General features: G+C 57.3%; 71 protein-coding genes (1 of these 71 cut by a window edge). 54 read left to right on the forward strand and 17 right to left on the reverse strand.

Annotation, left to right across the window (positions count from 1 at the left end):
- Together Q0932_RS18340 and Q0932_RS18345 are read left to right on the forward strand one after the other, a co-directional pair.
- A partial coding sequence (locus Q0932_RS18340; RefSeq protein WP_299356329.1) for an elongation factor Tu occupies window positions 1-797 on the forward strand: 797 nt, incomplete at its 5' end.
- 161 nt (window positions 798-958) lie between these two features.
- Window positions 959-1,951 carry a hypothetical protein gene (locus tag Q0932_RS18345; protein ID WP_299356331.1) on the forward strand — a complete coding sequence of 331 codons (993 nt, stop codon included), beginning with the start codon at window positions 959-961 and terminating at the stop codon, window positions 1,949-1,951.
- 12 nt (window positions 1,952-1,963) lie between these two features.
- Here the strand turns inward: Q0932_RS18345 and Q0932_RS18350 are convergent, their stop codons facing one another.
- On the reverse strand, window positions 1,964-3,499 hold the full coding sequence (locus Q0932_RS18350) for a glutamate synthase-related protein (RefSeq protein WP_299356333.1): 1,536 nt from the start codon (window positions 3,497-3,499) through the stop codon (window positions 1,964-1,966).
- Window positions 3,500-3,768: 269 nt separating this feature from the next.
- Here Q0932_RS18350 and rpsJ point away from each other — a divergent pair, with 269 nt between their 5' ends.
- From rpsJ to Q0932_RS18375, 5 genes are all read left to right on the forward strand, one after another.
- Window positions 3,769-4,077: a 30S ribosomal protein S10 gene (rpsJ, locus tag Q0932_RS18355; protein ID WP_044028221.1), complete on the forward strand. Its 309-nt coding sequence runs from the start codon at window positions 3,769-3,771 to the stop codon at window positions 4,075-4,077.
- Window positions 4,078-4,091: 14 nt separating this feature from the next.
- Complete coding sequence (rplC, locus tag Q0932_RS18360) at window positions 4,092-4,817, forward strand: 50S ribosomal protein L3 (protein WP_299356336.1); 726 nt, start codon at window positions 4,092-4,094, stop codon at window positions 4,815-4,817.
- Window positions 4,814-5,431 carry a 50S ribosomal protein L4 gene (gene rplD / locus Q0932_RS18365; RefSeq protein ID WP_299356338.1) on the forward strand — a complete coding sequence of 206 codons (618 nt, stop codon included), beginning with the start codon at window positions 4,814-4,816 and terminating at the stop codon, window positions 5,429-5,431. Before rplC ends, rplD begins: the two co-directional genes overlap by 4 nt.
- Window positions 5,428-5,724, forward strand: a complete 297-nt coding sequence (locus Q0932_RS18370) for a 50S ribosomal protein L23 (protein ID WP_299356340.1) — start codon at window positions 5,428-5,430, stop codon at window positions 5,722-5,724. Before rplD ends, Q0932_RS18370 begins: the two co-directional genes overlap by 4 nt.
- A 328-nt stretch (window positions 5,725-6,052) precedes the next feature.
- Window positions 6,053-6,859, forward strand: a complete 807-nt coding sequence (locus tag Q0932_RS18375) for a hypothetical protein (protein WP_299356342.1) — start codon at window positions 6,053-6,055, stop codon at window positions 6,857-6,859.
- 22 nt (window positions 6,860-6,881) lie between these two features.
- Here the strand turns inward: Q0932_RS18375 and Q0932_RS18380 are convergent, their stop codons facing one another.
- On the reverse strand, window positions 6,882-7,661 hold the full coding sequence (locus Q0932_RS18380; RefSeq protein ID WP_299356344.1) for a 2OG-Fe(II) oxygenase: 780 nt from the start codon (window positions 7,659-7,661) through the stop codon (window positions 6,882-6,884).
- A gap of 161 nt (window positions 7,662-7,822) precedes the next feature.
- Here Q0932_RS18380 and Q0932_RS18385 point away from each other — a divergent pair, with 161 nt between their 5' ends.
- The 25 genes from Q0932_RS18385 to Q0932_RS18505 all read left to right on the forward strand — a co-directional run bounded on the left by Q0932_RS18385 (window position 7,823) and on the right by Q0932_RS18505 (window position 21,177).
- Entirely contained in the window at window positions 7,823-8,521 is a 699-nt protein-coding gene (locus Q0932_RS18385; protein ID WP_299356346.1) for a class I SAM-dependent methyltransferase, read from the forward strand.
- A gap of 269 nt (window positions 8,522-8,790) precedes the next feature.
- On the forward strand, window positions 8,791-9,633 hold the full coding sequence (gene rplB / locus Q0932_RS18390; RefSeq protein WP_299356348.1) for a 50S ribosomal protein L2: 843 nt from the start codon (window positions 8,791-8,793) through the stop codon (window positions 9,631-9,633).
- Between the two features lie 3 nt (window positions 9,634-9,636).
- On the forward strand, window positions 9,637-9,915 hold the full coding sequence (rpsS, locus tag Q0932_RS18395; RefSeq protein WP_005980699.1) for a 30S ribosomal protein S19: 279 nt from the start codon (window positions 9,637-9,639) through the stop codon (window positions 9,913-9,915).
- A gap of 3 nt (window positions 9,916-9,918) precedes the next feature.
- A complete protein-coding gene (gene rplV / locus Q0932_RS18400; RefSeq protein ID WP_299356350.1) occupies window positions 9,919-10,299 on the forward strand; it encodes a 50S ribosomal protein L22 in 381 nt (126 codons plus the stop codon).
- Complete coding sequence (gene rpsC / locus Q0932_RS18405; RefSeq protein WP_299356352.1) at window positions 10,299-11,006, forward strand: 30S ribosomal protein S3; 708 nt, start codon at window positions 10,299-10,301, stop codon at window positions 11,004-11,006. Before rplV ends, rpsC begins: the two co-directional genes overlap by 1 nt.
- Window positions 11,007-11,019: 13 nt before the next feature.
- A complete protein-coding gene (rplP, locus tag Q0932_RS18410; RefSeq protein WP_299356354.1) occupies window positions 11,020-11,433 on the forward strand; it encodes a 50S ribosomal protein L16 in 414 nt (137 codons plus the stop codon).
- Between the two features lie 155 nt (window positions 11,434-11,588).
- Window positions 11,589-12,200, forward strand: a complete 612-nt coding sequence (locus tag Q0932_RS18415) for a pyridoxamine 5'-phosphate oxidase family protein (RefSeq protein WP_299356356.1) — start codon at window positions 11,589-11,591, stop codon at window positions 12,198-12,200.
- 116 nt (window positions 12,201-12,316) lie between these two features.
- The gene (locus Q0932_RS18420) at window positions 12,317-13,060 is read left to right on the forward strand and encodes a L,D-transpeptidase (protein WP_299356358.1); all 744 of its coding nucleotides are present in this window, start codon (window positions 12,317-12,319) and stop codon (window positions 13,058-13,060) included.
- A gap of 89 nt (window positions 13,061-13,149) precedes the next feature.
- Window positions 13,150-13,770, forward strand: coding sequence for a 2OG-Fe(II) oxygenase family protein (locus tag Q0932_RS18425; RefSeq protein WP_299356360.1), 621 nt, complete (start codon window positions 13,150-13,152; stop codon window positions 13,768-13,770).
- 220 nt (window positions 13,771-13,990) lie between these two features.
- On the forward strand, window positions 13,991-14,197 hold the full coding sequence (locus Q0932_RS18430) for a cold-shock protein (RefSeq protein WP_127115635.1): 207 nt from the start codon (window positions 13,991-13,993) through the stop codon (window positions 14,195-14,197).
- 292 nt (window positions 14,198-14,489) lie between these two features.
- Window positions 14,490-15,287, forward strand: coding sequence for a DUF1036 domain-containing protein (locus Q0932_RS18435; RefSeq protein ID WP_299356363.1), 798 nt, complete (start codon window positions 14,490-14,492; stop codon window positions 15,285-15,287).
- Between the two features lie 201 nt (window positions 15,288-15,488).
- The gene (gene rpmC, locus Q0932_RS18440) at window positions 15,489-15,689 is read left to right on the forward strand and encodes a 50S ribosomal protein L29 (RefSeq protein WP_299356365.1); all 201 of its coding nucleotides are present in this window, start codon (window positions 15,489-15,491) and stop codon (window positions 15,687-15,689) included.
- A 14-nt stretch (window positions 15,690-15,703) separates the two neighbouring features.
- Window positions 15,704-15,934, forward strand: a complete 231-nt coding sequence (rpsQ, locus tag Q0932_RS18445) for a 30S ribosomal protein S17 (RefSeq protein WP_299356367.1) — start codon at window positions 15,704-15,706, stop codon at window positions 15,932-15,934.
- Between the two features lie 100 nt (window positions 15,935-16,034).
- The gene (gene rplN, locus Q0932_RS18450; RefSeq protein WP_048863755.1) at window positions 16,035-16,403 is read left to right on the forward strand and encodes a 50S ribosomal protein L14; all 369 of its coding nucleotides are present in this window, start codon (window positions 16,035-16,037) and stop codon (window positions 16,401-16,403) included.
- 1 nt (window position 16,404) lies between these two features.
- Entirely contained in the window at window positions 16,405-16,716 is a 312-nt protein-coding gene (rplX, locus tag Q0932_RS18455; protein ID WP_299356373.1) for a 50S ribosomal protein L24, read from the forward strand.
- A complete protein-coding gene (gene rplE, locus Q0932_RS18460) occupies window positions 16,709-17,269 on the forward strand; it encodes a 50S ribosomal protein L5 (protein WP_299356376.1) in 561 nt (186 codons plus the stop codon). The genes rplX and rplE overlap by 8 nt, the downstream gene beginning before the upstream one ends.
- An 18-nt stretch (window positions 17,270-17,287) precedes the next feature.
- Window positions 17,288-17,593 (forward strand): 30S ribosomal protein S14, encoded by a 306-nt coding sequence (rpsN, locus tag Q0932_RS18465; RefSeq protein WP_299356377.1) that lies wholly within the window; start codon window positions 17,288-17,290, stop codon window positions 17,591-17,593.
- A gap of 12 nt (window positions 17,594-17,605) precedes the next feature.
- Window positions 17,606-17,995 (forward strand): 30S ribosomal protein S8, encoded by a 390-nt coding sequence (gene rpsH, locus Q0932_RS18470; protein WP_299356378.1) that lies wholly within the window; start codon window positions 17,606-17,608, stop codon window positions 17,993-17,995.
- A gap of 10 nt (window positions 17,996-18,005) precedes the next feature.
- Window positions 18,006-18,539 (forward strand): 50S ribosomal protein L6, encoded by a 534-nt coding sequence (rplF, locus tag Q0932_RS18475; RefSeq protein ID WP_299356379.1) that lies wholly within the window; start codon window positions 18,006-18,008, stop codon window positions 18,537-18,539.
- An 11-nt stretch (window positions 18,540-18,550) separates the two neighbouring features.
- The gene (rplR, locus tag Q0932_RS18480; RefSeq protein WP_299356381.1) at window positions 18,551-18,910 is read left to right on the forward strand and encodes a 50S ribosomal protein L18; all 360 of its coding nucleotides are present in this window, start codon (window positions 18,551-18,553) and stop codon (window positions 18,908-18,910) included.
- A 109-nt stretch (window positions 18,911-19,019) separates the two neighbouring features.
- On the forward strand, window positions 19,020-19,589 hold the full coding sequence (gene rpsE / locus Q0932_RS18485) for a 30S ribosomal protein S5 (protein ID WP_299356383.1): 570 nt from the start codon (window positions 19,020-19,022) through the stop codon (window positions 19,587-19,589).
- Window positions 19,590-19,601: 12 nt separating this feature from the next.
- A complete protein-coding gene (gene rpmD / locus Q0932_RS18490) occupies window positions 19,602-19,790 on the forward strand; it encodes a 50S ribosomal protein L30 (RefSeq protein ID WP_127115625.1) in 189 nt (62 codons plus the stop codon).
- Window positions 19,791-19,946: 156 nt separating this feature from the next.
- Entirely contained in the window at window positions 19,947-20,123 is a 177-nt protein-coding gene (locus tag Q0932_RS18495; RefSeq protein WP_299356386.1) for a hypothetical protein, read from the forward strand.
- Between the two features lie 533 nt (window positions 20,124-20,656).
- On the forward strand, window positions 20,657-20,866 hold the full coding sequence (locus Q0932_RS18500; RefSeq protein ID WP_299356388.1) for a DUF1127 domain-containing protein: 210 nt from the start codon (window positions 20,657-20,659) through the stop codon (window positions 20,864-20,866).
- Between the two features lie 179 nt (window positions 20,867-21,045).
- The gene (locus Q0932_RS18505; protein WP_299356390.1) at window positions 21,046-21,177 is read left to right on the forward strand and encodes a hypothetical protein; all 132 of its coding nucleotides are present in this window, start codon (window positions 21,046-21,048) and stop codon (window positions 21,175-21,177) included.
- 81 nt (window positions 21,178-21,258) lie between these two features.
- On the opposite strand, the gene Q0932_RS18510 is transcribed toward Q0932_RS18505, so the two are convergent.
- A complete protein-coding gene (locus Q0932_RS18510; protein WP_299356392.1) occupies window positions 21,259-22,395 on the reverse strand; it encodes an adenylate/guanylate cyclase domain-containing protein in 1,137 nt (378 codons plus the stop codon).
- A 186-nt stretch (window positions 22,396-22,581) separates the two neighbouring features.
- On the opposite strand from Q0932_RS18510, the gene rplO reads away from it, so the two are divergent.
- From rplO to Q0932_RS18605, 19 genes are all read left to right on the forward strand, one after another.
- Window positions 22,582-23,055, forward strand: a complete 474-nt coding sequence (rplO, locus tag Q0932_RS18515) for a 50S ribosomal protein L15 (protein ID WP_299356394.1) — start codon at window positions 22,582-22,584, stop codon at window positions 23,053-23,055.
- A 106-nt stretch (window positions 23,056-23,161) separates the two neighbouring features.
- Complete coding sequence (secY, locus tag Q0932_RS18520) at window positions 23,162-24,526, forward strand: preprotein translocase subunit SecY (protein WP_299356396.1); 1,365 nt, start codon at window positions 23,162-23,164, stop codon at window positions 24,524-24,526.
- Complete coding sequence (locus tag Q0932_RS18525; protein ID WP_299356398.1) at window positions 24,523-25,098, forward strand: adenylate kinase; 576 nt, start codon at window positions 24,523-24,525, stop codon at window positions 25,096-25,098. The genes secY and Q0932_RS18525 overlap by 4 nt, the downstream gene beginning before the upstream one ends.
- On the forward strand, window positions 25,098-25,298 hold the full coding sequence (locus Q0932_RS18530) for a hypothetical protein (RefSeq protein WP_299356400.1): 201 nt from the start codon (window positions 25,098-25,100) through the stop codon (window positions 25,296-25,298). The genes Q0932_RS18525 and Q0932_RS18530 overlap by 1 nt, the downstream gene beginning before the upstream one ends.
- 192 nt (window positions 25,299-25,490) lie before the next feature.
- The gene (rpsM, locus tag Q0932_RS18535; RefSeq protein ID WP_299356401.1) at window positions 25,491-25,859 is read left to right on the forward strand and encodes a 30S ribosomal protein S13; all 369 of its coding nucleotides are present in this window, start codon (window positions 25,491-25,493) and stop codon (window positions 25,857-25,859) included.
- 15 nt (window positions 25,860-25,874) lie between these two features.
- Window positions 25,875-26,264: a 30S ribosomal protein S11 gene (rpsK, locus tag Q0932_RS18540; RefSeq protein WP_299356403.1), complete on the forward strand. Its 390-nt coding sequence runs from the start codon at window positions 25,875-25,877 to the stop codon at window positions 26,262-26,264.
- Window positions 26,265-26,378: 114 nt separating this feature from the next.
- Complete coding sequence (locus Q0932_RS18545; RefSeq protein ID WP_299356405.1) at window positions 26,379-27,395, forward strand: DNA-directed RNA polymerase subunit alpha; 1,017 nt, start codon at window positions 26,379-26,381, stop codon at window positions 27,393-27,395.
- Between the two features lie 145 nt (window positions 27,396-27,540).
- On the forward strand, window positions 27,541-27,963 hold the full coding sequence (rplQ, locus tag Q0932_RS18550; protein ID WP_299356406.1) for a 50S ribosomal protein L17: 423 nt from the start codon (window positions 27,541-27,543) through the stop codon (window positions 27,961-27,963).
- Between the two features lie 147 nt (window positions 27,964-28,110).
- Window positions 28,111-29,166: a TauD/TfdA family dioxygenase gene (locus tag Q0932_RS18555; RefSeq protein ID WP_299356407.1), complete on the forward strand. Its 1,056-nt coding sequence runs from the start codon at window positions 28,111-28,113 to the stop codon at window positions 29,164-29,166.
- 63 nt (window positions 29,167-29,229) lie between these two features.
- Window positions 29,230-30,612, forward strand: coding sequence for a trypsin-like peptidase domain-containing protein (locus Q0932_RS18560; RefSeq protein WP_299356408.1), 1,383 nt, complete (start codon window positions 29,230-29,232; stop codon window positions 30,610-30,612).
- Window positions 30,612-31,922: a replication-associated recombination protein A gene (locus Q0932_RS18565; RefSeq protein WP_299356410.1), complete on the forward strand. Its 1,311-nt coding sequence runs from the start codon at window positions 30,612-30,614 to the stop codon at window positions 31,920-31,922. The genes Q0932_RS18560 and Q0932_RS18565 overlap by 1 nt, the downstream gene beginning before the upstream one ends.
- A 113-nt stretch (window positions 31,923-32,035) precedes the next feature.
- A complete protein-coding gene (crcB, locus tag Q0932_RS18570) occupies window positions 32,036-32,413 on the forward strand; it encodes a fluoride efflux transporter CrcB (RefSeq protein ID WP_299356464.1) in 378 nt (125 codons plus the stop codon).
- Window positions 32,410-33,453, forward strand: a complete 1,044-nt coding sequence (locus Q0932_RS18575; protein WP_299356412.1) for an RluA family pseudouridine synthase — start codon at window positions 32,410-32,412, stop codon at window positions 33,451-33,453. Before crcB ends, Q0932_RS18575 begins: the two co-directional genes overlap by 4 nt.
- A complete protein-coding gene (locus tag Q0932_RS18580; RefSeq protein ID WP_299356414.1) occupies window positions 33,450-34,121 on the forward strand; it encodes an HAD-IA family hydrolase in 672 nt (223 codons plus the stop codon). Before Q0932_RS18575 ends, Q0932_RS18580 begins: the two co-directional genes overlap by 4 nt.
- Window positions 34,122-34,125: 4 nt before the next feature.
- Window positions 34,126-34,836, forward strand: coding sequence for an ATP12 family protein (locus Q0932_RS18585; protein WP_299356416.1), 711 nt, complete (start codon window positions 34,126-34,128; stop codon window positions 34,834-34,836).
- A 215-nt stretch (window positions 34,837-35,051) separates the two neighbouring features.
- Window positions 35,052-36,068, forward strand: coding sequence for an amino acid ABC transporter substrate-binding protein (locus Q0932_RS18590; protein WP_299356418.1), 1,017 nt, complete (start codon window positions 35,052-35,054; stop codon window positions 36,066-36,068).
- A gap of 120 nt (window positions 36,069-36,188) precedes the next feature.
- Window positions 36,189-37,457 (forward strand): ABC transporter permease subunit, encoded by a 1,269-nt coding sequence (locus tag Q0932_RS18595; RefSeq protein ID WP_299356420.1) that lies wholly within the window; start codon window positions 36,189-36,191, stop codon window positions 37,455-37,457.
- Window position 37,458: 1 nt separating this feature from the next.
- Window positions 37,459-38,760 (forward strand): amino acid ABC transporter permease, encoded by a 1,302-nt coding sequence (locus tag Q0932_RS18600; RefSeq protein ID WP_299356422.1) that lies wholly within the window; start codon window positions 37,459-37,461, stop codon window positions 38,758-38,760.
- Window positions 38,761-38,775: 15 nt separating this feature from the next.
- Entirely contained in the window at window positions 38,776-39,567 is a 792-nt protein-coding gene (locus Q0932_RS18605) for an amino acid ABC transporter ATP-binding protein (RefSeq protein ID WP_299356424.1), read from the forward strand.
- A 49-nt stretch (window positions 39,568-39,616) separates the two neighbouring features.
- Here Q0932_RS18605 and Q0932_RS18610 read toward each other — a convergent pair whose 3' ends face one another.
- The 9 genes from Q0932_RS18610 to ttcA all read right to left on the reverse strand — a co-directional run bounded on the left by Q0932_RS18610 (window position 39,617) and on the right by ttcA (window position 48,365).
- Window positions 39,617-40,114 carry a histidine phosphatase family protein gene (locus Q0932_RS18610; RefSeq protein WP_299356426.1) on the reverse strand — a complete coding sequence of 166 codons (498 nt, stop codon included), beginning with the start codon at window positions 40,112-40,114 and terminating at the stop codon, window positions 39,617-39,619.
- On the reverse strand, window positions 40,104-40,760 hold the full coding sequence (locus Q0932_RS18615) for a ferredoxin (protein WP_299356428.1): 657 nt from the start codon (window positions 40,758-40,760) through the stop codon (window positions 40,104-40,106). The genes Q0932_RS18610 and Q0932_RS18615 overlap by 11 nt, the downstream gene beginning before the upstream one ends.
- Window positions 40,760-41,554, reverse strand: coding sequence for a sterol desaturase family protein (locus Q0932_RS18620; RefSeq protein ID WP_299356430.1), 795 nt, complete (start codon window positions 41,552-41,554; stop codon window positions 40,760-40,762). The genes Q0932_RS18615 and Q0932_RS18620 overlap by 1 nt, the downstream gene beginning before the upstream one ends.
- A gap of 63 nt (window positions 41,555-41,617) precedes the next feature.
- Window positions 41,618-42,481: an acetylglutamate kinase gene (gene argB, locus Q0932_RS18625; protein WP_299356432.1), complete on the reverse strand. Its 864-nt coding sequence runs from the start codon at window positions 42,479-42,481 to the stop codon at window positions 41,618-41,620.
- A gap of 82 nt (window positions 42,482-42,563) precedes the next feature.
- A complete protein-coding gene (yihA, locus tag Q0932_RS18630) occupies window positions 42,564-43,217 on the reverse strand; it encodes a ribosome biogenesis GTP-binding protein YihA/YsxC (RefSeq protein WP_299356434.1) in 654 nt (217 codons plus the stop codon).
- The gene (locus Q0932_RS18635; RefSeq protein WP_299356436.1) at window positions 43,217-43,960 is read right to left on the reverse strand and encodes an MOSC domain-containing protein; all 744 of its coding nucleotides are present in this window, start codon (window positions 43,958-43,960) and stop codon (window positions 43,217-43,219) included. Before Q0932_RS18635 ends, yihA begins: the two co-directional genes overlap by 1 nt.
- Window positions 43,960-45,783 carry a membrane protein insertase YidC gene (gene yidC, locus Q0932_RS18640; RefSeq protein ID WP_299356439.1) on the reverse strand — a complete coding sequence of 608 codons (1,824 nt, stop codon included), beginning with the start codon at window positions 45,781-45,783 and terminating at the stop codon, window positions 43,960-43,962. The genes Q0932_RS18635 and yidC overlap by 1 nt, the downstream gene beginning before the upstream one ends.
- Before the next feature lie 119 nt (window positions 45,784-45,902).
- Window positions 45,903-47,432, reverse strand: a complete 1,530-nt coding sequence (locus Q0932_RS18645; protein WP_299356441.1) for a bifunctional diguanylate cyclase/phosphodiesterase — start codon at window positions 47,430-47,432, stop codon at window positions 45,903-45,905.
- Window positions 47,433-47,495: 63 nt separating this feature from the next.
- Window positions 47,496-48,365, reverse strand: a complete 870-nt coding sequence (gene ttcA, locus Q0932_RS18650; protein WP_299356443.1) for a tRNA 2-thiocytidine(32) synthetase TtcA — start codon at window positions 48,363-48,365, stop codon at window positions 47,496-47,498.
- A 108-nt stretch (window positions 48,366-48,473) separates the two neighbouring features.
- On the opposite strand from ttcA, the gene Q0932_RS18655 reads away from it, so the two are divergent.
- Entirely contained in the window at window positions 48,474-49,001 is a 528-nt protein-coding gene (locus Q0932_RS18655; protein WP_299356445.1) for a DUF3833 domain-containing protein, read from the forward strand.
- 52 nt (window positions 49,002-49,053) lie between these two features.
- On the opposite strand, the gene Q0932_RS18660 is transcribed toward Q0932_RS18655, so the two are convergent.
- The 5 genes from Q0932_RS18660 to rpmH all read right to left on the reverse strand — a co-directional run bounded on the left by Q0932_RS18660 (window position 49,054) and on the right by rpmH (window position 51,233).
- On the reverse strand, window positions 49,054-49,560 hold the full coding sequence (locus Q0932_RS18660; protein ID WP_299356447.1) for a hypothetical protein: 507 nt from the start codon (window positions 49,558-49,560) through the stop codon (window positions 49,054-49,056).
- 109 nt (window positions 49,561-49,669) lie between these two features.
- On the reverse strand, window positions 49,670-49,924 hold the full coding sequence (gene yidD / locus Q0932_RS18665) for a membrane protein insertion efficiency factor YidD (protein ID WP_299356449.1): 255 nt from the start codon (window positions 49,922-49,924) through the stop codon (window positions 49,670-49,672).
- A gap of 151 nt (window positions 49,925-50,075) precedes the next feature.
- Window positions 50,076-50,483, reverse strand: a complete 408-nt coding sequence (locus Q0932_RS18670) for a GFA family protein (protein WP_299356451.1) — start codon at window positions 50,481-50,483, stop codon at window positions 50,076-50,078.
- A 168-nt stretch (window positions 50,484-50,651) separates the two neighbouring features.
- On the reverse strand, window positions 50,652-51,074 hold the full coding sequence (gene rnpA / locus Q0932_RS18675; RefSeq protein ID WP_299356453.1) for a ribonuclease P protein component: 423 nt from the start codon (window positions 51,072-51,074) through the stop codon (window positions 50,652-50,654).
- Between the two features lie 24 nt (window positions 51,075-51,098).
- Entirely contained in the window at window positions 51,099-51,233 is a 135-nt protein-coding gene (rpmH, locus tag Q0932_RS18680; RefSeq protein WP_048599009.1) for a 50S ribosomal protein L34, read from the reverse strand.
- Between the two features lie 300 nt (window positions 51,234-51,533).
- On the opposite strand from rpmH, the gene Q0932_RS18685 reads away from it, so the two are divergent.
- Window positions 51,534-52,265, forward strand: a complete 732-nt coding sequence (locus tag Q0932_RS18685; RefSeq protein ID WP_299356456.1) for a TVP38/TMEM64 family protein — start codon at window positions 51,534-51,536, stop codon at window positions 52,263-52,265.
- Window positions 52,265-52,981, forward strand: the 5' portion of a protein-coding gene (locus Q0932_RS18690) for an FAD-dependent oxidoreductase (protein ID WP_299356458.1). The gene runs 702 nt beyond the window's last position; only the first 717 of its 1,419 coding nucleotides appear in the window; the start codon lies at window positions 52,265-52,267; its stop codon lies off the right edge, out of view. The genes Q0932_RS18685 and Q0932_RS18690 overlap by 1 nt, the downstream gene beginning before the upstream one ends.

Genomic DNA, 52,981 nt, shown 5'->3' on the forward strand with positions numbered 1-52,981 from the left:
TCGTATTCCTGAACAAAGTTGATCAGGTTGACGACGAAGAGCTGCTGGAACTGGTCGAAATGGAAGTCCGCGAACTGTTGACCGAATACGACTATCCTGGTGATGACATTCCGATCATCGCAGGCTCGGCTCTGGCCGCTCTGGAAGACCGTGACGACAACATCGGCAAAGAGAAAATTGCTGAGCTGATGGCCGCCGTTGACGCGTATATCCCACAGCCTCCACGTGCCGTGGATGAGCCGTTCCTGATGCCGATCGAAGACGTGTTCTCGATCTCGGGTCGTGGTACTGTTGTGACTGGCCGTGTTGAGCGTGGCGTGATCAATGTTGGCGACAACATCGAAATCGTTGGCATCAAAGACACCCAGACCACCACCTGTACCGGTGTTGAAATGTTCCGCAAGCTGCTGGATCGCGGTGAAGCTGGCGACAACATCGGCGCTCTCTTGCGTGGTATCGACCGTGAAGCGGTTGAGCGTGGTCAGGTTCTCTGCGCGCCGGGTTCTGTGAACCCGCACACCAAGTTCGAAGCCGAAGCCTATATCCTGACCAAGGATGAAGGTGGCCGTCACACGCCGTTCTTCGCGAACTACCGTCCACAGTTCTACTTCCGGACCACCGACGTGACCGGCACGGTTGAGCTGCCTTCGGGCACCGAGATGGTGATGCCTGGCGACAACCTGAAGTTCAACGTTGAACTGATCGCCCCGATCGCCATGGAACAAGGCCTGCGCTTCGCGATCCGCGAAGGTGGCCGCACCGTCGGCTCCGGCGTCGTGTCCAAAGTTATCGAGTAATTCAGGATCACTCCTGAAGACCAGAAAGGGCCGCTCAACCGAGCGGCCCTTTTCTTTTGCAGGTCAAAACCCCAAGGCAAGATACCCATCAACCGCCGATTTCCGACAGTTCGTTGCGAAAGTGATTTCCATTTATCGCAGGTTCAATTCATGATGCATGCATGACTCGAGTCTTGCCATTTGCCCTCTGCCTCAGCCTGCTTGCGGGTGTGCCGGCCCATTCATGTGGCTTTCACAACTATGCGCCTCAGCCGACGATCGTAGAACGGATGATGGACGGAAGCTCGGTTGTTTTGGCCCGGCAGAGCCGGACATCCAGTTTCAAATTCGAAGTCTCTGAACTGCTCAGCGGGAAAGTTCCTGATACTCCAATTCCGTTTCTCATAGACGGGTCAACGCGTCGCAAACTTGAAGCTGGTAAGGTCTCGGTTCTGTTCTCGTACAGCGAAGTGACACAAAGCTGGTCGCGTCTGGCCACGATAGACAACGCCATACGGCCAGTGTTGAACGACATAGTGGCCAGCCTGCCGGCTTGGCGAATGGGTAATGAGGTCGCGCGTGCCCAGAGTTTCGCGGACTTGTTGGATCATCCCAATCCCGTTGTCCACACTCTGGCTCTCAGAGAGTTGGACCTGGTTGGGTATGATGTCTTGCGGGCGCTTTCGATCCACTTTGACGCCGCGAAGTTATTGAAAGATGTCGACACGCCAATGGAGCAAGACAATGAAGCTATCCAGGTTCTTCTCTTGGGCCTCAGCGGGGATCTTACTTTGGCGACAGACCTTGAGCAGGGCGTATTAAGCAACCGCCACGGGTTTGGTCCTGCACTAGGGGCCTATGCGACGGCGTGGATCGAACTGCAAGGCATCGATGCTGTGAAAGTGCTGTCACGCGACTATCTTTTTGACCCGGCGTTTACCCCATCAGCCCAAACCCTGATCGTCGAGGCTCTGGCCCTGCACAGGAACTTCGGAGACCCGGATCTGCGCGACGCGATTTCGCATGAAATGGCGATGGTGGTTCAGAAAGATCCCTCGCTGGCGGCACTGGCGGCCCGGTATTTTGCTGGTAGAGGCCAAGGCCTTGAGCCCGGCCAGCAGGCCACTCAAAACAGTTTCTCCGCAAGACCAAGCGCGACGAATGTCGGAAACTAGTGCGTCTTACGCTTAGGGATCACCGACACCGGCAAAACGTACCCCGCTTAACGCCGCCATATCCCGCTTCCATGTGGTCACATCAGCGTGGCGGAACTCGGTCAGGCTGGAGTGGCCGCAGGCGCGCGCCAGAACCTGCATCAACTCGACACTGGCGCCAAAATAGCGTGCCAGTTTTTCGGCGCCCACCTGAACATCCATACGTTTGCGCAATTCCGGTTTCTGTGTGGCGATGCCAACCGGGCAATTGTTTGAATTGCACATGCGTGCCGCGATACAGCCCACCGCCTGCATGGCCGAATTGCTGACCGCAATCGCATCTGCGCCCATTGCCATGGCTTTGGCGAAATCTTCTGCAACGCGCAAACCTCCTGTGATGACCAGAGTCACGTCGCGCCCGGTTTTTGCGTCCAGGTGTTTGCGGGCCCGCGCCAGCGCCGGGATTGTTGGAACCGAGATATGGTCGCGGAAAATCAAAGGTGCAGCCCCGGTGCCACCACCACGCCCATCGAGAATGATATAGTCGGCACTGGCCTCAAGTGCGAAGTCGATATCATCCTCGATGTGGTTGGCTGACAGTTTAAAGCCAATCGGAATGCCGCCTGAACGTTCGCGCACCTCATCCGCAATCTTCTTGAAGTCCGCAGGCGTGTGCAGGTCGGGAAACGTTGACGGTGAGACCGCAGATTGGCCCGGTTCCAGACCACGCACCTCGGCAATCTTGCCCTGGACCTTGTCGCCGGGCAGGTGGCCCCCGGTGCCGGTCTTGGCCCCTTGGCCACCTTTGAAATGGAACGCCTGAACCTTTTCAACCAGCTCGGGCTGCCATCCAAACCCGGCCGAGGCCAGCTCGTAGAAATAGCGCGAGTTTTCGGCCTGTTCTTCAGGAAGCATGCCGCCTTCGCCGGAACAAATCCCGGTGCCGGCCATTTGTGCGCCACGGGCGAGTGCGGTTTTGGCCTCTTCAGATAGAGCACCATAGCTCATGTCCGAAACGAACAACGGAATGCCTAATTCCAGGGGCTTCGCGGCGCGCGGGCCGATAGTCACAGATGTTGCAACGGGCGCCTCATCCAACAAAGGCTTGCGAGCCATCTGGGCCGGCAGAATTTGAATGTCATCCCAATGTGGCAAATCCTTGCGCGGCACGCCCATGGCGCCCATTTCACCGTGGTGCCCCAGTTTCGACAGACCGTCGCGCGCCAGTTCATGAATCCGGGCCACTGTGGGTTCTTCCGGTGTCGCCTTGGCAGCAGGGAGGTCAGACTTGGGTTCTGGGGCAGGGTCGCCCGGCTGCAGATCACCGAGGCTCGCGTGCGTGCCATCACAGAACGGTCCATTGGCCGTGGATTTGCATTGGCACAAAGCGGCCGCACCGTCCTTGCCCGCGGTGAACTTCAGCGGCGTTACATCGGTGCCTGCATGGGAGCCATCACAAAACGGCTGTTTCTTGGACAAGCCGCAGCGACACCAGAAATAGTTTTTACCCTTTTCCAACTCGACCTTGGCGGGGGCTTTGGCGGCGATAATGGGAACTTGCTGGCTCATGAGGTTATCCTGACTGGCGCTGTTTTTCTGCGTGTCAGGCTAATTCGGAAACGGTTTTCAAGAAAGCTTCGCCGATTCACAGGAGATGTGCGCATTGCGGCAGAACATCTGCATTTCCCGCTTGCCACACCCATTTCCCCCCTGTATATCGCGCGAGTTCTCGATGAGAACGTGAGGGCGGGATGATTCCCGCCTTTTGGGTTCGATGAGGGTTTCGCGGTGGTCGCAGATCCTCCTCTCAACTCCAACGCCGATAAAAGGCTGACGAAATGCAAAGTCAAAACATTCGCATTCGGCTGAAGGCTTTCGATTACCGTGTACTGGATGCCAGCACTCAGGAAATCGTGAACACTGCAAAGCGCACAGGCGCGCAGGTTCGTGGCCCGATCCCGCTTCCCAACAAGATTGAGAAGTTCACCGTTCTGCGTGGCCCCCACGTTGACAAGAAATCCCGCGATCAGTTCGAGATCCGTACGCACAAGCGTCTTCTCGACATCGTTGATCCGACTCCCCAGACCGTAGACGCGCTGATGAAGCTCGACCTGGCGGCTGGTGTTGACGTCCAGATCTCGGTCTAAGGAGGGTATCACAGATGCGCTCTGGAATTATCGCGAAGAAAGTGGGCATGACCCGCTTGTTCATGGAAGACGGCAAACAGATTCCTGTCACCGTTCTTCACCTCGACGGCCTGCAGGTTGTTGCCCAACGCACCGCTGACAACGACGGTTACACCGCCGTTCAGCTGGGCGCAGGCTCGGCCAAAGCCAAACGCACATCCAACGCGATGCGCGGTCACTTTGCCAAATCGGGTGTTGAGCCCAAGCGCAAGGTTGCCGAGTTCCGCGTTTCGGAAGATGCCCTGATCGAAGTTGGAGCCGAAATCTCGGCCGAGCACTTCCTTGAAGGTCAGAAAGTTGACGTTGCTGGTACATCGATTGGTAAAGGCTTTGCCGGTGCCATGAAACGCCACAACTTTGGCGGTCTGCGCGCCACGCACGGTGTATCGATCTCGCACCGTTCGCACGGTTCGACCGGTCAGTGTCAGGATCCGGGCAAGGTTTTCAAAGGCAAGAAAATGGCTGGTCACATGGGCGCCGTCCGTGTCACCACTCAGAACCTTGAAGTTGTGAAAACTGACGCCGATCGTGGCCTCGTGTTCATCAAAGGCGCCGTTCCCGGCTCCAAAGGTGGCTGGGTCACTGTCAAGGATGCCGTGAAGAAAAAAGCCCCCGAAGGTCTGCCATTCCCGGCCGGTCTGAAGTCGGCTGCAACGGAAGCACCTGCGGAAGAAGCTCCCGCGGAAGGTGGTGAAGCATGAAACTTGACGTAATCAAACTCGACGGCAAAAAGGCTGGCTCTGTTGAGCTGTCCGAAGACCTGTTCGGTCTGGAGCCGCGCGCGGATATCCTGCACCGTGTGGTGCGCTGGCAGCGTAACAACGCCCAAGCCGGCACCCATAAGGTGAAAACACGGTCCGAAGTGAAATACTCGACCAAGAAGATCTATCGTCAGAAAGGCACCGGCGGCGCACGTCACGGCGCACGGTCTGCTCCGATCTTCCGCGGTGGTGGTGTTTACAAAGGCCCGGTTGTTCGCAGCCACGGTCACGACCTGACCAAGAAGTTCCGCAAACTGGGTCTGCGTCACGCCCTGTCCGCCAAAGCGAAAGCTGGCGAACTGGTTGTGATCGACACCGCAGAGTCGGACGGCAAAACATCCGCACTGGCCAAACAGGTGAAAAACCTGGGCTGGAAACGCGCGCTGATCATTGACGGTGCTTCGGTTAACGAAGGTTTCGCCAAGGCAGCAAGCAACATCGAAGGTCTGGATATCCTGCCAACGATGGGCGCAAACGTCTATGACATCCTCAAGCGTGATACCCTCGTGATCACCAAAGCAGGGATGGAAGCACTGGAGGCTCGACTGAAATGAGCGCGAAGGCTGAACATTACGATGTGATCCGCAAGCCGATCATCACCGAGAAATCGACCATGGCATCCGAAAACGGTGCGGTTGTTTTCGAAGTGTCGATCGACGCCAACAAACCGATGATCAAAGAGGCCGTTGAGGCGCTGTTTGATGTTAAGGTCAAAGCGGTCAACACCACGATCACCAAGGGTAAAGTCAAACGTTTCCGCGGCCAGTTGGGCAAGCGTAAAGACGTTAAAAAGGCTTATGTCACCTTGGAAGAAGGCAACACGATCGACGTGACCACTGGTCTGTGATTGTGAAGGTGGGGTGAAACCCCGACCTGCGTCTTAAGAAATCAAAGAGCCCCTCGGTGTGAACCGGGGGGCTTTTTTTCGGCCGTACTTTCGATCTTTCGGATGCAACTGATTGTGGCGAAGTCTTCTAAATAAGATTTGCAACACGGCAGTAAGGCACGAAACAGCGGCCTTTTGGCCGGTCGTGCCAGCGCCGCCCCATGGGGGCGGGTCGGCGCTGGCACGTGGTAAATCTTACAGTCTACCCCGTCCGCCTCGCACGGGCTTTGCCAAAAACTGTGTCTCGGGCAATGATGCTGCTATTAGGCAGCTCCGGGAGGTTTGGGCTTTGTTCATTTCATCAAATCTCGTTTTCCTTGAGCTTCACAAAACTGGGACAACGCATGTTCAAAAAATTCTGGATGAGGTTTTGGACGGCGATATCCGCGGCAAGCACAACCAACTTAAGCGCACCGTGTTCGATCAGAACACGCTCTACCTCGGGTCGATCTGGAATCCGTGGGCGTGGTACTGCTCGCTTTGGTCCTATGGCTGCGATTCTGCCGGGATGCTTTATGGCAAACTGACCCGGACCCGTCGCAGGTTGGGCAGGCCACTGCACTGGATGTCGCGCCCGCGTGAAACCTATGGTGAAACCTTGCGGCTTCCCTCGAAAGACTGGCGTGAGACCTATCGCGACGCGCGAGACCCAGAAGCGTTTCGAACCTGGCTCAAGATGCTTTTAGACTCGCCCCACAGACGCGATATTGGCGAGGGGTATGGGTCATCGCCTGTATCCAGTGTCTGTGGGTTGATGACTTATCGGTATCTTAGGTTGTTTTGCACGTTTAGGGGCGAAGATGCGGCCCTGAAAAAATTGCTCTCAGCGCAAGAGGTTGAGCGTTACGAGCAGCAAAACAATTTCATCACCCACTTTGTCAGGACCGAGAGTCTGGAGCGTGATCTGTTCGCGATCTTATCCGAGAGCGGTATCACGCTGTCTGACGCGGCAGAAGACAAGGTTTTGAACATGCCAAAGACGAACAGTTCAGTACGCCCCCTTGGCCTTGCCGACTATTACGACGAAGAAACGGCTGCACTCGTGGCGCGCAAAGACTGGATCCTGATCGACAAGTTTGGCTATCGTCTTGAGTGAGCGCAGCTGGGGCGGTTTTGACTTATCCCGTGCGCCCATAAAACGTCATCCGCGCTTCCTCTGACAGGGACACGCCCGGTTCCGAGTTATAGGCCAGCACGGCCAGCATGCGGGTGCGGTCTCCTTCGTTTGGCGCAACCCGGTGCATTGAGTTGCGGCCCCGGAAGAACACGAGCGTTCCAGCCTCGGCGATCAGTTCTTTCACAGGAGTCTTGCCGTCCAGAATATCCCCGACAGCGTCAAAGTTCATGTCGCCCGCATCTGCGTCGCGGACGTTCTCCACATACTCAAATTGCCCACCTTTTTCCGGCGCCTGAACCATTAGTGTGATGGCAAAGGACGAGTTATCAAAATGCCAGCCCAATTCTTGGCCCGTGCGGGCAAAGTGCAGGTTGATCGACGACAGGGGGTCGGCATAAGGGTACAGCGCGGCCTCGCCCAGCACATGACAGAGAAACCCCTGAAACACGTCTGACTCATACAAGATCCGCAGGGCGGACTCGGTGGGGATCAGATCATCTGTGATACAGCCTTTGGACGAGGTGACCATGCGGTTGCGCGGGTGGTTCGGGCCATAGGCCGGATCGGGCGCGCTGAGGTACACCGTGTGCTGTTCGGTCTTGGCATAGACCTTGTCCTCATTCGCATGTCCTTCGGCGCGCATCGTGGCGATCGCCCCCTCGCGTACGAAGCCTGGCATCGACAGAGCGCCTGTCTCGTCAAAGGTTGCTTTGCATGTTGCCCGAAAATCGGCATCGGCGATGGGATAGGTGGCCAGGTCGATGATCTCATCCAACGTCATAGGCGGCCCTTTCAATGCTTGTGCTGCGCAAAGCAAAGGCTAGCAAGCGGAGGCGCATTTGGAAAGCCGTCAGGTTGGTTCTGCGATTGAAGGTCAGGTCATAGGGGGATAGGGTCTGTGCCAGGCACAGGGCATTTTATTTGGCATCAGGAGCTTTGCAGATGGACCAGGCAGAATTTGATCGGTTTGCGGATGAATATGACGCCATGCACCGGGCAAATATCCGTGCCTCGGGTGAAGGGCCGGAGTATTTTGCACGATACAAGATCGAAGACATGGTCAAGGTCTGGGACCGCAAAAACCGCGAACAGCCCGTGCAAAAGATCCTGGATTTTGGCGGAGGCATCGGAGCGTCGGCGCCGCATCTTTCGGAACTGTTTCCCGAAGCGCGCATCACCCTAGCCGATGTCTCAGAACGTAGTCTCGAGATCGCCGAGGCACGCGGTGTCGAACGCGTGGACACCATGTTGTTTGATGGCGCAAGCCTGCCAATTGAAGATGCCAGCATAGACACCGCCATCGCGGCGTGTGTGTTTCACCATATCCCCGCCGAAGAGCATATCGCGCTGATGGCCGAGATCCGCCGCACCCTGCGCCCCGGTGGTTTGTTCTTTATCTTTGAACACAACCCGTGGAACCCGCTGACCCGCAAAGCTGTCGACACCTGCCCGTTTGATGAAAACGCCGTGTTGATCACCGGCCCCGAACTGCGCCGTCGCCTGAAGGCCGCAGGGTTCGATCAGGTCGACCTCTCGTGGCGCATCTTTATCCCTGGCGCCCTGCGCGCAATCCGCCCGGTCGAGAACTGGCTGGAATGGCTGCCGCTCGGGGCGCAGTACCGGACTGTCGCGGTGAAATAGACAATAAAGGCCCCATCGTCTCGGGTCTCAGCTTGTTGTTTCTGCACAAGAGCCGAACAGTTTGGCATTGCCCAAAGAAATATGGGCAATTCACTTGCCCCCCACACCGAACCCCGCTATATCCCGCCAGTCGGCTGGCCTCAGATTCGTTCTGGGGCCGGTTGTGCATTTAATCGGGCACCTACGGGGGCCTATACCATTGGCACCTACGGGGGCCTCAAACATAGCGGGGATACGTTCCTCGCATTGCTAAACGGAAGACAGAAAGCATGGCACTTAAGTCGTATAAGCCGACGACGCCGGGCCAACGTGGGTTGGTGCTGATTGACCGTTCCGAGCTGTATAAAGGACGTCCAGTCAAAGCCCTCACTGAGGGTCTGACAAAGTCGGGCGGCCGGAATAACACCGGACGGATCACATCGCGTCGCCGCGGTGGTGGGGCAAAACGCCTCTACCGGATCGTTGATTTCAAACGTAATAAAATGGATGTTGCGGCAACCGTCGAACGGATCGAATATGACCCGAACCGGACCGCCTTCATCGCACTCGTCAAATACGAAGACGGAGAGCAGGCCTATATCCTCGCACCTCAGCGTCTCGCAGTTGGCGACCAGGTTGTGGCCTCGGCCAAAGCCGACATCAAGCCGGGTAACGCGATGCCGTTCTCGGGCATGCCGATCGGTACCATCATTCACAACATCGAACTGAAACCGGGCAAGGGCGGCCAGATCGCTCGCGCAGCAGGCACATATGCTCAGTTCGTTGGTCGTGACGGTGGCTACGCTCAGATCCGCCTGTCGTCAGGTGAATTGCGCATGGTCCGTCAGGAATGCATGGCCACCGTTGGTGCCGTGTCGAACCCCGACAACTCGAACCAGAACTACGGTAAAGCCGGTCGTATGCGCCACAAAGGCAAGCGTCCGTCGGTTCGTGGCGTCGTCATGAACCCGATCGATCACCCACATGGTGGTGGTGAAGGCCGTACTTCGGGTGGTCGTCACCCAGTATCGCCTTGGGGTAAGCCGACCAAAGGGGCTCGTACCCGCAACAAGAACAAAGCGTCGCAAAAGCTTATTATTCGCTCGCGTCACGCCAAGAAGAAGGGGCGTTAATATATGTCTCGCTCTGTATGGAAAGGTCCCTTTGTCGATGCTTACGTGCTGAAAAAAGCCGAAGCAGCGCGCGAGTCGGGCCGCAACGAAGTCATCAAGATCTGGTCGCGTCGTTCCACCATTCTGCCCCAGTTCGTGGGTCTGACATTTGGTGTGTACAACGGTCAGAAACACATCCCAGTTAACGTCTCGGAAGACATGATCGGTCAAAAGTTCGGTGAGTATTCGCCAACCCGCACCTATTACGGTCACGCCGCAGACAAAAAAGCGAAACGGAAGTAAGCCATGAGCAAGGATAAAAATCCCCGCCGCGTGGCTGACAACGAAGCAATGGCAAAACTGCGCATGCTTCGCACCAGCCCGCAAAAACTGAACCTGGTCGCAGGCATGATCCGTGGCAAGAAAGTTGAAAAGGCTCTGACCGATCTGACTTTCTCGAACAAGCGTATCGCAGCAGACGTGAAGAAGTGCCTTCAGTCCGCTATCGCCAACGCCGAAAACAACCACAACCTGGACGTTGACGAGCTGATCGTCGCCGAAGCCTATGTGGGTAAAAACCTGACCATGAAACGCGGTCGTCCGCGCGCCCGTGGTCGTTTCGGTAAGATCATCAAGCCGTTCTCGGAACTCACCATCAAGGTGCGTCAAGTTGAGGAGCAAGCCTAATGGGTAACAAAGTCAATCCGGTCGGCATGCGTCTTCAGGTCAACCGCACCTGGGACAGCCGTTGGTACGCAAATACCAAAGACTACGGTGATCTTCTTCTGGAAGACCTGAAAATCCGTGAGTTCATTGGCAAAGAGTGTAAGCAAGCTGGTGTTGCTCGTGTGATCATCGAACGTCCGCACAAAAAGTGCCGCGTCACGATCCACACCGCACGTCCCGGCGTCATCATCGGCAAGAAAGGTGCAGATATCGAAACTCTGCGCAAGAAAATCGCCGCGATGACCGACTCGGAACTGCACCTCAACATTGTTGAAGTGCGCAAGCCCGAGCTCGACGCTCAGCTGGTTGGCGAGTCGATCGCTCAGCAGCTGGAACGCCGTGTATCTTTCCGTCGCGCGATGAAGCGTGCCGTACAGAACGCCATGCGCATGGGCGCCCTGGGTATCCGGGTGAACGTTGCTGGCCGTCTGGGTGGTGCAGAAATCGCACGGACCGAATGGTATCGTGAGGGCCGTGTGCCTCTTCACACACTGCGTGCCGACATCGATTACGCGCATTCCGAGGCGATGACTCCTTACGGGATCATCGGCATCAAGGTCTGGATTTTCAAAGGCGAGATCATGGAACATGATCCGGCGGCACGTGACCGTCGCGCCCAAGAAATCCAGGACGGCCCCGCACCACGCGGCGCCGGTGGCCGTCGCTAAGGGAGACTGAAAAATGCTTCAGCCAAAGCGTACTAAATTCCGCAAGCAGCACAAAGGCCGGATCAAAGGCCTCGCAAAAGGCGGTTCTGACCTGAACTTCGGCTCCTACGGTCTGAAAGCAACCACACCCGAGCGTGTGACTGCCCGCCAGATCGAAGCAGCACGTCGTGCCATGACGCGTCACATGAAACGTCAAGGTCGTGTTTGGATCCGTATCTTCCCCGACGTACCGGTCACGGCAAAGCCGATCGAAGTTCGTATGGGTAAAGGTAAAGGCTCTGTTGACCGTTGGGTTTGCAAAGTTAAGCCGGGTCGCGTGATGTTCGAGATCGACGGCGTCAATGACGACGTTGCTCGCGAAGCTCTGCGCCTTGCCGCGATGAAACTGCCGGTGAAAACCCGCGTCGTGGTTCGCGAAGACTGGTAAGTCAATTTCGCGTCGGCAGCCTTTTGAGGCCTGCAAACGCGAATGACAAAGATTTGACCCTCCGGCCGATTGCCGGGGGGTCTTTTTCTTTTTGCAGCTATTAGATTGGCTTGGTGGACCGGCGCCTGGCCGGTGATGAGAGTGGGAATAGGCACATGGAAAACTATGCAGACCTGATGTTTCACGAAGCTGTGGCAGACTTGCAAAAAACCGACGGAAGCTATGACAAGTTTCAGGTTGGCTACAAGCATCGAACCCAGGACAGCCTGTCCGCCGATGACATCGCATTCATCCAATCCCGCGAAAGCGCTTATATCGCAACCACCACGCCGGACGGCTGGCCTTATGTCCAGCATCGCGGCGGTGCGCGAGGATTTTTCAAGGTCGTGAACGCCAATCAGCTGGTTTGTGGCGACTACCGTGGCAATCGGCAGTTTATCTCAATGGGGAACCTCGAAACGAACACGCGGATTTCGATGTTCTTCATGGACTATATGAACAAGGCCCGGTTGAAAATTCAGGGGCACGCGACGCTACAATCTGCGGCTGACGCTTCACCGGAGATCCTTGCGCTGGTTCAGGATGAAGGCCCTGCCGCTGAGCGTGTGTTGACCGTTGATGTGGTGGCGATGGATTGGAATTGCCCCAAGTACATTCCCGACTTCTATCCCGCAGATATGGTCAGGCATGTCGTTGCCCGCGAAATGGATAAGCTCAGGCAGGAAAATGCGGCGTTGCGAGAGGCTTTGCAGAACCAGACCAAGTAACGCGTTGGTCACTATTCATCGATAAACTGACGGCAATCGGCAAATCCTTGCGAGATGGCGCATCATACGCTTATCATCGGGTATTGATGCTCCTTACATGAAATTGTCTGCTGCCCATGAAACCCATTGTCTTTCGCGCCGCCGTCTTGATGGCTGGCCTTGCCCTTCTTTCCGCTTGTGCCTCTCAGGGGCCAAACAGTGCTACGCCTAAGGCATATGATGTTCTCACGGATGGTGAGATCACATTGCCTGCGGTTCCGAACACCTATTTGGAGCCACCCAACAGGCGGGCCGAGGTGGCCTATAACGGGTCAGAAGAGCCGGGAACAATCGTGGTCGATCCACATGCGAAGTTTCTATATTTTGTCGAAGAGGACGGACAAGCCACGCGCTATCCCATTGCTGTGGGGATCGAAGGTCGGGCGTTTCGTGGGTCAGCAACGGTGAACCACAGCAAAGAATGGCCCTCATGGGCACCAACCAAAAACATGTTGCGCAGTGAGCCTGAGGTCTATGGGCCTTTTGCAGGCGGGATTCCCGGCGGTGTTGCAAGCCCACTGGGTGCGCGCGCGCTCTATCTCTATCGCGGCGGCAAGGATACGCGCTATCGCATTCACGGCACCAACGACATGGAGTCCATTGGCAATGCCAACACTGCGGGGTGTATCCGCTTGTTCAATCAGGACATCATTCATCTTGCCGAGCGCACACCGAACGGTACGGCGGTTGTGGTCAGAACCTATGAAGACTCGGTCGCGCTCGAAGGCGAGGAACTTGCCAATCGCGGTGTCGAACTGCCTCCGAAGATCGTCGACCCGGATGTGGTCGCCGCCGCTGTCGTGGCTCAAGAAGCAGGCTGACGGTCCATAGGCCAAACCAATGGCGATGCGCGATCACGAGGTCTTTTGTCGCGCTCGCTCTTGGCGGCCGCTTGCGCTAAACCCCCCTTATGGCCCAGATCGAATCTCTCTTTGTGACCCGCTTTTACCGTGCCCAGCTGTCCGAGCATGGCACTCCCATCGACAATGACGAACTGGTGGCCTCCTGCTACTCAATCGCTGAAGATGACGAGGCCGGGCAGGAGTGGTGCGAAACCCAAGGCTATCCCGGCTATACGTCTTATGCCTCGCTCACGGACTTGCCGTGGCGTTTCCCGATCTTTGCCGACATCGTTGCGGCGCTCGACAAACATGTTGCCGAGTTTGCCAAGGATCTCGAGTTCGTGCTCGAGGACAAGAAGCTGGTGCTCGAGGACATCTGGATCAACATTCTGCCTGAAGGTGGCCTGCACACGTCACACCTTCATCCGCACTCGGTGATTTCAGGTACCACCTATGTTTCGCTGCCCGACGGGGCAGGGGCTTTGAAACTGGAAGACCCCCGCTCAGGTCGCATGATGGCCTCGCCTGCACGCCAGCCGGACGCGCGCCGTGATATGCAGCCGTTCATCTACATGAAACCCGACGTGGGCGAGGTGTTCCTCTGGGAAAGCTGGTTGCGCCACGAAGTACCGATGAATATGGCCGAGGACGAGCGGATCTCGGTGAGCTTCAACTATAAGTGGGAGTGAGGCCGAAAGCGGCGCCACGAAACCCGTCCTAAATCAGCCATTTACACACCACGTTGAAATCATTCCTTGCTTTCTGCAGCGCTACCCCCCATATGCAGCTTGCTTACGTTATTCTATTTCGACCACTGTCTCTGCTAATCCGGCTTCAGTCTTTCGATCCAGACCGACCACGCCGGGTTGCCGCACTACCGCGGGCAACGATTAATAGGAGACTACGGATATGGCCACTGGCACCGTAAAATGGTTCAACACTACTAAAGGCTTCGGCTTCATCGCACCTGATGGTGGCAGCAAAGACGTGTTTGTACACATCTCAGCTGTTGAGCGTTCCGGTCTGACCGGCCTCGCCGACAACCAGAAAGTGACTTTCGACGTAGAAGCCGGCCGTGACGGTCGTGAATCTGCTGTGAACATCGAACTGGCCTAAGCCCTTTCGATCTGAATTCCGAAAACGGCCTCGCATTTGCGGGGCCGTTTTTGTTTTGGGGGTGTAGTTTGCTCTGCTGTCAGGCTGTTTCAGGCAAGACAGAGTTTTTTTGCGAACGCTGGTTTTGGTGTTAACAATATCCGCAACTGTGCTGCGCGGGCTATTGGCGTGGTGGCGGTGTCCCATTAACCAGCAGGACAATAATTCGATGCCCACTATGAAACGCCAAGCTTCCCTCGCCTTACCAACCTTCAGAGCAACCCATGTCGCAGCCTCTCGATGGAACATCATTGTGGCGAAGCTAAGCGCAGTCCTTTGCCTGTTTCTGGCCAGCGGGCAGGCCCATGCCGGGTTAGAGATATGCAACGACACTGGCGACGTTCAAAGCGTGTCGATCGGGTACAAAGGCGAGTCTGAGTGGACCTCGGAAGGATGGTGGGTGCTGCAGCCCGGAAAATGTTCGACACCTGTCTCTGGAGACCTCGAGAAGCGGTACTATTACTATCGGGCCGAAGTTTCCGGCGGGGCGTTCACAGGGGGTAACTTTTTCTTCTGCACCTCAACAGCCGAGTACACGATTGTGGGTGACGACCAATGTGCCGAACAAGGCTATGATCGTGAAGACTTCAGCGAGATTGATACCGGCAAAACTGGAAAGCACTTTGTGCTTCGGCTAACACCGGACCTCATGGCGCAGAAGCAGCCAAAACCAAAGTCGCAGGTGCAGCCAAAGCCGCCGACGCAGACTCAGGCTGGCCTTACGGTCTGCAATAAAACCGAGGACACACAGGCCATTTCAATAGGGTATAAACTCGATGAGGCTGAGATTTCCGAAGGCTGGTGGAATGTGGAACCTGGCGCGTGCAAGGTGGTCATCAAAGGCAAGCTCAAAACACGATATTACTACTATCGCGCCGAGGTGAATGGCGGAGGCTTTGACGGGCAGGACGCCCATTTCTGTACAAGTCCTGAAATTTATACCATTGAGGGCCGGGATGACTGCAGCGGCCGGGGATATGATCGAGAAGCTTTCCGGATGTTCGACACCGGCGACACACTTTATGGCTTCACGCTCAACTTGGTTCCCTAAAGACGGCCGCGCCGAGAAAACGACGCGAGGCAAGGAGATTGAATCTTTCCCTTGCCACCACCCAGAACTCCCCGTATAGAGCGCCATCTCACGGATTCCTGTGGACGCAGGAGTCGTGTGCAATGTCATTTGTCCATCAGGTGCAAGGTCACCCCTCACATACCCAGGGGGCCTTCTGATGTATGAGAAAGGAAAAGGCGCATGAACGCCAACGAACTGCGTGAAAAAACGCCGGATCAGCTTCGTGAAGAGCTGGCCAACCTCAAGAAAGAATCGTTCAACCTGCGTTTCCAAGCGGCCACGGGCGCTCTGGAAAACCCGGCTCGCATCCGCGAGGCACGTCGTGCCGCCGCGCGTGTGAAGACCATCCTGAACGAAAAAGCCAACAGCGCAGCCGAATAAGAGGAGCCGAATAGATGCCCAAACGTATTCTGACTGGCACCGTAACATCGGATGCCAACGCCCAAACAGTCACCGTGTCGGTCGAACGTCGCTTCACCCACCCGGTTCTGAAAAAGACCATTCGTAAGTCCAAAAAGTACCGGGCTCACGATGAGAAGAACGCCTACAAAGTCGGTGACTTTGTCCGTATTATCGAATGCGCTCCGCGTTCGAAAACCAAACGCTGGGAAGTTCTGGAAGCTTAAGAGTCTCGCAAGAGGCTCCCATAGCGACTTGACTTAACAGTTAGTCGAAACCCTGGGGGCTACGCCACGCATCGGCGCCCCAAAGGTCGGGAGAAACCACATGATCCAGATGCAAACCAACCTGGATGTTGCTGACAACAGCGGCGCTCGCCGTGTTCAGTGCATCAAGGTGCTGGGTGGTTCCAAGCGTAAATACGCATCCGTTGGCGACGTTATCGTCGTCTCGGTTAAGGAAGCCATTCCGCGCGGTCGCGTTAAAAAAGGGGACGTCCGTAAGGCCGTCGTCGTTCGCACCGCTAAAGAAGTCCGTCGTGAAGATGGCACAGCGATCCGCTTTGATCGCAACGCAGCCGTTATTCTGAATAACGCAAACGAGCCCGTCGGCACCCGTATCTTCGGGCCGGTTGTTCGTGAGTTGCGCGCCAAAAACTTCATGAAAATCATCTCGCTCGCGCCGGAGGTGCTGTAAGATGGCTGCTAAACTGAAAAAAGGCGACAAGGTTGTCGTTCTGGCCGGTAAGGACAAGGGCAAAGAGGGAACGATTACCTCTGTTGATCCGTCCGCTGGTAAAGCCGTTGTAGACGGTCTGAACATCGCCATCCGCCACACCCGCCAGTCGCAAAACGACCAAGGTGGCCGCGTGCCCAAGGCAATGCCAATCGCTCTGTCGAACCTGGCTTTTGTTGACGCAAACGGCAAACCGTCGCGCGTTGGCTTCAAGATGGACGGCGACAAGAAAGTACGCTTTGCCAAAACCACGGGAGATGTGATCGATGCTTGATAACACTGACTACACCCCGCGCCTCAAGGCCGCGTACAAAGACAACATCCGTGCCGCTCTGAAAGAAGAGTTTGGTTACAAGAACGAGATGATGATCCCCAAGCTGGAGAAAATCGTTCTGAACATCGGTTGTGGTCGTGCGGCTGTTCGTGACAGCAAAAAAGCCAAGTCCGCCCAGGCAGACCTGACCCTGATTGCTGGTCAAAAAGCATTGACCACCACGGCAAAGAACTCGATCGCGGGCTTCCGTGTTCGTGAAGGCATGCCGATGGGTGCCAAGGTGACCCTGCGCGGTGACCGCATGTACGAATTCCTCGATCGTCTGATCACCATTGCGATGCCGCGTATCCGCGACTTCCGTGGTGTTAAGCCGAGCTTTGATGGCCGCGGCAACTTTGCCACCGGCTTGAAAGAGCACATCGTATTCCCAGAAATCGATTTCGACAAAGTCGACGAGAACTGGGGCATGGATATCGTAATTGCCACCACCGCTGAAACCGATGCCGAAGCCAAGAGCCTGTTGAAAGCTTTCAACATGCCCTTCAACGCGTGATCGGGAAGGAACTTAGACATGGCTAAAAAAGCAATGATCGAACGCGAGAAGAAGCGTCAGCGCCTGGTGGAGAAATATGCTGCCAAACGCGCCGAGCTCAAAGAGATCGCAAACGACGAAAGCAAGCCGATGGAAGAGCGTTTCAAAGCGCGCCTCAAGCTTGCAAAACTGCCACGTAACTCGTCGGCAACCCGTCTTCACAACCGCTGCCAGCTGACCGGCCGTCCTCACGCTTACTATCGTAAGCTGAAGGTCTCCCGGATCGCACTGCGGGAACTGGGCTCGAATGGCCAGATCCCCGGCATGGTCAAATCTAGCTGGTAAGGAGAGACAGAAATGAACGATCCTATCGCTGACATGCTGACCCGTATCCGCAACGGCCAGATGCGTGGCAAGTCGACCGTGTCGACTCCTGCGTCGAAACTGCGCGGCTGGGTTCTGGATGTACTTGCCGACGAAGGCTACATCCGCGGCTACGAAGCTGCTGAAGAGAACGGCCACCCGGCGTTCGAAATCAGCCTCAAATACTACGAAGGCACTCCTGTCATTCGCGAAGTGAAACGGGTTTCGAAACCTGGTCGTCGCGTTTACATGGGCGTCAATGACATCCCCGTTGTCCGTCAGGGCCTGGGCGTGTCGATTGTCTCCACCCCCAAAGGTGTGATGTCGGATGCAAGTGCACGTGCCAACAATGTTGGTGGCGAAGTACTTTGCACGGTCTTCTAAGGAGAGCCTGATGTCTCGTATTGGTAAAAAACCGGTCGAGCTGCCCAGTGGCGTCACTGCTGCTGTCTCCGGCCAGACCATCGAAATCAAAGGTCCGAAAGACACCCAGTCTTTCACTGCAACTGACGATGTCACGCTTGCTGTGGAAGACAACGTTGTGACCGTGACACCGCGTGGCTTGTCCAAGCGTGCACGTCAGCAATGGGGCATGTCGCGCACAGTGGTTGCCAACATGGTGACCGGCGTGTCGACGGGCTTTAAGAAAGAGCTTGAAATCAACGGTGTTGGTTATCGTGCACAGATGCAGGGCAACACCCTGAAACTGTCGCTCGGTCTCTCACACGAGGTGAACTTTGAAGTGCCTGCCGGTATCACCGTCACTGCACCCAAGCCCACCGTGATCATCGTTGAAGGCACTGACGTTCAACTCGTCGGCCAGGTTGCGGCTAACATCCGCGAATGGCGTAAGCCCGAGCCCTATAAGGGCAAAGGCATCAAGTACAAAGACGAGTATATCTTCCGCAAGGAAGGCAAGAAGAAGTAAGGACCAGACAAATGGCAAACAGCACAAGAACCCTGTTTCTGAAGCGCCGCCTGCGCGTCCGGAACAAACTTCGCAAGGTCAACGCAGGACGTCCGCGTCTTTCGGTACACCGTTCGAACAAGAACATCAGCGTTCAGCTGATCGACGACGTCAACGGCGTGACCCTTGCAGCAGCATCCACCTTGGAAAAAGACCTCGGTTTTGTTGGCAAGAACAGCGTAGAAGCGGCAGCCAAAGTTGGCGCAGCTATCGCGGAACGTGCCAAGAAAGCTGGCGTGACCGAAGCTTACTTCGATCGCGGTGGTTTCCTCTTCCACGGCAAAGTGAAGGCTGTCGCCGACGCTGCGCGTGAAGGTGGCTTGAAAATCTAAGAACCTGAGGGGGACGGCAACGTCCCCCCGATGATCCGGGGGCTCCGGCAACGGGGTCCACCAGGATTGACATAACGGCGCCAAGCGCCAATCAGAAAGGAATGCCAAAATGGCAGAACGTGAAAACCGCCGGGGTCGTGGTCGCAATCGCGAAGACGAAACTCCGGAATTCGCCGACCGTCTGGTCGCGATCAACCGTGTCTCGAAAACCGTAAAAGGTGGTAAGCGCTTTGGCTTTGCTGCTCTGGTTGTCGTAGGCGATCAAAAAGGCCGCGTTGGTTTCGGCAAAGGTAAAGCGAAAGAGGTCCCTGAGGCCATCCGCAAAGCCACCGAGCAAGCCAAGCGTCAGATGATCCGCGTGCCATTGCGCGAAGGTCGTACCCTGCACCACGACATCGAAGGCCGTCACGGCGCCGGTAAAGTGGTCATGCGGACAGCCCCAGAAGGTACAGGTATCATCGCCGGTGGTCCAATGCGTGCCGTTTTCGAAATGCTCGGCGTCAAAGACGTTGTGTCGAAATCGATCGGGTCGCAAAACCCCTACAACATGATCCGCGCCACCATTGACGGTCTGAACAAAGAGTCCAGCCCCCGTCAGGTTGCCGCACGTCGTGGCAAAAAAGTTGCCGACATCCTGAAAAAGGATGAAGCACCGGCCGCTGAAGCCGCCGAAGCGTAAGGAACTGAGCACATGGCAAAAACCATCGTCGTAAAACAGGTCGGTTCGCCGATCCGTCGCCCCGCAGAACAGCGTGCCACGCTGATCGGCCTGGGTCTGAACAAAATGAACCGCACCCGCGAACTCGAAGACACCCCTTCGGTCCGCGGTATGGTCAACAAGATCCCGCACCTCGTCGAGATCATCGAAGAAAAAGGCTAAGCGGTAGGCGGGCTGAATCCCGTCCAACCAAAAGTTTGAAACGCCTCGCAGGAAACTGCGGGGCGTTTTTCATTTTCGCCGCACAGGCGTTCTACCTCCGAATACCCTTTCTCTAGGGCCAATCACGTGGCCACAACCTCGAGAAAGGAGAGATCAATGAGACACTTTTGTTTTGTTGGAAGAGACGCATGGACTGTTTATCGTGGTCTGGAAGAAGGTCTCGAATACAATTCGGACATGTTCTTGACCCGTAAGTTCATTGTCGCGCGCAAGATAGCATTTTGGGGACCAAATGGTTCGCTAGACCGGATTTACGTAGAAGTAGAGCCCTGAACCCCGGATCGCTTGCGATCCGGTTCGCACCCGACCCGCCCCCAGGCGGGTGCGAATGCACCAGCCTCGGGACGGGCGCGAACCTTTTTATGTTTCAGTACGCTCGCCTCACGCCTCTTTAACCTGCGTCCCCTAGCTTCCCTCACGTCGCGACAGGCTGGGCCACCACCCCGGTCACATATGGAAAGGGGACCCACGAGGGCTGACGCCCCAAAGGGTCTACAGAACTGTTCCGTAGGCGGGCTGACACCCGTTTCCCATATCCGATCTGGCGGCGCCGCCATCCTACACCGGCAACCGAGCGATCCACCGAAATGATGTCCGATAACCTCCATGCCGCAAGGTTGTGAGGGGTCTTGGTGTGCGGTTTTCAAACTGCCCAAATGTTATGCAATAGATGCATAACGGATTTGTCTTAACGTGAGTTGTTGCAGCGCAGCATAGACCTTATCTGAGCCTCATCGCTGAACACAGCAACTGAAACAGACCGGGTTGACCAAGTCCCCGGACCGCACACCCAAAGGATTAAGACAATGGCACACGCAACCGTAAACCTCGCCCACTTCGGCTTTTTCGACGTTATCCGCAACACTTTCGCAGACCTGCGCGCTGCAGCTGCTGAGCGTTCCGCGTACCAACGCACCTACAACGAACTGTCGCGCCTGACAGACCGTGAACTTTCGGACATCGGCCTGCGCCGCTGCGACATCGCAGAAGTCTGCGCCAAGTCTGCTCGCGGCTAATCGCGCGCGTCTAAGAATTCGCACGCCCCGCCCATAGTGGTGGGGCGTTTTGCGTTTTTGGTCCCCGGCAGGCATGCAGCCCCGGTCAAGCCGGGGATGAGAAAACCACAGGTTCTCAATGTCCGGTTCAGGGCGTATCCACAGGACACCTTAGACAGAGATATGAATTGGAACATAAAATGGCACAGGCTGTTCTGCACACCGGTCGTTTCACCCGGCTTTACGAGCTTGGCCAGATGTTCAAAGCTCTGTTCAAAAGACAGCATGTTACGCACTGGACCGAATGCCTGCGCGACGACGTACGTAAGTGATCGGCTAAAAACGATCGGGACTTTTGGTTTCCGGGGATTTCAAAAACACGCTCAGCACAGCATGCAGGGCGTGTTTTGCGTTTAGCCCCGTGAAGACGGTGCAAAGACCGGTGTCATGCCAGGCAGACCCTTGAGCGCAAACTCCCCCACCTGAAGTGAAGGCTCCTCCAACAATCCGGACATCTCGGCCGAGACCAACAGCGACTGGTCGGTCTCAGAGCACAAAGCCTCTATCCGTGCAGCGAGGTTCACCGCCGGTCCCAGAACCGTGAAATCCAAGCGTCGTTCAGACCCGGTATTGCCGTACAGGACATTGCCGATGTGCAGCCCGATGCCGAACTGAATGTCTCCGTCTTGTTGTGCCAAGGCTTGTTGCGCCGCGGCAACGGCATTGCGTGCGGCGCCCGACCGCGCTTCGGTCACCGGAAACACCGCAAGCACGCCGTCGCCCATGAATTTCAGAATTTCTCCACCATGGGCCCGCACCGCATCATCGAGAATGTCGAAATAGGCGTTGGCGATTGCCACGGTCTCTTCCACGCGGCGTTCGGTGTTCAGCTGTGTCCATCCGCGCAGATCGCTGACCAAAATGGCCGCGTCCAGATGGTCCACATGACCTCGCGTGATGTCTCCACCCAGTACCCTCTGCCCGGTAAGCGGCCCGAGATACGCCGTTGCCACTGCCTTGGACAGCACGGTAAGCCGCCGCACCTCGACCAGTGTGGAAACGACCGGTGTGATTGCCAAGAGCCCGTCGACATCTATCTGGGAGAACCCGTCAGGCGCGTCAGACACCGCGACAAGGAGGCCGCTCAGATGGTCGCCATAGATCAATGGAAGGCCAAGGTAATCCGTCGCCCCCCTTTCTCGCAGTTCGTGAAAGGCGAGGTGATGGTCTGGTGTCAGCGCGCTCAGATCCTGACGCACGGGCGCACGAGTTTGCGAGATACGGGCCATTGGGCTGCCTGCAAAACTACTGCGCTGTTCCAGCCCGTGGGGACTGACAAACACCTCTTGTGGGCCAGTTTCACGCTCCCAGATCGTGCTGATTGCAGTAACCAGCGGATGCGTGGTCCGCATGGCAATTCGCAACCGCCACAGGGGCACACCGACCTCGGACAGCTTGTCAGCCAGCGCATAGGTCAATGCCTCGAGATGCGGCATGCCGGGGCCTTCGCGCAAGAGCCAACTGGTGATGTCCTGACGATTCCATGTCATGGGTTGAATGTAGGCGATTTGTTTCGCGATCCTATAGGGAATACCGCGTGCCACAACGCTTGCATCACCTCATCTCCTCGTCTATACGCCCCCGGTGGCGTTTTGCGCCACGAGAATCAAAATCAAGAAACGCCGTGGTTGGCCCGTTAACGCTTCGGGGGTCACATCCGGCAAAGGAGAAGCGAAATGAAACTTCATGAACTGCGCGATAACGACGGCGCAACCAAGAAACGCACACGTGTTGGCCGTGGTCCGGGTTCGGGCAAAGGTAAAACCGGTGGCCGTGGTATCAAAGGTCAAAAGTCGCGTTCGGGTGTTGCGATCAACGGGTATGAAGGCGGCCAGATGCCCCTCTACCAACGTCTGCCTAAGCGTGGCTTTAACAAGCCGAACCGCAAAAAATTCGCCGTTATCAACCTGGGCCTGATCCAGAAATTCGTTGACAACGGAACTCTCGACGCCAAAGCCGCCATCACCGAAGACGTTCTGGTCGAAACCGGTGTTGTACGTCGCAAGCTGGACGGCATCCGTGTTCTGGCCAAAGGCGAAGTTTCTGCCAAGTTGAACATCGAAGTAACCGGTGCTTCCAAGTCGGCTGTTGAAGCCGTCGAAAAAGCAGGCGGTTCGTTGAAAGTGGCTGCCGCGGCTGCGGCAGAATAAGAGGTTGTGAGCGGGCCTCGCGCCCCTTACATACACTCCTAGTTTTCCAAACGCCGCCGAACCGGAAAACGGTTTTGGCGGCGTTTCCAGTTTAAGAGAGATCCGAATGGTATCTGCAGCAGAGCAAATGGCCGCCAACACAAGCTGGGCAGCCCTAAGTAAAGCCACCGATCTTCGCAATCGTATCCTGTTCACGCTGGGCCTGCTGATCGTTTACCGCCTCGGGACGTTTATCCCGGTTCCCGGTATCGACGGCGTTGCGCTGCGTGAATTTATGGACGATGCGGCGGCCGGTATTGGCGGTATGCTAACCATGTTCACCGGCGGTGCGCTGGGACGCATGGGTATCTTTGCTCTGGGCATTATGCCCTATATTTCGGCCTCGATCATCGTACAGCTTTTGACCTCGATGGTGCCTGCGCTTGAGCAACTCAAGAAAGAGGGCGAGCAGGGTCGCAAGAAAATCAACCAATACACCCGATTTGGCACCGTGGCCCTTGCGACGTTGCAGTCCTACGGCCTTGCCGTCTCGCTTGAGGCTGGTGAGTTGGTGACCGATCCGGGCATGTTCTTCCGCATCGCCTGTATGATTACCCTCGTTGGCGGCACCATGTTCCTGATGTGGCTGGGTGAGCAGATCACCGCACGCGGAATCGGCAATGGTATTTCGCTGATCATCTTTGTCGGCATCATCGCCGAAGTCCCAGCTGCCTTGGCTCAGTTCTTTGTTTCGGGTCGTTCCGGCGCGATCAGCCCCGGCGTGATTATCGGCGTGATGGTGATGATGGTGGGGCTCATTGCCTTTGTGGTCTTTATGGAACGCGCGCTTCGCAAGGTGCATATCCAATACCCGCGTCGTCAGGTTGGCATGAAAGTCTATGATGGCGGCTCGTCGCACCTGCCGGTTAAAGTGAACCCCGCAGGCGTGATCCCGGCGATCTTTGCATCGTCGCTGTTGCTGTTGCCCACCACGATCTCGACCTTTTCTGGCGCCTCAACAGGCCCGATCATGTCGACCATCCTGGCCTACTTCGGCCCCGGTCAACCGCTCTATCTCTTGTTCTTTACAGCGATGATCGTGTTCTTCGCCTATTTCTATACGTTCAACGTGTCGTTCAAACCCGAAGAAGTTGCCGACAACCTCAAGAACCAGAACGGCTTTGTTCCGGGCATTCGCCCCGGCAAGAAAACCGCCGAGTATCTTGAGTATGTTGTGAACCGGGTTCTGGCGCTGGGCGCGGCCTACCTTGCGGCAGTTTGTCTCCTTCCTGAGATTCTTCGTGGCCAGTTCGCGATCCCCTTCTATTTTGGCGGGACTTCGGTTCTGATTGTTGTGTCGGTGACGATGGACACCATCCAACAAGTTCAGAGCCATCTCTTGGCCCACCAATACGAAGGCCTGATCGAAAAGTCGCAGTTGTCCGGTAAAGGCCGCAGCAAGCGCAAGCGTAAAGGACCGGCACGCCGATGAACATTATTCTGCTTGGACCACCCGGCGCGGGGAAGGGCACACAAGCCCAACACCTCGTGGACGACCGCAACATGATCCAGCTCAGCACCGGCGATATGCTGCGGGCTGCCAAGGACAGCGGCACCGAAATGGGTAAGGTCGTGGCAGATGTTATGGCGCGCGGCGATCTTGTCACCGACGAGATCGTGATTGGCCTGATCCGTGAAAAGCTCGAGGGCGACAAGCAGGGCGGTTTTATCTTTGACGGCTTCCCCCGCACCTTGGCGCAAGCCGACGCACTGGGCCAGCTTCTGGACGAGATGGGCGAGAGCCTGGATCACGTGATCGAACTGCAGGTCAACGATGACGTACTGGTCGACCGCATCGTCAACCGCGCCAAAGAAGCGGTTGCCGCCGGTGGAACGGCGCGTGCGGATGACAACGCCGAAAGCCTCAAGGTGCGCCTGATGGCTTACTACAAACAGACCTCGCCGCTGATCGGCTATTACTATGCCAAAGGTCAGCTTCAGGGCGTCGACGGTCTGGGCCAGATCGCCGAAGTCAGGGCCGAGATCGCGGGTGTATTGGGATAATGGATCCTGACACCGGAGGACATGAAAAGAGCGGCTTGGGTAAGCGGCTCTTTTTTATTTTTGGCGGCATCGGCCTCTTGTGCCTGATCGGGCTGTTGGTGTTTGGCCACTTTTTCAGACAGTATGCCAACCGCTGCCTGAAACCGGACTCGGCGACATATATCATTGATGATATCGCGCGTTCCGAACAGTGTGATTGATAGCTCTTGACGCCCTAAGAAAATCCCCATAAACCGCGCTATCTCTATTGAGAGAATCACATTGCCCAAGGGGTCGCACCCCGCAAGCAAGATCACCTGAATCAGCTGAGGCCCGATCGCGAACTGCGTCGGGCTTACGTTGTGAAAAAAGGTTCCGGAACTACGGAACCGCAACGAAAAGGAAAGTGACACGTGGCACGTATTGCCGGCGTAAACATCCCGACCCACAAACGGGTCCCGATCGCCCTGACTTATATCACTGGTATTGGCCATACATCGGCCAAAGAAATCTGCGACTCTGTTAAGATCGACGCCTCGCGCCGTATCAACGAACTGAGCGATGCAGAAGTTCTGGCCATCCGTGAGCACATCGACGCCAACTACACCGTCGAAGGTGACCTGCGTCGTGAGACTCAGATGAACATCAAGCGCCTGATGGACCTTGGCTGCTACCGTGGCCTGCGCCATCGTCGCAACCTGCCTGTCCGCGGTCAGCGCACCCACACCAACGCTCGCACCCGCAAAGGCCCTGCAAAGGCCATTGCTGGTAAGAAGAAGTAAGGGAGGGTTTGATCAATGGCACGTGAAAAGACTCGCACGAAGAAAAAAGAACGTAAGAACATCGCATCCGGTGTTGCGCACGTTAACTCGTCGTTTAACAACACCAAGATCCTGATTTCGGACGTTCAAGGCAACGCGATTGCCTGGTCGTCGGCTGGCACCATGGGTTTCAAAGGATCGCGTAAATCGACTCCTTATGCTGCTCAGATGGCTGCAGAAGATGCAGGCAAAAAAGCACAGGACCACGGCGTCAAGACGCTGGAAGTCGAAGTTCAAGGCCCCGGTTCGGGTCGTGAATCGGCTCTGCGCGCCCTGGCTGCAATCGGTTTCAACATCACCTCGATCCGTGATGTGACCCCGATCGCCCACAACGGCTGCCGCCCGCCGAAACGCCGCCGCGTTTAAGCATAGTTTATTAGGTCTGGGGCCGCGTGATTTTCACGGCCCCAGTTCGCCATTTTGAAACCTCGGGAGTCTGGCGCTCTCGGACATGGAGGCCAGACAAGAATGGAGGGACGCATGATCCACAAAAATTGGGCAGAGCTCATCAAGCCGACACAGCTGGATGTGAAACCGGGAACTGACCCGGCCCGCAAGGCAACCGTGGTTGCCGAACCGCTGGAGCGCGGCTTTGGTCTGACACTGGGCAACGCGCTGCGTCGCGTCCTGATGTCGAGCCTGCAAGGCGCTGCCATCACCAGCGTTCAGATCGACAACGTTCTGCACGAGTTCTCGTCTGTCGCCGGTGTGCGCGAAGACGTGACCGACATTATCCTGAACCTGAAGGGTGTTTCCTTGCGCATGGAAGTCGAAGGGCCCAAGCGCCTGTCGATCAATGCCAAAGGCCCTGGCCTTGTCACCGCCGGTGACATCAGCGACAGCGCAGGCATCGAGATCCTCAACAAGGATCACGTGATCTGTCACCTTGATGATGGCGCGGACCTGTTCATGGAACTGACTGTCAACACCGGCAAAGGTTACGTGTCGGCTGACAAGAACAAGCCCGAAGATGCACCGATTGGCCTGATCCCGATCGACGCCATCTATTCGCCGGTCAAACGCGTCAGCTATGACGTGCAGCCAACCCGCGAAGGCCAGGTTCTGGACTATGACAAGCTGACCATGAAAATTGACACCGACGGTTCGATCACGCCGGATGACGCCGTGGCTTTCGCCGCGCGCATCCTGCAAGACCAGCTGTCGATCTTCGTCAACTTTGATGAGCCTGAAGCCGCTGGCCGCCAGGAAGAAGACGATGGTCTCGAGTTCAACCCACTTCTGTTGAAGAAAGTGGACGAACTGGAACTGTCGGTTCGCTCGGCCAACTGCCTCAAGAACGACAACATCGTTTACATTGGCGATCTGATCCAGAAAACCGAAGCCGAGATGCTGCGCACTCCGAACTTCGGCCGCAAATCGCTTAACGAGATCAAAGAAGTGCTTTCGGGCATGGGACTGCACCTTGGCATGGACGTCGAGGACTGGCCGCCGGACAACATCGAAGATCTGGCGAAAAAGTTCGAAGACTCGTTCTAAGACTTTCGGGAGGGCGCAAGCCCTCCCGCGAATGCCCGCAAATGCGGGGAAAACATGGGCATCTGCCCCAAGGAGAGCCGCTGACACGCATCAGTGGCCAGACAAAGCAAAAACGCCTGTAGAAGGCACATTAGGAGACTAGAAAATGCGTCACGCACGTGGATACCGCCGCCTGAACCGGACACATGAGCACCGTAAAGCTCTGTTTGCCAACATGGCTGGCTCGCTCATCGAACATGAGCAAATCAAAACAACCCTGCCCAAGGCCAAAGAACTGCGCCCGATCATCGAAAAGATGATCACGCTGGCCAAACGCGGTGACCTGCACGCCCGCCGTCAGGCCGCGTCAAAACTGAAAGAAGATCAGTACGTCACAAAACTGTTCGACGTTTTGGGCCCGCGCTATGCCGACCGTCAGGGTGGCTATGTTCGCATCATGAAAGCCGGTTTCCGTTACGGTGACATGGCGCCGATGGCGATCATCGAATTCGTCGATCGCGACGTCGACGCCAAAGGCGCAGCCGACAAAGCCCGCGCTGCTGCGGAAGAAGTCGACGCCGAAGAATAAGAAGTTCCCGGGTAAACCGGTGATTTGGCCCCCGTCTGGACACAGGCGGGGGTTTTTCTTTGTCTTGTTCTCTTCGAGGGGACGTTTGAAGTATTAGGTGGATTTTGGTCAATCTCTCTTCCAAGCTGACACTTGGAGGTTCCAAAGATGGGCATTTTGCAAAACATCCCCGAAGTGCTGACCGGCCCGTCCGTGTGGCAGGGCAAAGACATGGCACGTCAGCAGGGTACATGGCTGATCTCGCTCGCGCCCGACGACATTGCCGATCTGGAACAGGCAGCGCGGCATTTTCTTTCACTGGGGCGGGACATCGGAGAGATCTCCAAAGACACCTTTCCGCTGACCAGCTTTGCACCGCATCTTTCGAAGATGCGCGAGACGTTAATCCACGGGATTGGCTTCGAAGTGCTGCGCGGATTGCCCATCGCGAGGTATTCACAAGAAATGGCCGCGGCGATTTTTTGTGGCGTCGGCGCACATCTGGGCTCAGCTCGCTCGCAGAATGCGGCAGGTCACATACTGGGCCACGTGCGTGATGTCGGGGCGGACGCCAATGATCCCAATACCCGCATCTACCAGACCCACGACCGTCAGACCTTTCACACCGACAGCGCGGATATTGTTGCGCTCTTATGCCTGCAGGACGCTCAAGAGGGCGGTGACTCGCTCTTGGTCAGTGCCGAGGCGATCTACAACCGAATGCGTGCCGAGCGCCCCGATCTGCTCGAGTGTCTGTTCGAACCCATTGCCACCGACCGTCGCGGCGAGGTGCCCGAGGGCATGTTGCCCTATATGACAATCCCTCCGCTGAACTGGCATGAGGGCAAGCTGACAGTGTTCTATCAGCGCCAGTATATCGACAGCGCACAGCGCTTTCCGGATGCTCCGCGACTGACCAAAGAGCATGTGGCTGCTCTCGACATGTTTGATGCCTTGGCCAATGATCCCGATCTGCATATGACCATGCGGCTGGAGCCGGGTGACATGCAATTCGTTTACAACCATGCACAACTGCATGACCGTACCGGGTTTACCGATTGGCCGGACCCGGCCCGGCGGCGCCATCTGTTTCGCCTGTGGCTCTCACCGCAGGGCGACAGAGAGCTGCCCGGTTGTTTCACGCAGCGCTATGGCGACATTACGGTTGGGCAACGGGGCGGGATCATCACAGCGGGGACCAAGCTGCACGCGCCGCTGGACTGACGCGGCCTTGCAAATCCCGACGCGGCCTCGCATATCCTTGGAGCAACACCACGAGGAGAGCCCATGTTTCGTGTCACCCTGACAGCCCTGACGATTGCTCTGGCATCCATCGCCACCGCCGAGACCCGTGTTCCGCAGTCACAGGCCGAGATTTCGCTGGGCTTTGCCCCTTTGGTCAAACAAGCGGCCCCGGCTGTGGTCAACATCTATGCCAAGCGTGTGGTCGAAGTCCGTGACAGCCCCTTTGGCGGGGATCCGTTCTTTCAGAACCTGTTTCGCGATTTTGGCCAGTCACGACCAAGGGTTCAGAACTCGCTGGGGTCCGGTGTGATCCTGTCCGCGGATGGCATTGTCGTGTCAAACTATCACGTGGTCGGCATGTCGACCGACATCCGGGTGCACCTGAATGATCGGCGCGAATATAACGCGCGGGTATTGCTGGCGGATCAGGAAAGCGATCTGGCGATCCTGCAACTTGAAGGCGCCAGTGACATGCCGTTCTTGCGTCTGCGAGACAGCGACACGGTAGAAGTGGGTGAACTTGTTTTGGCTGTTGGCAACCCGTTCGGGGTTGGCCAGACCGTCAGCAGCGGAATCGTGTCGGGGCTGGCGCGTTCAGGCATGGCGACCGGCAATGCACGCGGCTATTTCCTGCAAACAGACGCTCCGATAAATCCGGGGAACTCGGGTGGGGCGCTGATTGATATCAATGGCGATCTCATTGGGGTCAACACCTCGATCCTGACGCGCTCGGGCGGCTCAAACGGGATTGGATTTGCTATTCCGGCCTCGCTGGTGCGGCAATTTGTGGAACAGGCGCGTGCCGGACAGGACGCGTTTCAGCGCCCTTGGGCCGGCATGTTCGGCCAGCCCGTCGATGCTGACATGGCCGAAGGGCTGGGGCTGGAGCGGCCGGGAGGCATCGTGATCTCGGAGCTGCATGAGCGCAGCCCATTTCTTGAAGCCGGGTTCCGGGCGGGAGACGTGATTTTGGACGTGGGCGGAGAACCGGTGAACACCCCTGCCGAAATGATCTTTCGCATGTCGGTGGCTGGGATTGGCCAAGAGGTCGAGGTGCATGCTTTGAAAGACGGTGAGATGTCCGTGGTGCCGGTTCGCCTGATTGATGCGCCAGAGGTTCCGGCCCGCGACACGGTAACGACGGGTCGCAAGTCCTCTGTGCCTGAAATGGTGCTGTCGAACATCAACCCGGCGGTACTGGGCCAGTTTGGTTTGCCGCTCAGTCTTGCGGGTGTGGTGATCGAAAATCCCGGTCCAACCGGCGGTCGCATGGGATTGCGTGCGGGGGATGTGCTGTTGTCGATTGACGAGCAAGCGGTTGGCACCACCTCCGAGGCCCGCGATGCGCTGCGCAAAGCCCGCGGCAGGGTGACAATTGAAATTCAGCGCGGCAATCAGCGGCTGGTCTCGCGGTTCCGGCTCTGATGGCAGACCTGTTTGATACCCCGGGCGGCAAAGTGCCGGACACCGCTCCGCGGCCCCTGGCCGATCGTTTGCGGCCCAAGACGCTGGCCGAGGTGATCGGACAGGATCAGGTGCTTGGCCCCGAGGCGCCTCTGGGCGTGATGCTGGCGTCGGGCAGCCTGTCGTCCTTGGTGTTCTGGGGGCCTCCGGGGGTTGGTAAGACCACCATTGCGCGGCTCTTGGCGGATGAAACCAACCTGCATTTCGTGCAGATCAGCGCGATCTTCACTGGTATGCCAGAGCTGCGCAAAGTCTTTGAGGCCGCGAAAATCCGGCGCCAGAACGGGCAGGGCACGCTATTGTTCGTGGATGAGATTCATCGCTTTAACAAAGCCCAGCAAGACGGGTTCCTTCCGCATATGGAAGATGGCACGATCCTTCTGGTGGGGGCGACAACCGAGAACCCGAGTTTCGAGCTGAACGCCGCTGTGCTGAGCCGGTCGCAGGTATTGGTGCTTGAACGTCTGGCGCTGGCGGATCTGGAACGTCTGGCTCAACGCGCCGAAAAAGACCTGAACCGGGAGCTGCCGCTGAACGGGCACGCCCGCGAGGCGCTGTTGGAAATGGCCGATGGCGACGGGCGGGCGCTCTTGAACCTGATCGAACAGGTCGCCGCGTGGAAGGTTGACGGCAAGTTGGACGCCGAGGCGCTTGCGAAACGCTTGATGAAGCGGGCGGCCAAGTACGACAAATCCGGCGATGAGCACTACAACCTGATTTCCGCCCTGCATAAATCGGTGCGTGGCTCGGATCCGGATGCCGCCCTTTATTGGTTTGCCCGCATGCTTGAGGGCGGCGAAGACCCGCGTTTTCTCGCGCGCCGGATCACCCGCATGGCTGTGGAAGATATTGGTCTGGCCGATCCGCAGGCACAGGCGGTCTGTCTGCAATCCTGGGAAACGTATGAGCGGTTGGGCAGCCCCGAGGGCGAATTGGCGCTGGCACAGGCGCTGGTCTACATCGCGCTGGCCCCAAAATCGAACGGGGTCTATGTCGGCTACAAAGCGGCGCGGGCCTCGGCACGCAAAACCGGCTCAGAGCCACCCCCCAAGCATATCCTGAACGCCCCGACATCGCTGATGTCCGAGCAGGGCTATGGCGCGGGCTATCAATATGACCATGACGCCGAAGACGGGTTTTCGGGGCAGGATTATTTCCCCGAAGGCATGAAGCGTCCGGTGATGTATCAGCCCGTTGAGCGCGGGTTTGAACGTGAGTTAAAGCGGCGGCTGGACTACTTCACCAAGTTGCGTTTGAAGCGGAACAGTTAAGGGGCCAGCCCCTCTTGGCCCCGGCGGGGCCAATTCACCCTGGGATATTTGGGGCCAAAAGAAGCCGGGGTGTATTGCTTGACAAACCGGGCGGTGCGGGTGACAGACGCACGATGTTCATGAACCTTCTTTATGTGGCCTTTGGCGGGGCCGTTGGTGCAGCTTTGCGCTATCTGACCGGGATCGGTGTGATCCGGCTCCTCGGGCATGGATTCCCGATGGCGATCATCACGGTGAACATTCTGGGGTCGTTTCTGATGGGGGCCTTTGTGGTCTTGGCCGCGCATCGCGGGCTGACGCATTTGTCGCCTCTGGTGATGACGGGGTTTCTGGGGGGGTTCACCACCTTCTCGGCGTTTTCGCTTGAGGCGGTTACCTTGTTTGAGCGTGGTCAGTTGGGGGCCGCCGCGGCCTATGTTCTGATTTCGGTTGTCGGGTCGGTTGCGGCGTTGATGCTTGGTCTTTGGATTGCGAGAGGAATGATCGCATGAGTGGTGTGCAGAACCTGATTGTGGCGGAAGAAGATGCGGATCAGCGTCTGGACCGCTGGTTGCGCCGTATGTTTCCGCATGTGACCCAAGGGCGGATCGAAAAGATGTGCCGCAAGGGTGAATTGCGTGTTGAGGGCGGGCGCGTGAAACCTGCGACCCGTCTTGAGGCCGGGCAAAAGGTACGCATTCCGCCGCTGCCGCATCCAGGTTCGCAAGCCGAACGCCCCCAGACACGTGTCTCTGAAGCAGATGCCCGCATGATCCGCGACGCTGTGATCTATATGGACGATCACGTGATTGCGCTGAACAAACCGGCCGGGCTGGCAACACAAGGCGGCAGCAAGCAAACCCGCCATGTGGATGGGCTGGCTGAGGCGCTGACCTTTGAGTTTGACGAAAAACCCCGGCTGGTGCACCGGTTGGACAAGGACACTTCGGGCGTGCTGCTCTTGGCACGGACCCGCGCAGCAGCACAGGCATTGACGGCCGCAATTCGCCACAAAGAAACCCGCAAGATTTACTGGGCCGTCGTGGCCGGCGTGCCGACGCCCTATCTGGGTGAGATTAAATATGGGCTGGTCAAAGCCGGTGGTCATGGCCGCCGTGGTGAAGGCGAAAAGATGATCTGCGTGCACCCGCGCGAGGTGGACAGCACCCCGGGTGCCAAACGTGCGATCACGCAATATGCCACGCTGTACCGGGTGGCGAGCCGTGCGGCCTGGGTGGCGATGGAGCCGATCACCGGTCGAACGCACCAGCTGCGTGCACATATGGCCGAGATTGGCCATCCGATTGCCGGGGATGGCAAATACGGCGGGTCCGCACAGGAAAACATGGGGGATGGCTGGGGGTCCAAAATGGGCGGGATCATCTCAAACAAGCTGCATCTGCACGCGCGCAGCATGACGTTTGAGCATCCCGAAACGCGCAAACCCTTGACCGTGACTGCACCCCTGCCAGAGCATATTGCCCATACGTTCGAAACCTTTGGCTGGACTGTTGATCTGGCTGCTGACGATCCTTTCGAGAACCTCAGATGACCAACCTGCGCCTTGTGGTGTTTGACGTGGACGGAACCTTGGTGGACAGCCAGGCGGATATCCTTGCCGCAATGGCCGCCGCGTTTGAGGCCGTTGGGCTTGCCTTGCCGTCACAGGATGAGATCCTGAGCATTGTGGGCCTCTCGCTTAACGTAGCGATGCCCCGGCTTGCTCCGGACGCAGACCGTGAAGCACATCACGCGCTCGAGGATGCATACAAGGCGTCTTACATGCAGTTGCGGATTGAGCGTGGCGCTGCAGAATCGTCACCGCTCTATCCCGGCGCGGCCGAGGTTTTGGCGCAGCTGAATGCACGCTCTGATCTGGTTTTGGGCGTTGCGACGGGAAAATCACGCCGGGGATTAGACAAACTGTTGGAAGGTCACGGGCTGCAAGACGTGTTCGTGACCCAGCAGGTGGCTGATTTCCACCCTTCGAAACCGCATCCATCGATGTTGCAGGCCGCTTTGGCCGAAACCGGTGTGGCGCCACAGCAGGCGGTGATGGTGGGCGATACAAGTTTTGATATGGACATGGCCCGCGCGGCGGGCTTCACGGGCATTAGGGTAAGCTGGGGGTATCATGACCGCACAGCACTGTCGGCGGCAGAGGTGGTGATTGACCGCTTTGCGGCCCTACCGGCTGCCTTGAAGAATATCTGGGGATAATGAGATGAGTGGTTGGGCACAAAAGCGGTTCTGGACGCAAGCAGGCATTGCCGAAGTCGATGGTGGTTTTGCCGTGGAATTGGACGGGCGCCGGGTTAAAACGCCGGCCAAAGCGCCGTTGACCGTGCCAACCCGCGCGATGGCTGAAGCGATCGCCGCAGAATGGCAGGCACAGGGTGAAAAAATTGATCCTACCACCATGCCAGTGACACGATCTGCTAATGCAGCCATCGACAAGGTGGCGCATCAGCATGGCGAAGTGGCGGATATGCTGGCCGAATATGGCGGGTCAGACCTGTTGTGCTACCGGGCTACGGGGCCGGTGGAATTGGTGGCGCGCCAGGCCGAACAATGGGATCCAATGCTGGATTGGGCCGAGGACGCGCTGGGCGCACGATTGAAGACTGTGAGTGGCGTGATGCACGAGGCGCAAGAGATCGAAACCCTCAGCCACCTGAGTGCACAGGTTCATGCCCTGAACAACTTTGAATTGGCGGCATTTCACGACCTTGTCAGCCTGTCCGGATCACTGATTCTGGGCTTTGCTGCGGTGCATGCAGCACGCCCGATTGAGGGCCTTTGGACCCTGTCGCGACTGGACGAAACCTGGCAGGAAGAACAATGGGGTGCAGATGACGAAGCGGCAGCCCAAGCCGAGGTCAAGCATCAGGCGTTTTTGCACGCCGACCGATTCTTTCTTTTGGCGCAAAAATAATGTGCATTTTCATATAGTTGAATCCTAGCGAGTGATCTCGCAAGGATTCCTGCGCGGAATGATTGAAATCGGTGATACTGCCCTTGACGTTTTGCGATGAATCCGCCCAAACTGAGCACTTGTAAGGGGGGGAGCACCCTTTGCGTAACCCATCCGGTCTCACTCGACCGGTAAGTAAACACCCAAAAAGGGTGTACCATCAGGAAGAGGTAAATATGAAAAAATCCGTAATTTTTGGTGCGCTGACTGTCGCTGGCCTTGCGGCTGGCGCGGCTGCTGCTGGCACGCTGGATGACGTGAAAGCCCGTGGCAAGCTGAACTGCGGCGTAACCACCGGCCTAGTCGGCTTTGCTGCGCCGGACGCAAACGGCAAATGGGATGGCTTTGACGTAGGTGTCTGCCGTGCTGTTGCTGCTGCTGTCCTGGGCGACCCGGCTGCCGTTGAATTCGTTCCGACCACTGGTAAAACCCGCTTTACCGCTCTCGCCTCGGGTGAGATCGATATGCTGGCGCGTAACACCACATGGACTTTCTCGCGCGACGTGGACCTCAAGTTCACTTTCGTTGGCGTGAACTACTATGACGGTCAGGGCTTTATGGTTCCATCCGAACTGGGTGTGTCCTCGGCTAAGGATCTGGACGGCGCGACCGTTTGTATCCAGACCGGCACCACCACCGAGCTGAACCTCGCGGACTTCTTCCGCGCCAACAACATCAGCTACGAGCCGGTTCCGATTGAAACCAACGCAGAAGGTCAACAGCAGTATCTGGCTGGTGCCTGTGACGTTTACACCACCGACGCTTCGGGCCTCGCGGCAACCCGCGCAACCTTCGAAGATCCAGGTGCACACGTTCTGCTGCCAGAAATCATCTCGAAAGAGCCACTCGGTCCGCTTGTTCGTCATGGCGACGACAACTGGGGTGACGTGATTCGCTGGACGCTGAACGCGCTGATCACTGCAGAAGAGCTGGGCGTAAGCTCGGCCAATGTTGGTGAGATGTCGAGCGGCACCAACAATCCTGAAGTGAACCGTCTCTTGGGTACCGAAGGTAACCTGGGCGAAATGCTGGGTCTGTCGGCTGACTGGGCCAAAGCAGCCATCATGGCTGGCGGCAACTATGGTGAGCTGTTTGAGAAGAACATCGGTGAAAACACTCCGATCGGTCTGGCCCGTGGCCTGAACGCTCAGTGGACCGATGGCGGCCTGATCTACTCGCCGCCCTTCCGTTAAGATACCAAACCAAAGGGCGCGAGATCATCTCGCGCCCTTTGACTTTTATGATTCCAAAAAAATCGGCCACGGACAGCAAGTCCAAACAAAAAACCGGCCGAACAACGGGGAACATCTTAGATGACTACACTGACCGACCCTCCTAAGGAGTCGTTCCGGCTATCTATGTTGATATACGACAGCCGGTATCGTTCCATGACAATTCAGGTCGTCGCAATGATCTTCTTTATGTTGGTGGCCGCATGGTTGCTCAACAACGCGATCATCAACCTGAATACTCTTGGCAAACCGATTTCATTCAAGTTTTTGAGCAATCCAGCCGGGTATGACATCAACCAGCGGCTTCTGGACTATTCCAGCCGTGATATCAATTTGCGCGCTGCGCTGATTGGATTGTTGAACACGCTCGTTGTTGCAGTGCTCGGGTGTATCACCGCCACAATCATCGGTGTGATCGTGGGCGTTCTGCGTCTGTCATCTAACTGGTTGGTTGCCCGGATCATGACGGTTTACGTCGAAATGTTCCGCAACGTGCCGGTTCTGCTTTGGATCATTCTGGCATGGGCCATTTTGAGTGAGAGCCTCCCCAAGATCAAATCCTTCCGCGGTGAGAACGCAACCAGTTCGATGAGCTTGTTTGACTCGGTCGCGATCACCAACCGCGGGATCTATATCCCCGAGCCACTGTTCAGCAGAAGCCTCGGGAACATCCATCTTCTTGGTGATTCCGGTTTGCGGTTTGATATTTCAATCGACCTCATCGCTATTGTGGTTGTTCTGGCTCTGAGCATCTTTGGTATGCGCAAGGTAACAGCCCGCGCCAATGCCGTGCAGGAAGCAACCGGCGATCGGCCCACAACATGGTATATCCAGCTGGGTATCCTGTTTGTGCCCATGATTGCCTTGCTCGTCGCACTGGGGTTCCACCTGGGACTGCCTGAACTCAAAGGGTTCAACTTTAAGGGTGGCACCCATTTGCGTAACTCGCTGATCGCTTTGTGGCTGGCTTTGTCGCTATATACGGCCGCGTTCATCGCCGAGATCGTGCGCGGTGGCATTATGGCCATTTCCAAAGGTCAGAGCGAAGCCGCTGCTGCCCTTGGGCTTCGGCCAAACCGGACCATGAGCCTCGTGATCCTGCCTCAGGCCCTTCGGGTCATCATCCCTCCGATGATTTCGAACTACCTCAACCTGACCAAGAACTCGTCCTTGGCCATTGCGGTTGGTTATTTCGATCTCACCGGCACGTTGGGCGGCGTCACGCTGAACCAAACGGGCCGCGAGTTGGAATGTGTTCTGCTTTTGATGTTGGTTTATCTGGTGATCAGCTTGCTGATTTCAGCCGTGATGAACTGGTACAACAAACGCGTCGAATTGGTGGAGCGGTAATATGAGCGATCTCTCTTTTGTACGCACAGAAATGTTGCCCGAGCAGGCCCCTCCGGCCTCGGAAATCGGCGTCGTTGGCTGGTTGCGTCACAACCTGTTCTCGGGATGGATCAACTCGATCCTGACGGTAATTTCGTTGCTGGCGATCTATGGCGTGTTGTCGGTTTTGATCCCCTATGTGTTCCAGTCTGTCTGGAATGCGGAATCTCTGAATGAGTGCCGGGAAATCATGCTGGCCAACTGGGGCAGTACACATGGGCACGCCTGCTGGGCGGTGATCAACGAACGTTGGCTGCAGCTCTTGTTCGGCTTCTACCCACCCGAACTGTACTGGCGTCCTATTCTGGCACTGGTTCTTTTGGTTGCGGCCTTAGCACCGATCCTGTTCGCAGATCGCGTGTCCTCGAAGCTACTGATCGTAACGGCGATCTATCCTTTCATCATGCCTTGGCTGATGTGGGGCGGATCTGTCTGGGGTCCGGTGAGCATTGCGCTTGGTTTTGTCGTCGGTTTCATGGTCTTGAAATACGCAACAAACGCAATGGGTGAACTGATTGCCCTGATCGCAGCCGTAGTGTCAGCTCTGATCTGGTGGGTACTCCTCGCCGGCGTCTTTGCAGGCGCCTTGGATGCAATCTTGCCATTTGCGCTTGAGTCAGTGCAGTCGCGCCAGTTCGGTGGCTTCATGCTGGCGATCCTTTTGGGTGTTGTGGCCATTGGCTGCTCGTTGCCCATCGGGATTGTTCTGGCCTTGGGGCGGCAATCGCACCTGCCGATCGTGAAATGGCTGTGTGTGTGCTTCATCGAGTTTATTCGCGGTGTGCCCCTGATCACGCTGTTGTTTGTGGCCTCGCTGCTGCTCAACATCTTCCTGCCACCCGGCTCAAACTTTGACATCATCCTGCGGGTGATGATCATGGTGACACTGTTTGCTTCTGCCTATATGGCCGAGGTGATCCGGGGTGGTTTGGCGGCGCTGCCACGCGGTCAGTACGAAGGGGCCGACAGTCTCGGTCTGGATTACTGGCAATCGCAGCGGCTGATCATCATGCCACAAGCTCTGAAAATCTCTATTCCAGGGATCGTCAGTACCTTCATCGGGGTTTTCAAAGACACCACACTTGTGTCGATCATCGGCTTGTTCGATGTGATCGGACTGACGCATGCGATCCGGGCAGATACCGCCTGGAACGGCATCTATTGGGAACTGTTCGCGTTTATCGCGCTCTTGTTCTTCGTCGTCTGTTTCTCGATGTCCCGCTATTCCATGTATCTTGAGCGTCGCCTCAAGACTGGCCACTAATAAGGAGTTCTGCACATGTCTGAACTTGCAACATCTCGCGAAATCGATCGCTCCAAAATGCAGGTCTCTGATGAGGTCGCGATTGAAATCACAAACATGAACAAGTGGTACGGTACGTTTCACGTGCTGCGCGACATCAATCTGACGGTTAATCAGGGTGAACGGATCGTGATTGCCGGACCTTCGGGTTCCGGTAAGTCGACCCTGATCCGCTGCCTGAACGCGCTGGAAGAGCACCAGCAGGGCCGGATCATCGTTGATGGAACCGAACTGTCCAACGACCTCAAGAACATCGACAAAATTCGTCGTGAGGTGGGCATGGTGTTCCAACACTTCAACCTGTTCCCGCATCTCAGCATTCTGGAAAATCTGACGCTGGCCCCGATTTGGGTCCGCAAGACGCCTCGCAAAGAGGCCGAAGAAACGGCGATGCACTTCCTTGAAAAGGTGAAGATCCCTGAACAGGCCGACAAGTATCCCGGTCAGCTGTCCGGTGGTCAGCAGCAGCGTGTGGCGATTGCTCGTTCGCTTTGCATGCGTCCGCGCATCATGCTGTTTGATGAACCGACCTCGGCACTTGACCCGGAGATGATCAAAGAGGTGCTCGACACCATGATCGAACTGGCCGAAGAGGGCATGACCATGCTCTGCGTGACCCACGAGATGGGCTTTGCCCGTCAGGTGGCGAACCGCGTGATCTTTATGGACGCGGGCCAGATTGTGGAGCAGAACGAGCCGGAAGAGTTCTTCAACAACCCACAAAGCGACCGGACCAAGCTGTTCCTCAGCCAGATCCTCGGTCACTAAGTTTTACAAAAGTAAGCTTTTGGAAAGGCGGGGATTTCCCCGCCTTTTCTTATGCCGCTACCAATTCGCGCGGAACGATGAATTTCTTCACTTTGCCGGTGCCAAAGCTAACATCGGCCCAGCTGTCGACATCGAACTTGAACACGGTTGTGGCGCAGGTCGGATAGTCCAGAAACCGGCGATGCGCCGGGAGGTCCCTCGCCAGGCGTTCAGCAAACTCGGCAATCCCGGGGTTGTGACCGATCATCATCACCTTCTTGCCAGTGGCGTTGTGCAATTGTCTGAGCATCATGGTGGAACCAGCGTGATAGAGCGCGCTCAGGAACACCGGCTCAACGTCAAATCCCATAAGCGCGGCCGTCTCACGCGTGCGCGCAGCATCCGAGCTAAGGGTTTCATCCGGCACCATTTTCTCGTGCCGCAGCCAGTCCCCAACGGCCTCGGCAGAGGCTCGGCCGCGTTTGTTCAAGGGGCGGGCATGGTCAGTCAGATCCAGCTGCTTCCAGCTAGATTTGGCATGGCGGGTGAGGATGAGTTTAAGAGCCATTTTCCAGAAAGATTCGCATATGAAAGGATGATTGCGTCTCTAGTCTGCCATAAGCCTGCGACGCCGGGCAAGCGCGCCGGGCCGCACAGCCCCGCGACAAACACGCCTTGGGGTCATCACTGCCGATGGCGCCCCGGCAGGCATCCACATCGTAAAACTCACCTGAAAAGGCATCGACGGGACAGGCTGTGACGCAGGGTTGGTCCGTGCATGTGATGCAGGGTGAGGCCGGTGGTGGTGGCAATTTGATCCTGTCAGCCAGCCCCAGCGCACCCCGGAACGAGGCAAACAGCCCGGCCGTGTCATGAACCAACAGGTTGATGGGCGAGACATGGCACCTCTGGGTACGCAGTGCCCATTGGTAGAACGGATGATAGGGTGGGCCGGTAAATGGGAAATAGGTTCGCGCGCCAAACTGGCCGGCAAGGTCGGTCAGGACCCGACGCGACCAGCGATCGATCGGATGACGCTCATAATCCAGAAATTCAGGTGTCTGCGTAACATGTGGCCAGAACCCCGGCTCATGTGGGCCCAGCAACAGGATCGTGCCGATCCCATCCAGACCGATATCTTTCCGCTCTGGGTGAAAGCCTCCTAAAACCGCCAAGTGCCGTGCTTCTGCGGCGGTTGTTATCTGGTCATACATCACTTTCTCCGAAACGGTAGCCAAAGGCTCCAGCCGAGCTTTGAGGGTCTGTCGTCCTGCCATTGCAGACCGATTGTCATATCGTCATGCCCGGCTTCGGGTTGTGCGATGTAGGTGCCGAACATTCGATCCCAGATTGACAGAGAGAATCCGTAGTTGCTGTCATGTTCGCGACGCTTCACGGAATGATGGACCCGGTGCATGTCGGGCGTGACCAGAACCTGGCGCAACATGGCATCCAACCTGATCGGCAAGCGCATGTTGGCGTGATTGAACATCGCTGTGCCGTTCAGAATGATCTCAAACAGGATAATGGCCAGCGCCGAGGGGCCAATCAGATAGACCAATCCGATCTTCAACAGCATCGACAAAGCAATCTCGACAGGGTGAAATCGAATGGCTGTGGTGACGTCGATATCGCGGTCAGCGTGGTGCACCCGGTGCAGGCGCCACAGGATCGGGACTTTGTGGGTCACCAGATGCTGCGCCCAGATCGCGAAATCAAAGATCAGGATTACCAGAACGGTTTCGACAACCACACCCAGATCAACGCGGTTCAGCAGGCCCCATCCATTGGCGCCGGCATCCATCGCGGCCCCAACCGCCAACAACGGCAAGGCAAAGGCCATCAGCCTCATCGTCACTGTGTTCAGGATGGTGATGGTCCAGTTCGTGACCCAACGTGTGCTGCGCGGCTGCGTGCGGCTGCGACGCGGGGCCAACGCCTCGATCACGGCGAACAGCGCGAACAGGCCGGCAAAGACACTCAGACGGATCAGGGTTTCGTTTTGCATCTCGGGACCTCGGGGCTGCGGTTCTTTAGATATATTCCGACCGCGGCATATTGAAAGCCCCGATCAGTCCCCGCGGATCAACGAGCCCGCGCCGTGTTCGGTGTAAAGCTCCAGAAGACAAGCATTCGGCGCCCGCCCGTCCAGAATGACCACGGCCCGCACGCCGCCGTCGATGGCGTACAGCGCGGTCTCGGTCTTGGGGATCATACCGCCCGCGATCACGCCACTTTCGGTCATCTCGCGGATTTGCTGTGCCTTCAGTTCGGTCATGACGTCGCCGTTCGCGCCTTTGACACCGGCCACGTCGGTCAGCAACAGCAGGCGATCGGCCTTGAGCGCCGAGGCAATGGCCCCGGCGGCGGTGTCGCCATTGACGTTATAGGTTTCGCCGTTGCGGCCGGCACCAAGCGGCGCAATGACCGGTATCGTGTCATTGGCAAACAATTCGTGCAGAAAATCGGGGTTCATCTCGGCAGGGGTGCCGACATAGCCGAGGTCCGGGTTGGTCTGATCGCAGATCATCAGGCCCGCGTCCTTGCCCGAAAGACCAACCGCCTTGCCGCCCTGGCCGCTGATCGCCTGAACGATGCGTTTGTTGACGACGCCGGACAGCACCATCTCAACCACCTCAACGGTGGCCGCATCGGTCACACGTTTGCCGTTCACGAACTCGGACTGGATATCCAGACGGTCCAGCATCGCATTGATCATCGGACCACCGCCATGCACGATCACAGGGTTCACGCCGACCTGACGCATCAGCACCACATCGCGGGCGAAATCATCCATCGCCTCGTCACTGCCCATGGCGTGACCGCCCAGCTTGATGACGACAATCGCCCCGCTATAGCGCTGCAGGTAAGGCAGGGCTTGGGACAGGGTACGGGCGGTGGCGATCCAATCGCGGTTCATGTTCTGCTTCTTCATGGTCCGGTTCCTCTTGGGCGACGTTGTTAGACGCTTGGGTCCCATGTGCCAAGAGGCAGAGGCGGCTTTGTGGTAAAACGGCTCAGACGAGCCCGGCGATGATCGCGCGCAGGGTGGCGATACCATCGCCCTTTTCGCTGCTGGTCAGGACCAGTTCGGGAAAGGCCGCCGGGTGTTTCGACAGCTTTTCACGCACCTGATCCATTACCTTGGCGCGGTCCTTTTCTTTGACTTTGTCGGCCTTGGTCAGCACCACCTGAAAGGTCACCGCAGAACTGTCCAAGAGAGACATGATCTCTTCGTCGACCGACTTGATCCCATGGCGCGCATCAACCAGCACAAAGGCCCGGCGCAGAGTGGCGCGGCCCGACAGGTATTGTTTCAGCAGTTTTTGCCATTTCTCGATCACCGGCAGCGGCGCGTTGGCATAGCCATAGCCCGGAAGGTCGACCAGATAGTGGCTGTCCGCCAGTGTGAAGTAGTTGATTTCCTGCGTCCGGCCGGGCGTGTTTGACGCGCGCGCCAACCGGGTACGGCCCGTCAGCGCATTGATCAGCGTCGATTTCCCAACATTAGAGCGCCCGGCAAAGCAAACCTCAATCCGGTCCGCCTCTGGTAGGCCGGACATGGCGACAACGCCTTTCAAGAACTCGCTATTGTTGCCAGCAAAGAGCTTACGGCCTTTTTCACGGCTGGCCTCGTCAGGCTCTTCGACAAGAGGGAAGGGCAGTTGCATCAACCGACCTCAATCGCGTCGCCGACAGAGATGGATCCGGATTTCGTGACCACGCCGTAGACGCCAAATTCCTGATGTCCCAGCGTGTTTAGAGTACCCAGTGTGTCGGCGTCACGCACACCGGTATTTGGGTTGGCCGTGGTGGCGAGGCAACGCGTGATTTCCTCGTGGATTTCCAGTTCGACACTGCCGATCTTGACCGTCTTACCGATCCAGCCCTTTTCGGCCCAAGGCTCAAGCCCCTGCATCACGATATTGCCGCGCCAGCGTTCCATCGCGAGATCGGTCTGCATTTGGTCTGCCAAAGCGTCATTTGAGGCCGCGTTCAAAAGGCTGATGGAAGGAAATCTGGTGTCTGTCATGCCAACACCGTCCACGCGGACGATCTTGGCCGACTGTGCGCGGTCGGCGGGCATCAGCGGGCGCACCCAGTCGAGAAAGCCCAAGAACTGCTTGTCGGGATCAAAGGTGAATTGACCCAGTTTCGGATGGCTTAACGTGACCGTATTCAACGCCTCGTCCGTCCGCGCCGAGATGGCCATCAGGGCCGGAGCCTTGGCGCCGCGCGAAAAGTTGACACAAGGCACCCAGCCACTGCCATCCGCCTTGGAGGCTTCGTGCGCGACAGCCCAGCGGCGATCCCAAGGCATGGTTTGACCCGCCGTGAGCTCGACGCGGTCCAGTGACTCGCGCCCGTGGCTTTTGATCGGGTGCCTCCAGAGGGCTGAGACCAGGGCCGACATCAGTCTTTGGCCTTGTCTTTGCGCTTGAACGACGATCGTATATTGCCGAACACGTCCGGCTTATAGCCATGACTGCGCATGATCGCATATTGCTGCGTAAAGGTGATCACGTTGTTGGTGATCCAATAGAGCACCAGCCCGCTGGCAAAGCTGCCCAGCATGAACATGAAGACCCAAGGCATCCAGGCAAAGATCATTTGCTGTGTTGGATCGGTGGGCGCCGGGTTCAGTTTCTGTTGTAGCCACATCGAGATACCCAAGAGGATCGGCAGCACACCAAGGCTGAGGATCGCAAGGATCGAGCCGGGTTCAGGCGGCATGAAGGGCAAGAGACCAAAGAGGTTCAGGATCGACGATGGATCCGGTGCCGAGAGATCTTTGATCCACAGCGCCCATGGTGCGTGGCGCAGTTCGAGGGTGACGAAAATCACCTTGTAGAGCGAGAAGAAAATCGGGATCTGGATCAGGATTGGCAGACAGCCGGAGGCCGGATTAACCTTTTCCTTTTTATAAAGCTCCATCATGGATTGCTGCATCTTTTGACGGTCGTCTCCGGCCGCTTCTTTCAGCTTCTCCATCTGTGGCTGCAGTTCCTTCATCTTGGCCATCGACGCATAGGATTTATACGCCAGTGGGAAGACCAGCAGTTTGATGATGATGGTGAGGCCGATGATCGCCCAGCCCATGTTGCCGATGATCAGGTTCAGCTCGTGCAACAGCCAGAAAATCGGCTTGGTCAGGAAAAAGAACCAACCCCAGTCAATGGTGTCGATAAAGCGATAGATGCCTTCTTCGTTCTGGTAATGACGGATGGCTTCCCATTCTTTGGCGCCGGCAAACAGACGGGATTCAATCTGCTGTGTCTCACCTGGAGCGACAGTCATCGTCGGGAAACGGGCAATCGCCTCGTAGGTGTTCACCTGCGCCGAATAGCGCAGCACCGAGGTAAAGGGTTGCTCGGCACCCGGGATCAGCATGGCCATCCAGAAGTGATCGGTAAAGCCAGTCCAGCCGTTGCCGTTCACCTGTTCGACGCTGGCACCTGGTCCCCAAACTGGGTCGGCGCCGAAATCAACCATATCGTCATAGTCAACGTCTTCACGCTCTTCCGACAGTTGGCGCATCGCGCCTTCGTGCAGAATGAAGAAGTTCATCAGGTCTTCTGGTTCGCCGTGGCGGGTCAAGGCGCCATAGGGCGCCATCGACACGGTGCCCGCGCCGGTGTTCTCAACGCTCTGCGTGACGGTAAACAGATAGTCTTCGTCAATCGACACGGTGCGGCGGAAGGTCAGGCCCGCGCCATTGTCCCATTTCAGCGTGATCGGGGTCGATGGTGTCAGGGTTTCACCGGACTCAACGCTCCAGAGCGTGTTGGCACCGGGGACGCCGTCCAGATCCAGACCTGCACCGGGTGCCCAGCCATAAAGCGCGTAATAGGCGTGCTCTTGGCCCTTGGGCGACAGGAAAGTCACGATTGGCGAGTCTTCGGCCAGTTCTTCGCGGTAATCCTTCAGTTTCAGATCGTCCAGGCGTCCACCCAAGAGCGAGATCGAGCCGGTCACACGGTCGGTTTCAATGTCCAGACGAGGGGCATTGGCCTGCTCCGTGGTTTCGGTTGTGGCGGGGGTTCCGCCAGCCGATGTCGCCGCAGGTGCCGTGCCCGCGGGCGCGGTGGCTGCTGGCTGTTCGCCCGCAACTGTTTCGGTCGGTGCGTTGGGGTCCACAGCCGCTTGTTCGGGCGGTGGGAACAAAAGAAACCACACAAGGATCACGCCAAAGCTGAGCGCTGTCGCGAGGATGAGGTTCTTGTTCTGATCGTCCATTGCCTGGGCCACCTGTCTTTGAAACGTTGGGGTGGTTCAACAGAGGTGCGGCCCAAAGGTCAAGCGGATTCCGGCGTGATTGGCCCCGTTCTGGCGGATTGCGGCCCGCTCACACCGCTTCACGGACCACGGCGGGTGATTTCAGGCAGGTCCCGCAACGAAGCGTTGTAGTCGCGCAGCCAGTCAAAGGTCTTTTCAAAGGGCATCGGTCGGCCCAGTCCAAACCCCTGCACATGCTCGCACCCAAGTTGACACAGCATGGCGTGTTCTCCGGGCGTTTCGACCCCTTCCGCCAACGTTTCCAGCCCCAGTCGCTCGGCCATGGTGACAATCGCGGCGACCATGCGCTGCTGCTCGATGTCCTGATCCACGCGGGTCACAAACGAGCGGTCGATCTTAAGCCGAGAAGCCCGCAGGCGGCGGATCGATGAGATCGACGCATGGCCGGTGCCAAAATCATCGAGATCAATGCCGCAGCCAAGTTCGGCCAGCCCATTGACGTTGCGCACCACGATGTCGTCCGGCGCCCCGGCAATTACAGTTTCTAGTACTTCGATCGACAAGGATTTTGGGGCAAGCGAAAAGCGGTCCAGCTCCCAGCGGATCTTGTCCAGAAGGGCGGGATTGTGCAATTCGTCCCCGGCAAAGTTTACGCCGATGGTCGGCACGTCATAGCCGGCCTTGTGCCAGGCCTTAAGTGCGCTCAGCGCCTCGCTCAGCATCCTGTTGGCCAATTGCTCCAGTTGGTCGCTTTGCTGCATCGGACCCAGAAACTCGGCCGGTGGAATGATGCCGCGTTTGGGGTGTTGCCAGCGCGCGAGGGCTTCAAACCCCGAAACATAGCCGGTGCTGGTGCAAATCTGGGGTTGGAACCAGGCATGTATCTGGCCGCGGTCCAACGCTTTGCTGGCCTCAAGCGCACTTTGGCGTCGGGAGACCATGCGTTTGCGAAAGCCCGATTGATACGAACGAATAGAAGACAATCCGGCGCGCCGCGCCTCACTCAGCGCCATATCAGCCGCCTCAAACAAGGTTGCTCCTGTGGCTGGGCTGACACGGGAGGACAGGCAAAACCCCACCGAACAGGTCGGATGAATGGACACGGCCTGCAAGGGTACGGGTTCTTCCAGTGCGGTTTGCAGTCGGGTGGCGAGCTGCAGGCAAATCTCAAGATCGAACACCCGCACCGGGTCCAGACAGATGACAAAGCGGCCATCGCCCACACGGGCCACCACGTCATCCGTGCGCAGCGCCGCCACGATCCTCCGTGCGCTGTGTTTCAACACGTCTTCGGCGGCATTGTCGCCATATCGGTTACGGATCTCGGAAAACCGGTCCAGCTCAAGACACAAAGTGGCGGTCAGCAGCCCGCTTTCGCCAAGATCGCCCATCTGCGTGTCTGACGCGCCCTCAAAGGCACCGCTGACCAGCAACCCGGTCAGCGCATCACGATCATTGTGACCTGCACGCCGCTGAGTCGACGATTTGCGTAACAAAAAGGGCAGGGGCAGGAACAGCGCGGTCACCAGCAACCAGACCTCGCCACCCAGCACATAGGCGCCGAGAATGACGCAAGGCACCAGCAGCATCAGCACGCGGCTGCCAAATTCGGACAGCGCAAAAGATTTTGGCAGCAAAGGCAGTCGCAAGGCTCGGGCGCTCCGTCAGGATATGATTCCCGACGAGGCTAAAAGATGCGGCTCAGAGGCCGGTTAACGCAACTTGGGTATTTGCGTCTCAATTTGTTCAAATTCTTTCGATCCCAGCATCAACCCGGCAAAATCAAACAGCTTGGGATCAAGCATGTGCGAGGGTCGGATGTTCATCAGACTGCGAAACATCACCTGCCTGCGACCGGGAGAATTGGCCTCCCACTGATCGAGGATTGCCTTGACCTGCTGGCGTTGCAACCCGTCTTGTGACCCGCAAAGATCACACGGAATGATGGGATACTGCATCGCTTTGGCGAATTTCTCGCAATCTTCCTCGGCGACATGGGCCAGTGGGCGATAGACAAACAAATCACCCTCTTCGTTGACCAGCTTGGGCGGCATCGTGGCCAGCCGCCCTCCGTGGAAGAGGTTCATGAAAAAGGTCTCAAGAATATCATCGCGGTGATGGCCCAGCACGACCGCCGAGCAGCCTTCTTCGCGGGCAATCCGATAAAGGTTGCCACGGCGAAGACGCGAACACAGGGCGCAATAGGTGCGACCCGCCGGCACTTTGTCTTTCACCACACTATATGTGTCCTGATATTCGATCCGGTGCGGCACCTTCATGCGTTCCAGAAACTCGGGCAGAACGGTTGCGGGAAAGTTGGGTTGCCCCTGATCCAGATTGCAGGCGAGAATTTCGACCGGCAAAAGCCCGCGCCATTGCAATTCATGCAACACCGCTAAGAGCGTGTAGCTGTCCTTGCCGCCTGACAGGCAGACCAACCACCGGGCACCACGTTCGATCATGCCATATTGCTCAATCGCTTCGCGTGTCTGACGCACAATGCGTTTGCGCAGCTTCTTGAAGTTGGCTGTCGAGGGTGCGCCGTGAAACAGCGGGTGGATATCGTCGAGATCATCAAGCATGCGCTGCCTTTAGGCCATCTCCGCCATCCGGGCAAGTCCGGAGCCCAAGCGGTGCAGACTCATCCATTTGTCGTTGCGCTGCGTATTCAGGAAAAGAAAGGACTCAACATGCGCAGATTTGTAATGGCGGGGGCGCTGGCTTTGCTGGCCGCCTGTGGCCGCCCAACACTGGATCAGGACAAGCTCAGCAACAAAGAGCTGAACCTAGAAGAGTATTTCTCGGGGCGCACTGTGGCCTATGGCCAGTTTCAGGACAGTCTGGGGCGGGTCTCACAACGTTTCAAAGTCACGATCGACGGGCGCTGGGATGGCAAGGTGCTGACGCTGGACGAACGGTTTGTCTATTCCGATGGCGGCAAGGATCGCCGGGTGTGGAGCCTGACCAAAACGGGCGCAGAGACATGGCAGGGCACGGCGGAAGGGGTGCAGGGAGTCGCAACGGGTGTGGAAAACGGCGATACCTTCAACTGGCGCTATACCATCGACCTGCCCAAACGCGAAGGTGACGGCAGCGTGCGTGTCAGTTTTGACGACTGGATGTGGCTCTTGGAAGACGGGCGCCTGCTGAACAAAGCCTATATGAGCAAGGCCGGGATCACTCTGGGGCAGGTCATCATCTTCTTTGAAAAGAAATAGGGCCAAGCCGCATGGCCTGACCCTACTGTCATTTGGTTCAGCGTAAACCGTGTTACATCGCGGCAGCGTTACACTCTTTGCCCATCTCGATGGCTTTGAATGTTCCGGTAAGGTCCATGATGAAGCCATAGGCTTTTTCAGGGAAGACAACCATTTCGCGCTGTTTCTGGATCTGTTCGATGATGCCGGCGTCATCGGTCAGCACGTAGCCGCCTGAATAGCCTTCGGTGATGTTCCCGCGCATGCCTGTCGCTTCACCGACATAAACGTTGTCGCCCAAAACGACCGCAACGCCCTCTTTCTGGCCTTTCTTGATGTCGGTCTCGGCGGTGGTAAAGACGCCAATATAGGCCACACCACGGTCACGGGTCAGACCCATCTGCACCACGTTGCCAAAGTCATCCTTGGACTCGATAAAGCATGATTTCTTTTCGTGATCGGTAAAGACATTCCATCCTTCAACCGAGCCGAAATGGCTGTAGCGATCTTCGGCCAATGCACCGGTGGCAACAAGGGTGGTCGCGAGGGCGGCAGAGGCGGCGAGCTTGGTGAAAGTCATTTGGGCAATCCTTTTGTATGAAACAGTGTTCGACCTGAATTTAGGGTCTGTTTGGTCGACGTCCACAGATGAATGTCGAACCGTGTCGACATTAGGGCGTGTCAGGCAATTATTTGCCGGTTTTGTCGTCCCGGTCAGGCTTTGGGTCAGGCACCGGGTCATAGCCATCACCGCCCAGGGGATGACAGCGGCCAATACGTTTGGCAGCCAGCCAGCTGCCCTTGATCGCGCCATGCTTTTCCAGCGCTTCCATCGCATAAGCAGAACATGTGGGTTGATATCTGCAGTTGAATCCAACCCAAGGGCTGAACACCAACCGATAGAACCGGACAGGCAGGGCGACGATATGGGCCAGAGGAGTCATGGGCGAAAGATAGGTGTGAACAACGGTAGGGGGAAGTGCGGTGGATGAATTTGTCGATCTCGCAACGCAGCGGAATCAACTGGGACGGCACTATGACGCGTCGGGTCGGGTTGCCTCCAGAGGCCAAGCCACCTCTGGAGGAGGATTGGGCTTAGCCCGGCATCTTTTCAAAGGCCGGAATTCCGTCGTCAAGGATGGTCGCGGTCATCTTGCTTGAGGCGTAGACGTTCGCCTTGGGTGTGAATTCTTGATGTTCGTTGATGTTTCCGGCACGCAGGGCAATCATACCTGCGCGGGCCGAGTTCTGTGCAAACATCGGTGTGCCGCAATTGCTGCAGAAATGTTTGGTCATCGTGCTGCCCGCATCTGACATGTGCTGGAAGGTCTTCGGCGTGCCGGTGATCTTTACGTCGTCCTGTTTCATGAACATCAGAGTGGCAAAGGCGGTGCCTGTCGCGTGTCTGCAATCCGTGCAGTGGCAATTGGCCATGACTGGCACGTCGCCGTCGGCCTCGAATGAGATATCGCCACAAAGGCACTGTCCGGTAAGTTTTGTCATTGGGTTTCCTTGTTTCCTGTCATCGCTGCAGCGACGACAGTAGGGAAATTGCCCCGATCATCAAGGGCTGACAAAAGTTTGACGGTTGTAGGACAACCCAAATCCCGGCGCACACTTTGAGTTTTACCGGCGAGGTGCCGCGTTGTGCGGTCTCAGGCCCCACCAATGTCAGGCGTCTGCAGCGTGCAGTTTCTTCAGCGCGTATTTCAGATCGCCCTGCAGCGCGTCAAAAGGGCGGGCGGCCGTCGCATCCTTGCGACCGATCAGAACGTAGTCCCAGCCGGGTTTGCCCCGCGTCGGCAGGATCAGTCGCGCAACTTCGCGCATCCGGCGTTTGGCGCGGTTGCGGGCCACGGCATTGCCGACCTTCTTGGAACAGGTAAAGCCCACGCGGATCGCATGGGCTGGAACCTCTTCGGCGTCGCGACGTTTGCGGGCCTGCACCATCATCGCACCGGTGCCTTGTCGGCGGGCGCGGGCGGCGGCCAGAAAGTCGCTGCGATTTTTGAGAACCGTCAGACAAACGGAAACCGCCGGGGGCATATCCCCGTGGCTGGCTGTGCCATCCTTGGGGGCCTCCGGCGGTGTCATTCCGTCTAAACGGGGTCGGTGAGCTTATGCGCTCAGCGACTTACGACCGCGTGCGCGGCGTGCGTTCAGGATCTTGCGACCGGCTTTGGTGGCCATACGCGAACGAAAACCGTGGCGGCGCTTGCGAACCAGGTTCGAGGGTTGGTAGGTGCGTTTCATCGCTCCGTCTCCGTCTGTTCAGGGTGCCTCGCGAACGGAATCGCGGACCCATGTGCTATTCGAAGCCCGGTCTATAGAGGGGTGTCTCAGACAAGTCAAACGCCTCAATCGCGTTTTCGGACTGAATTTCGGGGTTTTGCAATAAAAACCGTCGATCGCGGTCGGGATTGTTTCAAAATCCCGGTTTTCCCTGTCGACTTATCACGGATTGCGCCCCTGCGATCAAGCACCCGTGAGGAGGCTGTTGTTTCCTTTTTGCCTGTCACATGTTGCTATGGAGACAGTATGACTGGAAAACGCATGAGCGATACGACCGATACGGGCAAAGCAGGCTGGGGCCGGGCGTTGCCCTTTGCCCTGATCATTGCCGCTGCTGTGATTGGCGCGATGACGCTGGGGGATCTTTTGAGCTATGAAAGCCTGCGCGACAATCGCGAGGCTTTGCTGGCGTACCGCGATGCCAACTATGTCTGGGCAGCGCTTTTGTTCATGACCATTTACGTTGTGATTGTGTCCTTTTCTCTGCCCGGAGCCGTGGCGGCAACGCTGACTGGCGGGTTTTTGTTCGGGGTTTTTCCGGGGGCGTTGTTCAACGTCTCGGCAGCCACATTGGGCGCGGTGTTCATCTTTCTGGCGGCACGCTGGGGGTTTGGAGATCGCATGGCCGCCAAGATGGAAGCCTCGGACGGGCGGATCAAACGCATCAAAGACGGAATTGACGAGAATCAGTGGTCGATGCTGTTTCTGATCCGTCTGGTGCCGCTGGTGCCGTTCTTTGTGGCCAATCTGGTTCCGGCCATCGTCGGCGTGCCTTTGCGCCGCTTTGCGATTTCGACCTTCCTGGGGATCATCCCCGGCGGCGTCGTCTATACCTCGGTCGGTGCCGGCCTGGGTGAGGTCTTTGCCCAGGGCGAAACCCCCAATCTCGGCATTATCTTTGAGCCGCAAATCATTCTGCCGATTCTCGGGCTGTGTGCGCTGGCCGCCCTGCCGATGATCCTCAAGGCCCTGCGGGGCGGGAAAGACCTCTGATGAACAAGATTAAGACGGACCTGCTGGTCATTGGCGCAGGCTCTGGTGGTCTCTCGGTGGCCGCAGGGGCTGTGCAGATGGGCGCCGACGTTGTGCTGCTCGAAGGCCACAAGATGGGCGGCGATTGCCTGAACTATGGCTGTGTACCCTCCAAGGCGCTCTTGGCCAGCGCCAAGGTTGCCCACACGCAAGGTCACGCGGCGGCCTTTGGCGTGGCCGATCAGGTGCCGCAGATCGATTTTGCTGCTGTGAAAGACCACGTCGCGAGTGTGATCGCCGAGATCGAACCCAACGACTCGGTTGAGCGGTTCGAGGGGCTGGGCGTGCAGGTCATCTCAGAATATGGCCAATTCCTCAGCCCGACCGAAGTTCAGGCCGGGGACAATACTATCACCGCGCGCCGGATCGTGATTGCCACCGGATCGTCGCCGTTCGTGCCGCCGATCAAGGGGCTCGAGACGGTACCCTATGACACCAACGAAACCCTGTTCGAGCAACGCGAGCAACCGGGCCATTTGCTGATCATCGGCGGCGGACCCATCGGCATGGAAATGGCGCAGGCGCATCGGCGTTTGGGGTCCGAGGTCACAGTGATCGAAGGTGACAAGGCGCTGGGCAAGGACGACCCGGAGATGGCCGCTTTCGTGCTGGAGACCCTGCGCGACGAAGGCATCACCATCGAAGAAGACGCTCTGGCGGCGGAAATTCGAGGGGCC

The sequence above is a fragment of the uncultured Shimia sp. genome (genome assembly GCF_947498095.1).
GTDB lineage: Bacteria > Pseudomonadota > Alphaproteobacteria > Rhodobacterales > Rhodobacteraceae > Shimia.

Excerpts from the sequence above, each read along its gene's own strand:
- Q0932_RS18345 (WP_299356331.1), top strand. The coding sequence starts at position 959 with ATGACTCGAGTCTTGCCATTTGCCCTCTGCCTCAGCCTGCTTGCGGGT.
- Q0932_RS18350 (WP_299356333.1), bottom strand. The coding sequence starts at position 3,499 with ATGAGCCAGCAAGTTCCCATTATCGCCGCCAAAGCCCCCGCCAAGGTC.
- rpsJ (WP_044028221.1), top strand. The coding sequence starts at position 3,769 with ATGCAAAGTCAAAACATTCGCATTCGGCTGAAGGCTTTCGATTACCGT.
- rplC (WP_299356336.1), top strand. The coding sequence starts at position 4,092 with ATGCGCTCTGGAATTATCGCGAAGAAAGTGGGCATGACCCGCTTGTTC.
- rplD (WP_299356338.1), top strand. The coding sequence starts at position 4,814 with ATGAAACTTGACGTAATCAAACTCGACGGCAAAAAGGCTGGCTCTGTT.
- Q0932_RS18370 (WP_299356340.1), top strand. The coding sequence starts at position 5,428 with ATGAGCGCGAAGGCTGAACATTACGATGTGATCCGCAAGCCGATCATC.
- Q0932_RS18380 (WP_299356344.1), bottom strand. The coding sequence starts at position 7,661 with ATGACGTTGGATGAGATCATCGACCTGGCCACCTATCCCATCGCCGAT.
- Q0932_RS18385 (WP_299356346.1), top strand. The coding sequence starts at position 7,823 with ATGGACCAGGCAGAATTTGATCGGTTTGCGGATGAATATGACGCCATG.
- rplB (WP_299356348.1), top strand. The coding sequence starts at position 8,791 with ATGGCACTTAAGTCGTATAAGCCGACGACGCCGGGCCAACGTGGGTTG.
- rpsS (WP_005980699.1), top strand. The coding sequence starts at position 9,637 with ATGTCTCGCTCTGTATGGAAAGGTCCCTTTGTCGATGCTTACGTGCTG.
- rplV (WP_299356350.1), top strand. The coding sequence starts at position 9,919 with ATGAGCAAGGATAAAAATCCCCGCCGCGTGGCTGACAACGAAGCAATG.
- rpsC (WP_299356352.1), top strand. The coding sequence starts at position 10,299 with ATGGGTAACAAAGTCAATCCGGTCGGCATGCGTCTTCAGGTCAACCGC.
- rplP (WP_299356354.1), top strand. The coding sequence starts at position 11,020 with ATGCTTCAGCCAAAGCGTACTAAATTCCGCAAGCAGCACAAAGGCCGG.
- Q0932_RS18415 (WP_299356356.1), top strand. The coding sequence starts at position 11,589 with ATGGAAAACTATGCAGACCTGATGTTTCACGAAGCTGTGGCAGACTTG.
- Q0932_RS18420 (WP_299356358.1), top strand. The coding sequence starts at position 12,317 with ATGAAACCCATTGTCTTTCGCGCCGCCGTCTTGATGGCTGGCCTTGCC.
- Q0932_RS18425 (WP_299356360.1), top strand. The coding sequence starts at position 13,150 with ATGGCCCAGATCGAATCTCTCTTTGTGACCCGCTTTTACCGTGCCCAG.
- Q0932_RS18430 (WP_127115635.1), top strand. The coding sequence starts at position 13,991 with ATGGCCACTGGCACCGTAAAATGGTTCAACACTACTAAAGGCTTCGGC.
- rpmC (WP_299356365.1), top strand. The coding sequence starts at position 15,489 with ATGAACGCCAACGAACTGCGTGAAAAAACGCCGGATCAGCTTCGTGAA.
- rpsQ (WP_299356367.1), top strand. The coding sequence starts at position 15,704 with ATGCCCAAACGTATTCTGACTGGCACCGTAACATCGGATGCCAACGCC.
- rplN (WP_048863755.1), top strand. The coding sequence starts at position 16,035 with ATGATCCAGATGCAAACCAACCTGGATGTTGCTGACAACAGCGGCGCT.
- rplX (WP_299356373.1), top strand. The coding sequence starts at position 16,405 with ATGGCTGCTAAACTGAAAAAAGGCGACAAGGTTGTCGTTCTGGCCGGT.
- rplE (WP_299356376.1), top strand. The coding sequence starts at position 16,709 with ATGCTTGATAACACTGACTACACCCCGCGCCTCAAGGCCGCGTACAAA.
- rpsN (WP_299356377.1), top strand. The coding sequence starts at position 17,288 with ATGGCTAAAAAAGCAATGATCGAACGCGAGAAGAAGCGTCAGCGCCTG.
- rpsH (WP_299356378.1), top strand. The coding sequence starts at position 17,606 with ATGAACGATCCTATCGCTGACATGCTGACCCGTATCCGCAACGGCCAG.
- rplF (WP_299356379.1), top strand. The coding sequence starts at position 18,006 with ATGTCTCGTATTGGTAAAAAACCGGTCGAGCTGCCCAGTGGCGTCACT.
- rplR (WP_299356381.1), top strand. The coding sequence starts at position 18,551 with ATGGCAAACAGCACAAGAACCCTGTTTCTGAAGCGCCGCCTGCGCGTC.
- rpsE (WP_299356383.1), top strand. The coding sequence starts at position 19,020 with ATGGCAGAACGTGAAAACCGCCGGGGTCGTGGTCGCAATCGCGAAGAC.
- rpmD (WP_127115625.1), top strand. The coding sequence starts at position 19,602 with ATGGCAAAAACCATCGTCGTAAAACAGGTCGGTTCGCCGATCCGTCGC.
- Q0932_RS18495 (WP_299356386.1), top strand. The coding sequence starts at position 19,947 with ATGAGACACTTTTGTTTTGTTGGAAGAGACGCATGGACTGTTTATCGT.
- Q0932_RS18500 (WP_299356388.1), top strand. The coding sequence starts at position 20,657 with ATGGCACACGCAACCGTAAACCTCGCCCACTTCGGCTTTTTCGACGTT.
- Q0932_RS18505 (WP_299356390.1), top strand. The coding sequence starts at position 21,046 with ATGGCACAGGCTGTTCTGCACACCGGTCGTTTCACCCGGCTTTACGAG.
- Q0932_RS18510 (WP_299356392.1), bottom strand. The coding sequence starts at position 22,395 with ATGACATGGAATCGTCAGGACATCACCAGTTGGCTCTTGCGCGAAGGC.
- rplO (WP_299356394.1), top strand. The coding sequence starts at position 22,582 with ATGAAACTTCATGAACTGCGCGATAACGACGGCGCAACCAAGAAACGC.
- secY (WP_299356396.1), top strand. The coding sequence starts at position 23,162 with ATGGTATCTGCAGCAGAGCAAATGGCCGCCAACACAAGCTGGGCAGCC.
- Q0932_RS18525 (WP_299356398.1), top strand. The coding sequence starts at position 24,523 with ATGAACATTATTCTGCTTGGACCACCCGGCGCGGGGAAGGGCACACAA.
- Q0932_RS18530 (WP_299356400.1), top strand. The coding sequence starts at position 25,098 with ATGGATCCTGACACCGGAGGACATGAAAAGAGCGGCTTGGGTAAGCGG.
- rpsK (WP_299356403.1), top strand. The coding sequence starts at position 25,875 with ATGGCACGTGAAAAGACTCGCACGAAGAAAAAAGAACGTAAGAACATC.
- Q0932_RS18545 (WP_299356405.1), top strand. The coding sequence starts at position 26,379 with ATGATCCACAAAAATTGGGCAGAGCTCATCAAGCCGACACAGCTGGAT.
- rplQ (WP_299356406.1), top strand. The coding sequence starts at position 27,541 with ATGCGTCACGCACGTGGATACCGCCGCCTGAACCGGACACATGAGCAC.
- Q0932_RS18555 (WP_299356407.1), top strand. The coding sequence starts at position 28,111 with ATGGGCATTTTGCAAAACATCCCCGAAGTGCTGACCGGCCCGTCCGTG.
- Q0932_RS18560 (WP_299356408.1), top strand. The coding sequence starts at position 29,230 with ATGTTTCGTGTCACCCTGACAGCCCTGACGATTGCTCTGGCATCCATC.
- Q0932_RS18565 (WP_299356410.1), top strand. The coding sequence starts at position 30,612 with ATGGCAGACCTGTTTGATACCCCGGGCGGCAAAGTGCCGGACACCGCT.
- crcB (WP_299356464.1), top strand. The coding sequence starts at position 32,036 with ATGTTCATGAACCTTCTTTATGTGGCCTTTGGCGGGGCCGTTGGTGCA.
- Q0932_RS18575 (WP_299356412.1), top strand. The coding sequence starts at position 32,410 with ATGAGTGGTGTGCAGAACCTGATTGTGGCGGAAGAAGATGCGGATCAG.
- Q0932_RS18580 (WP_299356414.1), top strand. The coding sequence starts at position 33,450 with ATGACCAACCTGCGCCTTGTGGTGTTTGACGTGGACGGAACCTTGGTG.
- Q0932_RS18585 (WP_299356416.1), top strand. The coding sequence starts at position 34,126 with ATGAGTGGTTGGGCACAAAAGCGGTTCTGGACGCAAGCAGGCATTGCC.
- Q0932_RS18590 (WP_299356418.1), top strand. The coding sequence starts at position 35,052 with ATGAAAAAATCCGTAATTTTTGGTGCGCTGACTGTCGCTGGCCTTGCG.
- Q0932_RS18595 (WP_299356420.1), top strand. The coding sequence starts at position 36,189 with ATGACTACACTGACCGACCCTCCTAAGGAGTCGTTCCGGCTATCTATG.
- Q0932_RS18600 (WP_299356422.1), top strand. The coding sequence starts at position 37,459 with ATGAGCGATCTCTCTTTTGTACGCACAGAAATGTTGCCCGAGCAGGCC.
- Q0932_RS18605 (WP_299356424.1), top strand. The coding sequence starts at position 38,776 with ATGTCTGAACTTGCAACATCTCGCGAAATCGATCGCTCCAAAATGCAG.
- Q0932_RS18610 (WP_299356426.1), bottom strand. The coding sequence starts at position 40,114 with ATGGCTCTTAAACTCATCCTCACCCGCCATGCCAAATCTAGCTGGAAG.
- Q0932_RS18615 (WP_299356428.1), bottom strand. The coding sequence starts at position 40,760 with ATGTATGACCAGATAACAACCGCCGCAGAAGCACGGCACTTGGCGGTT.
- Q0932_RS18620 (WP_299356430.1), bottom strand. The coding sequence starts at position 41,554 with ATGCAAAACGAAACCCTGATCCGTCTGAGTGTCTTTGCCGGCCTGTTC.
- argB (WP_299356432.1), bottom strand. The coding sequence starts at position 42,481 with ATGAAGAAGCAGAACATGAACCGCGATTGGATCGCCACCGCCCGTACC.
- yihA (WP_299356434.1), bottom strand. The coding sequence starts at position 43,217 with ATGCAACTGCCCTTCCCTCTTGTCGAAGAGCCTGACGAGGCCAGCCGT.
- Q0932_RS18635 (WP_299356436.1), bottom strand. The coding sequence starts at position 43,960 with ATGTCGGCCCTGGTCTCAGCCCTCTGGAGGCACCCGATCAAAAGCCAC.
- yidC (WP_299356439.1), bottom strand. The coding sequence starts at position 45,783 with ATGGACGATCAGAACAAGAACCTCATCCTCGCGACAGCGCTCAGCTTT.
- ttcA (WP_299356443.1), bottom strand. The coding sequence starts at position 48,365 with ATGCTTGATGATCTCGACGATATCCACCCGCTGTTTCACGGCGCACCC.
- Q0932_RS18655 (WP_299356445.1), top strand. The coding sequence starts at position 48,474 with ATGCGCAGATTTGTAATGGCGGGGGCGCTGGCTTTGCTGGCCGCCTGT.
- Q0932_RS18660 (WP_299356447.1), bottom strand. The coding sequence starts at position 49,560 with ATGACTTTCACCAAGCTCGCCGCCTCTGCCGCCCTCGCGACCACCCTT.
- yidD (WP_299356449.1), bottom strand. The coding sequence starts at position 49,924 with ATGACTCCTCTGGCCCATATCGTCGCCCTGCCTGTCCGGTTCTATCGG.
- Q0932_RS18670 (WP_299356451.1), bottom strand. The coding sequence starts at position 50,483 with ATGACAAAACTTACCGGACAGTGCCTTTGTGGCGATATCTCATTCGAG.
- rnpA (WP_299356453.1), bottom strand. The coding sequence starts at position 51,074 with ATGACACCGCCGGAGGCCCCCAAGGATGGCACAGCCAGCCACGGGGAT.
- rpmH (WP_048599009.1), bottom strand. The coding sequence starts at position 51,233 with ATGAAACGCACCTACCAACCCTCGAACCTGGTTCGCAAGCGCCGCCAC.
- Q0932_RS18685 (WP_299356456.1), top strand. The coding sequence starts at position 51,534 with ATGAGCGATACGACCGATACGGGCAAAGCAGGCTGGGGCCGGGCGTTG.